At 41.0% G+C, this 40794-nt stretch carries 31 protein-coding genes; 23 read left to right on the plus strand and 8 right to left on the minus strand.

All coding sequences use genetic code 11. From position 1 onward, the window contains the following. Positions 1-560 precede the first annotated feature (560 nt). Positions 561-2000 carry a 16S rRNA (cytosine(1407)-C(5))-methyltransferase RsmF gene (gene rsmF / locus ATS76_RS10140; RefSeq protein ID WP_058552059.1) on the minus strand — a complete coding sequence of 480 codons (1440 nt, stop codon included), beginning with the start codon at positions 1998-2000 and terminating at the stop codon, positions 561-563. 266 nt (positions 2001-2266) lie between these two features. Between rsmF and ATS76_RS10145 the strand changes: the two genes are divergently transcribed. The 8 genes from ATS76_RS10145 (at position 2267) to ATS76_RS10180 (ending at position 15665) form a co-directional block, all read left to right on the plus strand. Beyond that, the gene (locus ATS76_RS10145) at positions 2267-2953 is read left to right on the plus strand and encodes a GntR family transcriptional regulator (RefSeq protein WP_058552060.1); all 687 of its coding nucleotides are present in this window, start codon (positions 2267-2269) and stop codon (positions 2951-2953) included. Between the two features lie 121 nt (positions 2954-3074). Continuing rightward, positions 3075-3953, plus strand: coding sequence for a methylisocitrate lyase (gene prpB, locus ATS76_RS10150; protein ID WP_058552061.1), 879 nt, complete (start codon positions 3075-3077; stop codon positions 3951-3953). 48 nt (positions 3954-4001) lie between these two features. Continuing rightward, the gene (gene prpC / locus ATS76_RS10155) at positions 4002-5129 is read left to right on the plus strand and encodes a bifunctional 2-methylcitrate synthase/citrate synthase (RefSeq protein WP_058405453.1); all 1128 of its coding nucleotides are present in this window, start codon (positions 4002-4004) and stop codon (positions 5127-5129) included. A 76-nt stretch (positions 5130-5205) separates the two neighbouring features. After that, the gene (acnD, locus tag ATS76_RS10160) at positions 5206-7812 is read left to right on the plus strand and encodes a Fe/S-dependent 2-methylisocitrate dehydratase AcnD (protein WP_058552062.1); all 2607 of its coding nucleotides are present in this window, start codon (positions 5206-5208) and stop codon (positions 7810-7812) included. 15 nt (positions 7813-7827) lie between these two features. Next, positions 7828-8994, plus strand: coding sequence for a 2-methylaconitate cis-trans isomerase PrpF (gene prpF / locus ATS76_RS10165; protein ID WP_058552063.1), 1167 nt, complete (start codon positions 7828-7830; stop codon positions 8992-8994). A 568-nt stretch (positions 8995-9562) separates the two neighbouring features. Beyond that, on the plus strand, positions 9563-12616 hold the full coding sequence (locus ATS76_RS10170; RefSeq protein ID WP_058552064.1) for a hypothetical protein: 3054 nt from the start codon (positions 9563-9565) through the stop codon (positions 12614-12616). A 64-nt stretch (positions 12617-12680) separates the two neighbouring features. After that, the gene (locus ATS76_RS10175) at positions 12681-13772 is read left to right on the plus strand and encodes a hypothetical protein (RefSeq protein WP_058552065.1); all 1092 of its coding nucleotides are present in this window, start codon (positions 12681-12683) and stop codon (positions 13770-13772) included. Between the two features lie 9 nt (positions 13773-13781). Beyond that, on the plus strand, positions 13782-15665 hold the full coding sequence (locus ATS76_RS10180; protein WP_058552066.1) for a hypothetical protein: 1884 nt from the start codon (positions 13782-13784) through the stop codon (positions 15663-15665). A gap of 85 nt (positions 15666-15750) precedes the next feature. Here ATS76_RS10180 and moeA read toward each other — a convergent pair whose 3' ends face one another. Further along, positions 15751-16965 (minus strand): molybdopterin molybdotransferase MoeA, encoded by a 1215-nt coding sequence (gene moeA, locus ATS76_RS10185; protein ID WP_058552067.1) that lies wholly within the window; start codon positions 16963-16965, stop codon positions 15751-15753. 42 nt (positions 16966-17007) lie between these two features. Between moeA and modA the strand changes: the two genes are divergently transcribed. The 3 genes from modA to ATS76_RS10200 are packed head-to-tail and all read left to right on the plus strand — an operon-like array spanning position 17008 to position 19454. Then, positions 17008-17760: a molybdate ABC transporter substrate-binding protein gene (gene modA / locus ATS76_RS10190; protein ID WP_058552068.1), complete on the plus strand. Its 753-nt coding sequence runs from the start codon at positions 17008-17010 to the stop codon at positions 17758-17760. Further along, on the plus strand, positions 17747-18424 hold the full coding sequence (gene modB / locus ATS76_RS10195; protein ID WP_058552069.1) for a molybdate ABC transporter permease subunit: 678 nt from the start codon (positions 17747-17749) through the stop codon (positions 18422-18424). Before modA ends, modB begins: the two co-directional genes overlap by 14 nt. 1 nt (position 18425) lies before the next feature. Continuing rightward, on the plus strand, positions 18426-19454 hold the full coding sequence (locus ATS76_RS10200) for an ATP-binding cassette domain-containing protein (protein ID WP_058552070.1): 1029 nt from the start codon (positions 18426-18428) through the stop codon (positions 19452-19454). Between the two features lie 20 nt (positions 19455-19474). On the opposite strand, the gene ATS76_RS10205 is transcribed toward ATS76_RS10200, so the two are convergent. Further along, a complete protein-coding gene (locus tag ATS76_RS10205; protein ID WP_058552071.1) occupies positions 19475-20230 on the minus strand; it encodes a HesA/MoeB/ThiF family protein in 756 nt (251 codons plus the stop codon). Positions 20231-20515: 285 nt separating this feature from the next. On the opposite strand from ATS76_RS10205, the gene ATS76_RS10210 reads away from it, so the two are divergent. The 12 genes from ATS76_RS10210 to ATS76_RS10265 all read left to right on the plus strand — a co-directional run bounded on the left by ATS76_RS10210 (position 20516) and on the right by ATS76_RS10265 (position 33445). After that, positions 20516-21985: a NarK family nitrate/nitrite MFS transporter gene (locus tag ATS76_RS10210; protein WP_058552072.1), complete on the plus strand. Its 1470-nt coding sequence runs from the start codon at positions 20516-20518 to the stop codon at positions 21983-21985. A gap of 9 nt (positions 21986-21994) precedes the next feature. After that, a complete protein-coding gene (locus ATS76_RS10215; protein ID WP_058552073.1) occupies positions 21995-23734 on the plus strand; it encodes a bifunctional protein-serine/threonine kinase/phosphatase in 1740 nt (579 codons plus the stop codon). Between the two features lie 9 nt (positions 23735-23743). Next, entirely contained in the window at positions 23744-24937 is a 1194-nt protein-coding gene (locus ATS76_RS10220) for an alginate export family protein (protein WP_058552074.1), read from the plus strand. Between the two features lie 227 nt (positions 24938-25164). Further along, on the plus strand, positions 25165-26691 hold the full coding sequence (locus tag ATS76_RS10225) for an FAD-dependent oxidoreductase (RefSeq protein WP_058552075.1): 1527 nt from the start codon (positions 25165-25167) through the stop codon (positions 26689-26691). A gap of 21 nt (positions 26692-26712) precedes the next feature. Then, positions 26713-29403 (plus strand): nitrate reductase, encoded by a 2691-nt coding sequence (locus ATS76_RS10230; RefSeq protein WP_058552076.1) that lies wholly within the window; start codon positions 26713-26715, stop codon positions 29401-29403. Between the two features lie 39 nt (positions 29404-29442). Further along, on the plus strand, positions 29443-30414 hold the full coding sequence (gene moaA, locus ATS76_RS10235; protein WP_058552077.1) for a GTP 3',8-cyclase MoaA: 972 nt from the start codon (positions 29443-29445) through the stop codon (positions 30412-30414). Position 30415: 1 nt separating this feature from the next. After that, entirely contained in the window at positions 30416-31042 is a 627-nt protein-coding gene (locus ATS76_RS10240) for a molybdenum cofactor guanylyltransferase (RefSeq protein WP_058552078.1), read from the plus strand. Continuing rightward, positions 31039-31578 (plus strand): molybdenum cofactor biosynthesis protein B, encoded by a 540-nt coding sequence (moaB, locus tag ATS76_RS10245; protein WP_004587753.1) that lies wholly within the window; start codon positions 31039-31041, stop codon positions 31576-31578. Before ATS76_RS10240 ends, moaB begins: the two co-directional genes overlap by 4 nt. A 1-nt stretch (position 31579) precedes the next feature. After that, positions 31580-32050 carry a cyclic pyranopterin monophosphate synthase MoaC gene (gene moaC, locus ATS76_RS10250; RefSeq protein WP_058552079.1) on the plus strand — a complete coding sequence of 157 codons (471 nt, stop codon included), beginning with the start codon at positions 31580-31582 and terminating at the stop codon, positions 32048-32050. Continuing rightward, complete coding sequence (locus tag ATS76_RS10255) at positions 32028-32321, plus strand: MoaD/ThiS family protein (protein WP_058552080.1); 294 nt, start codon at positions 32028-32030, stop codon at positions 32319-32321. Before moaC ends, ATS76_RS10255 begins: the two co-directional genes overlap by 23 nt. Further along, positions 32321-32800 carry a molybdopterin synthase catalytic subunit MoaE gene (gene moaE / locus ATS76_RS10260; RefSeq protein WP_058552081.1) on the plus strand — a complete coding sequence of 160 codons (480 nt, stop codon included), beginning with the start codon at positions 32321-32323 and terminating at the stop codon, positions 32798-32800. The genes ATS76_RS10255 and moaE overlap by 1 nt, the downstream gene beginning before the upstream one ends. Further along, positions 32801-33445 (plus strand): MOSC domain-containing protein, encoded by a 645-nt coding sequence (locus tag ATS76_RS10265; protein WP_058552082.1) that lies wholly within the window; start codon positions 32801-32803, stop codon positions 33443-33445. 72 nt (positions 33446-33517) lie between these two features. Here ATS76_RS10265 and ATS76_RS10270 read toward each other — a convergent pair whose 3' ends face one another. From ATS76_RS10270 to ATS76_RS10290, 5 genes are all read right to left on the minus strand, one after another. Then, positions 33518-34777, minus strand: coding sequence for a nitrate- and nitrite sensing domain-containing protein (locus tag ATS76_RS10270; RefSeq protein WP_058552083.1), 1260 nt, complete (start codon positions 34775-34777; stop codon positions 33518-33520). A 269-nt stretch (positions 34778-35046) separates the two neighbouring features. Then, positions 35047-35916, minus strand: a complete 870-nt coding sequence (gene cobA / locus ATS76_RS10275) for a uroporphyrinogen-III C-methyltransferase (protein ID WP_058552084.1) — start codon at positions 35914-35916, stop codon at positions 35047-35049. 10 nt (positions 35917-35926) lie between these two features. After that, complete coding sequence (gene nirD, locus ATS76_RS10280) at positions 35927-36280, minus strand: nitrite reductase small subunit NirD (RefSeq protein WP_058552085.1); 354 nt, start codon at positions 36278-36280, stop codon at positions 35927-35929. Next, the gene (nirB, locus tag ATS76_RS10285; protein WP_058552086.1) at positions 36267-38843 is read right to left on the minus strand and encodes a nitrite reductase large subunit NirB; all 2577 of its coding nucleotides are present in this window, start codon (positions 38841-38843) and stop codon (positions 36267-36269) included. The genes nirD and nirB overlap by 14 nt, the downstream gene beginning before the upstream one ends. A gap of 372 nt (positions 38844-39215) precedes the next feature. Next, positions 39216-40378 (minus strand): IS3 family transposase gene (locus tag ATS76_RS10290; protein ID WP_152995639.1). Its coding sequence is split into 2 segments (ribosomal slippage): positions 39216-40123 and positions 40123-40378, totalling 1164 coding nucleotides; the frame shifts between segments, so codons are not numbered across the junction. Between the last annotated feature and the right edge of the window lie 416 nt (positions 40379-40794).

A 40794-nucleotide genomic window follows, 5' to 3' on the forward strand; every position in this document is an offset into this window, starting at 1 on the left:
ACACCGAGGCGCTGCGCGCTACACAGAGATAAACATAGTTAAATCCAAATTATTTACCAGCCCTTAAATTACTACTCCTTGTCTTCTCCTTTGCTTCTCGGTGGTGACATGATCACTTTCAATTAATCAAATGTAAAAGCGTTGCTTCTTGTTATTTATAAAAATATGACCACAGAGAACACCGAGGCGCTGCGCGTTACACAGAGAAAACACAAGTAATTTGGTAGTCACTACTCCTTGCTTTCTCCTTTGCTTCTCGGTGGTGATGAAATTACTTGATTACTAATCAATTATAGAACTAGCCTTTGTGGATGTTTATTCGGTTCCATATTCAAATGCGCAAAAAAATGCCCAGAGTGATTTAGGGAAACTCTGGGCTATAACGGGCTCTTTTGAGCCTTGCGCTAACAAAAAACTTTCTAATTCATAGGGAGAAGTTGAAAGTATTTTAAGTATAGCCAAAGCTCTTAAAATTACACATTTTTAGGTTGTTTTTTATACTGCTGCAAATACAGTTACTTAACTATGTTGTGCACATTTTATACGCAATTTGTGCGTGTTTACTCCCACGTTATTAACTGAGTGTTTTGCACTAGATCGCGTGGTAGTGAGTTTTTGATCTTATTTTTTTGCCATTTTCCTAGCCCAATGGGGCAGCCGCATAAAGTTAATACCACTTCGCCTAGCTCTTTAGTTGGCTCGGCTAGTCGTATATCTTTACCATTAAAGTAGTCGTTTGCTTGTTCGCTATTAAGCGCGTACGTGTTGGTTTTGCACGCGTTACCTAACACGGTGGCAAATTCGTGAGTGAGCCTTACACCGTTTTTATGAATAATGCCTATTTGAATACCTAAACGGGCATATTTAATTTTGTTTTGAATGGCATCAAACCCCTGCGGGAACAGCCACAGTTCTTTGTCGCGTTGCATTAATGTGCCGGGTAGGCTTGTTAAACCAAAGTGCTTTTTAAGCTCGCTCATAAATGCGGTTGTTGGTTTTTTATCAAATTCAGTAAACGGAAACGCGCCTTTTTTTACTGTTTGGTTTGGGTTGTTACAACTTGCGTGTTTTTTAAACTTAGCAATAAAAAAACCTTCGCTGTCGTATGTTTGCGGCCATACGTGCAAATAGCCTTCGGCCGTTGTTGCTTTGTCGGCCCCCGGAAATAAATTGCTCAGTGACTCGGGCGCTATAAACTCGCCAAATTCTTCAAGTAAAAATTCACATACTTGCTGGTTTTCGAGCGGGGTGAGCGTACAGGTAGAATACACGAGCGTGCCGCCGGGTTTTAACGCGTAAAATGCGCTTTTTATTAAATCTTTTTGTACTTGGGCAATTTGAATGTTTGATTCGATTGACCAATTTTTTAATGCGTCTGCATCTTTACGTACCGTGCCTTCGCCAGAGCAGGGGGCGTCTAGCAAAATGCTATCGAAACATTCAAACATGTAATTGCCAAATATAACGCCATCAAAATGTGAAAGCGCACAGTTACCCACGCCCATGCGTTTTAAGGTGGCACTGAGTACTTTTAAACGCGACGACGAAAGCTCGTTTGCTACTAGCACGCCTTGGTTGTTCATTAGTGCTGCTAGCTGCGATGTTTTAGACCCCGGCGCCGACGCCATATCAAGCACGGTGTGACTTGTTTGTATACTTTGTTTGAGCGCTATTGGCGGTAGCATTGAGCTTGCCTCTTGCACGTACATTGCGCCGCTTAGGTGTAGGTCGGTATTGCCTAGGGCTAGGTTTTGTTCTTCACTAATTGGGCGCTCTAGCCAAAAGCCTTCGCTACACCACGGAATTGGCGTAAGTTGCCAATTTTTTTGTTCTGCCTTTTTTATAAAGTCTTCTACGGTTATTTTTAATGTATTAACGCGGATAGATTTTCTGAGCGGGCGACGACACGCATTTATAAAGTCATCTAACTTTAGGTGATTGGGTAGGTAGGTTTTTACGTCGTCTATAAAGTGCTCAGGAATAAAAGTATTGGCGTTCACGCGCTAGCTCGTACATTAAAAATAAAGCGCGATTTTAGCATTTAAATAACTAAATTTCAGTGATAAAAATACCTCCCTTGATTATATGGTGCTGTCGACACTTTGTGGTTTTTAGGTATTTATAAACTATTTTGCTCATACTTTAGAATAATAGTGTCGACAATGAGGGTGTTTTTTAGCCTTTTTGTACAGTTTTAGGGTTGACATGTTTTTTTAATGCGCCCATTATGGCGATACAAATTGTCGACAATCTAAAAAATTAACTTATGACAGACTCATTTTTAAACGAAGCGCCCGTTACCACAGCATCTGATCAGGTATTTGTAAATATGCGCCGTGAGATTGTTGAAGGCACTATTGCACAAGGTAGCAAAATTTCGGAGCCTGAGCTTGCAAAGCGTTACGGTGTAAGCCGCGCAACCCTGCGTGAGGCGCTAAACCGCCTAGAAAGCTGTTATTTAGTAGAGCGTAAAGCCAATGTGGGCTGCCGTGTTGTGGCCCTTACCGCTGAGCGTTTAATTGAGGTTTACCAAGTACGTAGCTCGCTTGAAGGGCTTGCTTGCCGTTTAGCTGCCGACAATATGGAGCCTGATGAAATTAAAGGCTTAAAACAATTATTAAACCAGCATTTACAAACGCAGCGCGTTAAAGAAGGCGAGTCGTACTACCAAGAGGCGGGCGATTTAGATTTTCATTACCGCATTATTAAAGGCAGTAAAAACGCACATTTGATTCATTTGCTTTGTAACGACCTGTACCAATTAATTCGCATGTACCGCGTGCAAATGGGTATGGCGGGGCCGCGGGTATCAAAAGCGTTTGACGAACACTTAGCGATTATTAACGCGATTGAAAACCATGACGGCGAACTGGCCGAAATGCTAATGAAGCGCCATATAAGCGCGTCGCAAGCCAATATTCAAACAAAATTTGATGCATTCCAATCTGAATAACTGTTTACCCATACAGATTGGTATTAGCCGCAAAAGTTAAGCAAAATAGTTAAAGCGTCATAAATACATATTAAAAATATAAGTTACTCCACGTAGCAACCGTTCAAAGAGAGGAAATGACATGTCAGCAGGATATAAATTTAAACAAGCTATTGCTAATAATCGCCCGTTACAAGTTGTAGGTACTATTAATGCCTACACAGCTATGATGGCTGAAAAAATGGGCCACCAGGCTATTTACCTTTCGGGTGCGGGTGTTGCTAATGCCTCTTACGGTATGCCCGATTTAGGCATGACCAGCCTAGACAACGTACTTGAAGATATTCGCCGTATTACGGGTGCCAGCGATTTACCTTTACTTGTTGATGCCGATACCGGTTGGGGCGGGGCATTTAATATTGCACGTACCGTTAAAGAAATGACTAAAGCCGGCGCGGCGGGTTTTCATATAGAAGATCAAGTAGCGCAAAAGCGTTGTGGCCATCGCCCAAATAAAGAAATTGTTAGCCAAGGCGAAATGGTTGACCGTATTAAAGCGGCGGTAGATGCAAAAACCGATAGCGATTTTTACATTATGGCGCGCACCGATGCATTTCAAAAAGAAGGCTTAAATGCGGCCATTGACCGTGCAGCAGCCTGTGTTGAAGCCGGTGCTGATGCTATTTTTGCTGAAGCCGTGCACGACCTTGCCGATTACCAAGCGTTTGCTAATGCGCTAAATGTGCCTATTTTGGCTAACATTACTGAGTTTGGCCAAACGCCAATTTATACCAAAGAGCAGTTAAGTGATGTAGGCGTTGAAATGGTACTTTACCCACTCAGTGCGTTTAGAGCAATGAACAAAGCGGCGCTTAATGTGTACTCGGCTATTTTAAATGAAGGCTCGCAGCAAAGCGAAATTGAGAACATGCAAACTCGTGCTGAACTTTACGACTTTTTAGATTACCACACGTACGAAAACACACTTGATAACCTTTTTTCATCAAAATCTGACAAATAATAACTATTAAATTAGATAACACACACAAATTTAAGATAGGAGAAGATCATGGTAGATAAAGCATTAGGCGGCGCAGGTTTACGCGGACAAGTAGCGGGTCAAACAGCATTGTGTACAGTTGGCCAAAGTGGCTCGGGTTTAACGTATTGTGGTTACGATATTAGCGAACTGGCTGAAAAAGCGCAGTTTGAAGAAGTGTCTTTTTTACTTTCACGCGGTGAGTTACCAACAACTAGCGAATTAGCTGAGTACAAAGCCAAATTAAAAAGCTTACGTGGCCTGCCAGATGCACTTAAAACCGTGCTTGAAAATATTCCTAAAGACGCGCACCCAATGGATGTAATGCGTACGGGTTGCTCTATGTTGGGTAACCTTGAAATGGAACTTGATTTTAGCCAAGCAAACGATGCGATTGACCGCATGGTTGCTGTGTTCCCAAGTATTATTTGTTACTGGTACCGTTTTACACACGATGGCGTTCGTATTGAAACACAAACAGACGACGATTCAGTAGGCGCACACTTTTTAACGCTATTACACGACAAAGCGCCTAGCGAGTTGTTTGCACAGGTAATGAATGTGTCGCTTATTTTATACGCAGAGCACGAATTTAATGCCTCTACCTTTACGGGACGTGTGTGTGCATCTACTTTGTCTGATATTCATTCGTGTGTAACCGGTGCTATTGGTACGTTACGCGGGCCATTACATGGTGGTGCAAACGAAGCGGCAATGGACATGATTGAAGGTTTTACTAGTGCAGAGCACGCTGAGCAAGAAGTTATGGGCATGCTTGAGCGCAAAGATAAAATTATGGGCTTTGGCCATGCTATTTACCGCGAGTCGGATCCACGTAATGTAATTATTAAAAAGTGGTCTGAAAAATTAGCAGCAGAGGTGGGCGATGATGTGCTTTACCCGGTGTCTGTTCGTTGTGAAGAAGTAATGTGGCGTGAGAAAAAGTTATTTTGTAATGCTGATTTTTTCCATGCATCGGCTTATCACTTTATGGATATTCCGACTAAGTTATTTACGCCAATATTTGTAATGAGCCGAGTAACAGGTTGGACTGCCCACGTGAAAGAGCAACGTGCTAATAACCGTATTATTCGCCCAAGTGCAGATTACACAGGCCCAGATGCACGTAGCTATACGCCAATTGAATCAAGAGGCTAATTAGTTAAACCTAAGGTGAGCAACACGCTCACCTTTTTGCCTTTTATTTCCCGTCACTTATTAGCGAATTTTTATTATGACCATTATTAACAATACTCAGTACCGCAAACCGCTTGCGGGCTCAAACGTAGATTACTACGATACCCAAGCCGCTGTTGATGCTATTAAACCAGGCGCTTATGCCACTCTTCCTTACAGCTCGCGCGTATTTGCCGAAAATTTAGTACGCCGCTGCGACCCTGCTATGTTAACCGATGCACTTAGCCAAATAATTGAGCGCAAACAAGATTTAGATTTTCCGTGGTATCCGGCGCGTGTGGTGTGCCACGATATTTTAGGCCAAACAGCCCTTGTTGATTTAGCAGGCTTGCGCGACGCTATTGCAGCAAAAGGGGGCGATCCGTCTAAGGTTAATCCTGTGGTACCAACGCAGTTAATTGTTGACCATTCGTTAGCGGTTGAACATGCGGGTTTTGATCCTGACGCATTTGAAAAAAACCGTGCCATTGAAGACCGCCGTAACGATGACCGTTTTCATTTTATTAATTGGACTAAAACGGCCTTTAAAAATATTGATGTGATCCCGCCAGGTAACGGCATTATGCATCAAATTAACCTTGAAAAAATGTCGCCCGTTATTCAAAACCGCGACGGCATTGCATTCCCCGATACTTTGGTAGGTACCGACAGCCACACGCCTCATGTTGATGCGTTAGGTGTTATTGCTGTGGGTGTAGGCGGGCTTGAGGCAGAAAGCGTGATGCTTGGCCGCGCATCGTACATTCGTTTACCCGATATTGTAGGTGTAGAGCTAACGGGTACTCGCCAACCAGGTATTACTGCAACTGATATTGTATTGGCTATTACAGAGTTTTTACGCGAGCAGCGTGTGGTATCTACCTATTTAGAGTTTTACGGTGAAGGCGCCGATGCGCTAACGCTTGGCGACAGAGCGACCATTTCAAACATGACACCCGAATTTGGTGCAACTGCGGCCATGTTTTATATCGACGATAAAACAATAGACTATTTACGTTTAACAGGGCGCGATGAAGAACAAATAGCCCTTGTTGAAAACTACGCAAAAACAGCAGGCCTTTGGAGCGATAGCTTAAAAACGGCGAAGTATGAGCGTGTTTTGACTTTTGATTTATCAAGCGTTGGTCGCAATATTGCGGGGCCTTCTAATCCGCATCGTCGTGTTTCAACTAGCGATTTAGCGAAAGAAGGTATTTCGGGTGTTGTTGAAAACGAAGAAGGCTTAATGCCAGATGGCGCGTGTATTATTGCGGCTATTACCAGTTGTACTAATACCAGTAACCCGCGCAATGTGATTGCGGCAGGTTTGTTAGCACGAAACGCAAACGCAAAAGGCTTAATGCGCAAACCGTGGGTTAAAACGTCGTTAGCGCCGGGCTCTAAAGCCGTGCAATCGTACCTTGAAGATGCAAACCTATTACCAGAGCTTGAGCAACTTGGATTTGGTATTGTTGGCTTTGCGTGTACTACGTGTAATGGCATGAGTGGGGCGCTAGACCCTGTTATTCAAAAAGAAGTAATAGATCGCGATTTATACACAACGGCTGTGCTTTCGGGTAACCGTAACTTTGACGGGCGTATTCACCCTTATGCTAAACAAGCCTTTTTAGCATCACCACCTTTGGTTGTGGCTTATGCTATTGCGGGCACGATTCGTTTTGATATTGAAAAAGATAGTTTAGGGCAAGATCAACACGGAAACGATGTAACCCTTAAAGATTTATGGCCAAGCGATGAAGAAATTGATGCGGTTATTCAGCAAAGCGTTAAACCCGAGCAATTTAAAAAAGTGTACGAGCCGATGTTTGACTTAACCGTAGATTACGGTGAAGACAACGACCCACTTTACGATTGGCGAGCGCAAAGTACCTACATTCGCCGCCCGCCTTATTGGGAAGGCGCACTTGCAGGTGAGCGTACCATGAGTGGTATGCGTGCATTAGCGGTACTGGGGGACAATATTACAACTGATCATTTATCGCCTTCTAACGCGATTATGGCAAGCAGTGCTGCAGGCGAATACCTGACTAAAATGAATGTGCCAGAGGAAGACTTTAACTCATACGCAACGCACCGCGGTGACCACTTAACGGCGCAGCGTGCCACGTTTGCAAACCCTAAATTACTTAACGAAATGGTACTGGATAAAAACGGCGAGGTTAAGCAAGGCTCGTACGCACGCATAGAGCCCGAAGGTAAAAACACGCGCATGTGGGAAGCAATCGAAGCCTACATAGAGCGCAAGCAACCGCTTATTATTGTGGCCGGTGCCGATTATGGGCAAGGCTCGTCGCGCGATTGGGCGGCAAAAGGTGTAAGGCTTGCCGGTGTTGAAGTTATAGCTGCTGAAGGCTTTGAGCGTATTCACCGAACTAATTTAATTGGCATGGGTGTTTTACCGCTTGAATTTGCACCAGGCACTACACGTAAAACACTAAACCTAGATGGTAGTGAAAGTTACGATGTAAATGGCGCACCAGCTCCGGGGGCAACATTAGAGCTGGTGATCACCCGTAAAAACGGCGAGGTGGTTACTACAGCAATGAAATGCCGATTAGATACGCAAGAAGAGCTTTCTATTTATGCCGCTGGTGGTGTATTGCAGCGTTTTGCTCAAGATTTTTTAGAAGCGACAAACGCGTAATAAGGATTATTTAAAATGTTTAAACCACAAATAAAAGTGCCGGCAACCTATATGCGTGGCGGTACGAGTAAAGGTGTGTTTTTTAATTTAACCGATTTGCCAAAGCCTGCCCAAGTGGCAGGTGAGGCGCGCGATAACTTATTACTTCGTGTTATTGGTAGCCCCGACCCTTACGGAAAACAAACCGATGGCATGGGTGGTGCTACATCAAGCACCAGCAAAACGGTCATTTTAAGTAAAAGTGAGCAAGCCAATCACGATGTAGATTACTTGTTTGGGCAAGTCGCTATTGATAAAGCCTTTGTTGATTGGAGCGGTAACTGCGGTAATTTAACCTCGGCAGTGGGTGCGTTTGCTATTAGTAATGGCTTAGTTGATAAAAACAAAGTGCCCGATAATGGCATAGCTATTGTGCGTGTGTGGCAGGCTAATATTAAAAAAAGCATTTTAGTGCATGTACCCATGACTAATGGCGAAGTGCAAGAAACCGGTGACTTTGAGCTTGACGGTGTTACGTTCCCTGCAGCTGAGGTAAAGCTTGAGTTTGTAGACCCTGCTGATGGGGATGGGGCTTTATTTCCAACAGGTAATGTTGTTGACGATTTAGAGGTACCAAATGTTGGCACACTAAAGGCGACGATGATTAATGCGGGTATTCCAACTATTTTTATTAATGCTGAAGATATTGGTTATACCGGCACTGAGCTTCAAGACGACATTAACAATGATGACGCTGCGCTTGAAAAACTTGAAACAATACGTGCTTATGGCGCTGTTAAAATGGGCTTAATTACTAATGTAAATGAAGCACAAGCGCGCCAGCATACTCCTAAAGTGGCGTTTGTTGCTAAGCCTGTGGCATATAATGCATCAAGCGGTAAACACATAGATGCGGGCAGCATTAATTTATTAGTACGTGCTATGTCAATGGGGAAATTACACCATGCCATGATGGGAACAGCCGCTGTTGCAATTGGCACTGCAGCTGCAATTGAAGGTACGTTAGTTAATTTAGCTGCAGGTGGCGGCGCATTGAGTGAGGTGAACTTTGGTCATCCTTCGGGCACGTTAAAAGTAGGCGCCGAGGCTAAAAACAGTAATGGCGACTGGCAAGTTACTAAAGCGAGTATGAGCCGAAGCGCAAGAGTATTAATGGAAGGGCTTGTAAGGGTTCCTTTTTAATCATTTTTTGCTGCATTATTCACTTTTAAAAATCAACAGACCCTTATAGTCAGTTAGGGTTAATTTAACATTATTAATAATGCAGTAACAATTAAGCAGGGTTTTAAAATAAATAATAAACAAGGGATTGGTTTGGTTGGTTCTAAAGGTTTGCTTTTTCATTAAAACTAAATGCTTTAGGGTTAATTTATTTCCATTCTACATTTATTTTTAATGTTCTGTCGCAAATACTTGAAGAAAAAATTTAACAAACTAAATTTAATGTAATAATCAATCAACAAACACGATATATTATAAACCAACATGTTGGTTTTTTGTGGCTCAAACCTAGGTTATTGAATTTAATTAAGGCCTATAAAAATTAAAACATGGCGTTAAACTAAAATTACATCATTTTATATGTATAAATATGTAGCAACAACTCATAGCTTAATGGTACTTTTAAAGTTCTAGTAACAAAGGTTAGATTATTGTGCTTGTTTACATTTTTTGTAAACGGTGAATAAGCTTACCCAAGTTTAACCAAACTTTTTCAGATACTTATTTCATAGCTATCAAGGAGAAATAAATGGCGAAGCGTATGATCAAATTTACACCAATAGCGGCATCAGTTGCACTTACACTCGGCTTAACTGCGTGTGGTTCTGACAACGATGGCAATAACTATGTTGCACCACCACCACCAGTGGAGTCTTTTAGCTCAGAAGACACAGCTTTATTTAACGTAGAAGTTACAGGTAAAGCGGTTAAAGGTGCGATGATGAACGCGGTGGTTAGCGTTTCAACATTAGATGCAACAGGTGAAATGGTAGCAGTACCATTTCGTTTAGCGGCTTCAGCTGAAGCTGAAACATTCTCTGCTGAAGAGTCAACTCAAGAAGCTGCAGATGCAGCAGTTGCTGCAAGCATTTTAGCAGCAAACCCAGAAGCCGTTTTAACAAACGAAAGTGGTCGTTACAGCGTTTACTTAGAAAATGACTTTTCAGGTCCTGTATACATTACAGTTAAAACATCAGCTGAAGGTGACGAAAGCTACCTACGTTGTGATGCGTACCTAGGTTGTGGTACTTACGACGAAGCACCAGCAGCAGAAGACGATGTTAACGATGGCGATACAGCGATTGAGTTTGGGGAGTGGTACAAAACAGACCTAGAGCTTTCTGTTGTTAAATTTATTCCAGCGGTAGAAGCTGATGCATCTGGTGCAAGTGGTGTTTTAGGCGATGCAAACGTAGCGCGTTCACTTAGAGCTAACGCAACTTTCTTAACAACGCTTGTTTCGCAGCTTTTAATTGACGCGGGTGAAGGTGTTGACGCAGCAGGTATTGCTAATTCTAGTGTTGACGTACTTGTTCAAGTTTTAGGCCCAGATACAGCGCTTTTACTAGCTTCTTTGTTAGGTGATGTTTCTAACGGCGGTGCAGTTGATTTAACTGATGTAGATGGCGAAGAAATGCTAGATGATGGTATTTTATCGTTAACTCAAGTTGCTTCATCTATTCAAGGCCTTGCAGATATTAACGGCAACATGACAAAGCTTATTGCTGGTATTAAAGCAGGCAAAGTAACAGGTAGTGAAGATGCAGAGATAGCTGCACTAGCTACTGCACTGCAACAAGCTGCTACAAATACAGCTAATATTTTCTTTGCAATTGCTACAGGTGAAGAAAGCGATATTGAAGCTGCACTTGCAGCTGCATTTGCTGTAAACAACCCAGATGCGACTGACGCTGAAAAAGCGGCGTTTGCTGCTCAATCTACAGGTATTGCTAAAAAGGCAAAAGCTGCAAAAGACAAAGCTGTTAAAAATGGTGCAGCGAGTGATGCAGGTTTAGCAAAGGCTGCTGAAAAATCTAAAAAAGCACTTGAGAAAATTGGTTGTACTGACGATTGTACAGTAGGCGATGGTTTTTACATGCAACTTGCAGCTAAAACAACTGCTGCGGTAACTGTTGCAGAAGCTGAGCTAGTGTCAATTCAGGCATCTGTAACTGCTGCGCAAGCTGATTTAGTTGCAGTACAAGCACTAGGTGGTGACACTGTAGTTGACGCAGACACAGCGGTAGCATTTGCAAATGCGGTTGAATTACTTGCAAATGAAGCTGAAGTAGCTGATTTAGCCGGTGAATCAAATGCATTATTTGTACAGTCTCAAGGTTTAGTGTCTGTAGCTACTTTACTTGTGGCTAATAGTTCTGATTACCAACAAATTTTAGACGATGCAGACGCGTTAGTAACAGGTTCTTCAGCTGAAATTGAAAAAGTTGCTACATTTAATACAGAACTTGAAGCACTTGTAGCTGCAGCAGCACAAGCACTTGTTGATTTTGATGCAGAAGTTGCAGCAGCAGCTGCTCTTGCTACAGAAACAAATGAATTAGCGCTAGCGGCTGAAACGGCTGCAATGACTGCTGAAACAGCGTCTACAACAGCACTATCTGCTGCTGAAGATGCAATGGTAGACAACGCTGAAAATGCAGCTGAGGCGCTAGTACTTGCAGACGCTGCAATTGTTGCGGCTTCTGACTTTGCTGCAAGTGTTGACGCATTAGAAGTGGCTATTGCACAAGCATTAGCTGCTGCAGAAGCTTACTTAGCTGCTGATGCTGACAGTGCCGATGCACAAGAATTAATTGATGCTGCAGAGGCAATGGCTGTTACAGCGGCGGCTAAAGCTGAACTTGCATCAGAGCAGTTTGCTATAGCGTATGCTTTACAATTAACAGCGCAAGATGCAGTTGCTAAGTTTGAAGTACTTGTATCTGTTAAAGCAACATCAGAGTCACTAAGCACAATGACTGTACTTACAAGTACTGGTGGTGAAGCGGTTCTTGATGCAGCAGATGTATTAGCTGACGTAATTAACGAACTTGCTGATATGGGTAATGTGGGTGAAGGTACGTCTACTCGTCAACCTAACTGGACTTATTTTTATAGCTTAGACGACTTAATACTGATACTTAACAATGAAACCACAGGTGAAAAGATTAACGCATTTGCATCTTACCAAGGTGACCAGTTAGTTGTTGCTTGGGGCGCTACGTTAGTTGGCGGTGATGCTACGGTTGAGCTAGTGACTGCAGATTCGCAAGCAAACGCACTTACAGATTGTGTTGATTTTGCAGCAGGTACTATTGACGAGACTCAAATTGATTCTTGTTTAATATTTACTTTTGACGGTGAAGTTGATGCTGACACAGTAGATGATGCTGAAATCGTTAACACTGAAGCATGGAACCACGTGACAATTACGGACGGTGATTCTGGGTTCACTGGTATGTTAAACGTAACTGCTGATGACGTGACTGACATGGGTACTGTTACTCTTGAAGGTATGTCGGGCGACCTAGACTTTAAAGTTATGGGTACGGTTGACGCAAGCGGCGATGAAGATCAAAGCATGTTAGATGTAATGGTTAAAGGTGACGCAGCAATGGGTTACACATTATCTCTTATGGGTGCTGAGTCTACAGGTTACACTGGCGACGTTAAAGCGATGTACGAAGGCATGATGATGTCGTTTGGTACTGCTACTAAAGTTACTAATGGGCTTTCAATCACTTACATTGATGGTGTAACAATGGATTACACTGATGTTGATTTAATTGACTCAAGCAAGTAATTCTTAAACTATTAAAGGGAAAAGCAGTGTGCTTTTCCCTTTTTTTATTGAAAGCGATTAAATTATGAAAAAAAAAATTCTTTTGCTAGGATTTTCATCAGCTCTACTTTCTCCACTTGCATCCGCTAATAATCAGTTTCAAGTTTTTACTCATTTTGACGCAGAAATTTATACCGAAGCGCAACCAGTACAGGCATTTGTTGATGACTTTGATGCGCCGCTAACATCGGGTGACAGTGCATTTACGTACAATATTTTTGAAGTCGGTGTAGGGTACGGTAATTTTAAAGTTGGACTGCAAAGTCGCTTTGACTACGTATTAAATTTTGATCCTGATACGGCAAAATATACGCACACTGAAAAAAATGATCTTGCTTTTGAAGATAGATATTACACTTACTTTTTAGACGCCAAACAGGCAACGTCTAACGGTGTTTTTGTGTCTTACGATTTTAAATTTTTAGACAAAAATGCATTAACTATTACCCCAAAATTGTCTGTATTTGCGAGTACGCATTTTCAAGATGGAATAGTTGATGGACGTATTTACAGTGATGAAGTAGAAGGCGATATCTCTGTTGATTATAACTATTCAAAAGATATTTTATTTAAAAAGTTTACTCCCTCTGAAAACCCAGAAGGACTAGGTTACAGCCTAGATATATTTGCTGATTGGCAAGTAAATGACGAATTACATGTAGGCTTTAGCGTTAAAGACTTACTTTATAAGACAGATTATGAAGACAGTGGTTTTGTAAACGGCCAAACCACTGAGATCCCTTTTAGCCAAAACGACAATGGCGACATAATAACTCAGCCAACGGTATCGTTAAAAACGTCGTCATTTGGTAATACGCAATCTCACGATTTTGACATGAAAATGCGCATGCAAGCGTTTGCTGATTATAGAATTAATGATCGATTTTCTACTCAATTAACTCTTAAACGCTACGATCAAGATACATTTAGCCAGTTAAAAGGGCGAGTTCATTTTTGGGATCATTGGAAAGTACAGGCTGGCTACGAAACTAAAAGTAAGGCTTACTTAGTGGGGATTGAAAGCAAGTATTTTGGTCTTAATTTGCAAACCGATAGTTTAGATTTGAATAAAGCGTATTATGCAAATATAAATTGGTACATGAACATTAAGTTTTAAGGAATGAAGATGTTAAAACAAATTATACCTTTAGGGGTTGCAGTAGTATTAGCGGGTTGTGGTGGATCATCTTCGAGTACTGATAACAATGAAAACGTGGCTTTAACTCAAATTACAACTAATTCAACAGCACGTTTTTTTGTAGCTAATTGGCAGTCGCCGCAGGGTACGCTTAATATTTTAAATAGTGAAGGTGTTATCCAAGAATCAATTGACGTTGATAATATTAATACTTTTAGTGTTACTGTCACACCACTCGCCTATAGCCGTTTTGAATTTATACCTGATAACACGTCGCTGCCATGTCCGCGATTTACCGGTTGTGGTAGAACCGTACGTGACGACCCTAATGATTTAAACGGCAACCGCTTAGTTGATTTTCAAGAACCGACTGCTGTTACATTAAATTATAAGGCCGATGCGTTTATTGCCCCTGGTGTGAACGCGGTGTATTTTTCTCCATTAAGTACAGCTATCACTGATGCCGGCTTAAGTGGAGCAAAGGCTAGTTTATCGGCCACGCCGTTTTATCATTTAACGCACAGTAACCTTACAGCAAGTGTTGAAGCTGAAATGGTCACAAATGCATTTACGTATGCCGCTATTATTGCAGGCGTAGCCGATAGTACATTTAATGTAGATGCGGCATTTAATGCTTTTTCTAGTAATGATACTCAGCAGCAAGTATGGCAAGATTACAGCCAATTAGCTGCTCAATACATTCCCGATAATCTGTTTAATGAACAGGGAAATGGCTTATTACCTAACGTTGCAGGCCAAGTAAACCAAACAATTGCGAGTGTTACTACTTATAAGCAGTGGGAGCCACGTGTAAGCGAAGCACAAAGCTTAGAGTCAAGAGAGCTGCTTGTTGATGTTAGAAACATTATTGGTGTGGCAAGGCTTCAAGAAAAAAGCTATTCAGAAGAACTCGATGCTAAGTTTGCTGAACTTGAGGGCGCGTTTGATGAAGATACCCAAGCAACGCTGACTGCACTTATTAATGCGCTCAACGAGGTAATTACAAATTATTCACCGCTGGCTGATGACTCAGTGCCTGCTGGGCAGTATTCGCTTAGAAATTTAGACATTGATTACAGTAAATCGCCTTATACTTGGGCTATAACGGGTACCTACGATGACCTACCCATTAGCATAGACTTATCTATCCCTACTTTTAGAGTAAGTGGTGTGTTAGGTAATAAAATTGAGGGGGTAATGAGTGCTACGGTAACCAATGGTGCAACGATACTGAGTGTTGATGTTAGCGAGTTACTGATTCAGTTTGATGGTATTGAGGTGGTAAACGAAACAAACCCAGATGCTGATACAGGTATTGCCCAGCTTACTACTGATGTTGTTATTAATAAGGCTGATGGGAAGTTGGCAGGGGATTTGTCGTTAAATTTAAATCGTTTTGTAGACTCATTTGCAGAGGTGTCTAACACGTTATCGTCTTTTAATTTTCAAGGTGATTATGAGAGTGATATTCAAAATACCGCGTTTCATATTACTGCAATTGAATCGTCACCCTTTATTGGTGAAGAAAATGATGATTTAGCATTTACCTTTGAATTAGATTTTCCGCTAAGTGCTGCCAACGATTTTAAATTTGCTTATGTGGGTGCTGTAGATAATTTAACAGAGCTAACATCAACAGATATATATGTGAGTGCCCAAGGGCAAGCGTTAGATCTTCGTATTCGCGATGTTAATGGCAATATTAGCTTAGTTGCTAAAGGTGAGTACGGTCGCTGGTTAGATGTAAAACAAGCGGGTCGTAATTACAGTGGCGGCTTATACTTTGGTGATACAAAAATTGCTGAGGTTACCGCTGTTCGTGGTATTCCGGGTGTTTTATTTCCAAATGGTGATTTTGAATCGTTGTTTTAAACCCCCTTTAGTTTTATAAACTAATATTAAAAAGCCCAACAAGGTGAACACCTAGTTGGGCTTTTTTTATTATTGCTCGCTGGTATTACAGCAGTTCTATTTCAACGGTTTCGCCTTGTGCAATGTTGCCACTTTGTGCAGGGACTACAATTAAGCAATTTGCTTTACTGAGTGACGAAAGTACTCCTGAGCCTTGCTTTTCAACTGGTGTAACAACAAGGTTATTGCTTTCATCGTTACTTGCAATACCACGTTGAAAATCTGTACGGCCAGGGCGCTTTTTAATTTGCTGAGTTGTGACTGCTTTTAAACGTAGCGCGACTTTATGCTCATTGCCCGATAGTTTAGTCAATGCTGGTTTTACAAGTCGCTCAAGTGTCACAGCGGCAGAAACTGGATTGCCAGGTAAACCAAAAAAGTAGCTGTTAGGCAACTTACCAAAGGCAAAGGGTTTGCCTGGTTTCATGGCTATTTTCCAAAAGTGAATATCGCCAATGTCGTTTAATACTTCTTTTGTGAAGTCGGCTTCACCAACCGATACACCGCCTGAGCTAATAACGGCATCGGCTTGCTCGTTCGCTTTTAAAAAGGTGTTTTTAATCAAGCTTTTGTCATCAGGAATAATACCAAAATCAATAACCTCTATATTGGGATCATTAAGTTCGCTAATAATAACAGCGCGGTTACTTTCAAAAATAGCGCCTGCAGGTAAGGTATTTCCCGGCTCTATTAGTTCGTCACCAGTTGAAAACACGGCTACTTTGAGTGTTTCGTAAACGTTTACTTTATTTATGCCAATAGAGGCTAATAACCCTACATCTACACCTTTAAGCTTTCTGCCTGCTTTTAATACCACACTGTTTACTGCAATATCTTCACCGGCAAAACGGACATTGTTATTGAGCTCAATAGTGCCTGAGAAAGTAATTTCATCGTCATTAACTGTGGCGTTTTCTTGCATAACAACGGCATTAGCACCTGGTGGCAATGCTGCTCCAGTCATAATTCTTACACATTGTCCTGGCGTTAATGTTTTGTCGAAGGTTTGCCCCGCAAATACACTGCCTATTTGTTTGTAAGTAGTAAGGCCGTCGGAAATACACAATGCATAACCATCCATCGCCGAGTTATCATGAGCGGGCACATTAATTGTTGATTTAACATCAGTAGCTAAAATGCGACCAACGCTACTCATTAGAGGTATAGTTTCGGTGAGTTTGTTGAAGCTAATTGCATCCAACATATTACTGATTGCGGTTTCTATGGGTAACAAACCGGGTGCATTGCAAACATCGTTCATATATATTGCTTACTTAAATCATTTTTTAAAACAATACTTATAATGTCAAAGCTTTACAATACATGGCTGGGTTATTTTTTGTTTGGTGTTTGCGTGTTTTCAAGTATGTTAAACGCAAAAGAAACAATACATGTTGCGGTGGCAAGTAATTTTAAAACCGTGCTACAAACCTTGCTACAAGACTCCCCAATACCGGGTATACAAGTAAAAATATCTGCAGCATCGAGTGGGGTGTTATATTCTCAAATTGTGCATGGTGCGCCATTTGATGTGTTTTTATCGGCTGACGATGTGCGCCCACAAGCATTAATTAAAGAAGGATTTGCTAGTCAAAGTACATTAATTACTTATGCGCTCGGTGAACTTGCTGTATGGCAGCCCAATGATAATAAAATAAATGATAAAGTGGCTATAGCTAACCCGCGTTTTTCTCCATATGGGCAGGCGTCTGAGTTTTACGCTAATGCCAATTTTAAAAAGCCAATAAGTTATGTATATGGGAATAACATTACGCAAGCCTTTCAGTTTGTTCAAAGTGGTAATGCATCTGTGGGGATAGTGGCTGTTTCAACATTAAAAATGGCGTTTAATACGAGTCGAGATCCTCAATATTTAGCGTATAAGTTAATACCACCGAGTGAGTACCCCGAAGTTATTCAACAGGGAGTAATTATTAAATCGAGTAAACAAATAGCAAGCGCTCAAAAGCTTATGGATTTTTTGATGACCAGTAATACACAAAAAAAGCTTGTTGAATTAGGGTATAGAACAAAGGATAGCAATGCTTCAAAGTGATTTAACGGCACTGTGGCTAACGGTCAAGTTAGCTTTTATAACCGCTGTGCTACTGCTTTTATTTTGTATTCCAGTTGCATATAAGTTAGCAGGGTATAAAGGAAGATTTAAACCGTTTTTAGAGGCACTCATTGCAATGCCGCTTGTACTTCCGCCTACTTTACTGGGTTTTTACTTACTTGTTTTATTTTCACCCACGCATGCTGTTGGGCAGTTTTGGTTTTGGTTAACAGGCACCCAGCTGGCGTTTAGTTTTCAAGGGGTGGTTATTGGTTCACTTTTTTATTCTCTTCCTTTTGTAATGCAGCCTTTAGTTGCAGGGTTTAAGCAAATTAATCAAACCTATAATGAAGCTGCAATAGCACTGGGATTAAGCCACTTTAAACGCTTTGTTTATTTAATTTTACCGTTATTAAAACCCAGTATAGGGAGTGCGTTTGCATTGGGTTTTGCCCATACATTGGGGGAGTTTGGCTTAGTACTTATGATTGGTGGCAACATACAAGGAGAAACTCAAGTGGTTTCTATTGCTTTGTACGACCACGTGGAATCGTTAAATTATGCAGCTGCGCATCAGCTTTCGCTTATTTTACTCGCTATTTCGTTTGCCTGTTTAGTGCTGTTATTTAAATTTAATAAAAGCATAGTGGGGGTTAAACAATAACATGATTAAGTTAACCCTATTCAAAGCACTTAATAATTTTGATTTAGATATAAAGCTTCACCTTGAATCGTTTACCATTGCTGGTTTTTTTGGCCCATCAGGTTCAGGAAAGTCGACGTTGCTGCGCTGTATTAGTGGCCTTGAGGGCGAGCAGAGTGTTTATATAAATCACAAGCAAGTGGATCACTTACCTACTGAGCAACGCGGGGTAACACTGCAGGTTCAGTCTTGCCCATTGTTTCCGCATTTAGATGTGGCAGGTAATTTAGCGTTTACACAAACGCATTGTACTAATAGGCAAACTGATTTAACCGAGCAAAAAGTAATAGAGGCGCTTGAATTACAACCGTTATTAAAGCGCGATGTTCACAGTTTGTCGGGCGGGGAGCGCCAACGTGTTGTGTTTGCTCGCACATTATTAGCAGGGCAAAAATTTATTATTTTGGATGAACCATTTAGCGCTCTTGACTGGCCTCTGCGCTTTAAAACACTCTCTACAATTAGTGAGCTTGCTGCAAAATATAATATTAAATTTATACTCGTGAGCCACTCTTTAAAGGAGCTGTTGTTTTGTTGCGATACGCTTGTGCAACTCAATAGCGGTAAGGTAATTAACCACGGCCCGAGTGCGCAGGTGGCTAAGGCTATTTATGCTAATAATAAACAAACACCACTGAGCCTAATTAATTTTCAAATAATTAAATTTGATGAAAAATACGGCGTATATCAGCTTAAACTTCAAGAAAGCGAGCAGCAGCTATTTGCATTACCCAGCGCTGTGGAGCAAGGAAATAAACTGATATTAGAGTGCGAGCAAATATCTGTTAGTGCCGATAGGCCAGTAAACGTAAATAACAGTAATGTTTTAGTGGGGGTGCTTGTTAATGCAGAACTGATTAACGGCTCTTGGCAACTTGCGTTAAATATTGATGGGCAAACGTTGTATTGTTTGCACTCAAAAAGGCTTTGGGAACAAAGTAGTTACAAACTAGGCGATACACTTTACGCCGCTATTCATAACCTAGAGTAAAATAATAAAAACGCGAGTGATTAACTGCATGTAGGACACTGACTATTTTTAGTGATTTTAAAGCGGTTAAACTCCATGCTGAGCCCATCAACAAGCAGTAAATGCTCGCTTAACCCACTTGGTAGTCCGGCAAGCATTTTTAGCGCCTCAGTAGCTTGAATACTGCCAATTAACCCTACAATCGGCGAGAGTATCCCTGATTCTGAGCAGCTTTGTGTTTGTTCATTAAAAAACTGCGATAAGCACGCGTAGCAGTGGCTATTTTCCTGCATTGTAAAACAGGCAACTTGGCCTTCCATTCTAATTGCAGAGCCTGAAACGAGCGGTGTTTTTGTTTTATAACAGGCGTTATTGAGTAAGTTTCGTGTAGGCAAGTTATCAGAGCAATCAATGACTATATCAATATTACTTAATAGCTCGTCAAGCGTTGACTGCTCATCTAAAAATGCATCGATTGTATGTATACCTATTTCATCATTTAGACTCGCTAACTGTGCTTTAGCTGCGTGTGTTTTTAAGCTTCCCACATCTGTTTGTTTGTAAAGCACCTGCCTTTGCAAATTTGTAGTATCAACCACATCGTTATCTACAAGCGTTAATGTTCCCACACCTGAGGCAGCTAAGTACTGTGCAACCGGGCAGCCCAAACCACCTAAACCCACAATTAGTACATGCGACTGCCATATTTTTTCTTGCCCATCTATATCTAATTTAGGAAGCATTATGTGACGCGAGTAGCGAAGTTGCTGTTGGTAGGTTAGGGCAGGTTTAGTCATATAAAGCATCTCATTATTTTTTCACACAATACCAATATTTAGAATCTATGGGCAACAACGGGTTAAAAGTATTTGCACTGTTAATGCTCACATTCATTACCTTAACAGTGCAAATGAAAATTATAACGAATCAGAATAAACATAAACACATGATTTTTATAATAATAAATTATTGGCTCACTATTTGCTCAATGCGGTTAACGTGAAATTAACAAATGCAGCGGTGTAATTAATAATAAAGTTGTAATCGCTGTTAATAACTAAAACGTAACTAAGGAAAATAACATGCAACCGAGTTCTGGGTTTAATCTCATATCGTTTAGCGGAAAAATGAAAATACTTCACTTAAGCTGGATGGTATTTTTTATCTCATTTTTTGTATGGTTTAACCATGCGCCATTATTAGGTGCTATAGCGGGTTCGCTTGGCATCACTATGGCTCAAGTTAAAACACTCCTCATATTAAATGTGGCCTTAACTATTCCTGCACGTGTCGTGGTGGGTATGCTTACCGATAAATTTGGTCCACGTATTGTGTACGCAGCACTACTTATTGTGTGTAGTATTCCGTGTTTTATGTTTGCAATGGCAACAACGTTTGAGCAAGCAGCTATCGCCCGTTTTGCACTTGGCTTTATTGGTGCGGGTTTTGTTGTGGGCATTCGTATGGTGAGCGAATGGTTCCCGGCAAACGAGTTAGGTACAGCCGAAGGTATTTACGGAGGCTGGGGTAACTTTGGCTCTGCAGCCGCCGCTATGTTGTTACCAGTATTAGCGCTTATGTTTGGTGGAGAAGATGGCTGGCGTTATGCGGTCGGTGTAACAGGCGTACTAAGTGTAATATTTGGTATTATTTGGTACATAAACGTAACTGATACGCCTAAAGGCGGTACATACTTCAAGCCTAAAAAAGTAGGGGCAATGGAAGTAACCAGTAAAGGCGACTTTGTACTGCTGCTTATAATGAAACTACCTATGTACGGTGCATTGGCGTTACTTACATGGAAACTTTCGCCTACTGGCGCAAATTTACTTTCTGAAAATTTTGTAATGGGTACATACGCGTTTTTAGTGCTGCTTTATATTTACGAAGTGTATAAAACGTTTGATATTAACGGTCATATTTTTAAACAACCTGTTCCAGAATCACACCGTTACGACTTCAAGCAAGTTGCTGTTTTAAATATTCTTTATTTTACAACATTTGGCTCAGAGCTTGCCGTTGTATCTATGCTGCCATTATTTTTTATGGAAGTCTTTGGCCTTGATATGGTGTACGCAGGCTTACTTGCATCAGCCTATGCATTTATGAACTTAGCCTCTCGCCCTGGTGGTGGTTGGATCTCAGATAGAATGGGTCGTCGTAAAACGCTTATTGTACTTACCACGGGCTTAGCTGTAGGTTATTTTGTTATGGGCTTAGTTGACGCTAGCTGGCCACTTTGGCTTGCAGTTGCAGCTGCCATGGCGTGTTCGTTTTTTGTGCAAGCAGGGGAAGGCGCTGTATTTGCGGCTGTGCCGCTTATTAAACGCCGTTTAACTGGACAAATTGCAGGTATGACGGGAGCCTACGGTAATGTAGGGGCTGTTGTATATTTAACGGCGCTCTCGTTAGTTGATTACCAAACATTCTTTATGATTATTGCGGCAAGTGCATTGTTAGGTTTAGGTGCTTTGTTATTTATGAAAGAACCCGATGGCCATATCACAGAAGTAAACGAAGATGGCACCGTTGAACTTATTTCTGTGACTTAAGGCAACCTTATGTTTGATGAAACCCAAAAAGCCAGCGCACTTACAAACGAACTTAACGTTGAGTTTGGTGGGCACAGTAGCAAAGGTATAAAAACCGAAAACCAAGATGCGTTCGCAGCCCTAAATACTCATGCGCAAGAAAAAGAGACAAAAGGGATTATTGCCTGCTTGGCCGATGGGTGTTCATCAGCAAAAAATGCTAAACAAGCGTCACAGTTATCTGTAACGCACTTTATAAATGAGTATTTAAATACACCGCCAAGTTGGGCCGTTAAAAAGTCGGTATCTAAGGTATTGGCTAGTTTAAATCAGTGGTTGTATTCGCAATCGGTTAATTACAATCATCTTGGCCAGCGCCAAGCCGATTGGATGACCACGTTTACAGCGCTTATTTTAAAATCGGCGACGGGTTATATTTTTCATTTAGGTGATACCCGTATTACGCGTTTACGTGCAAAAAGTATGGAGGCGATAACACGCGACCATAAAGTAAACGATACCCTAACGCGGGCTTTAGGTGCACAGCTTCATCAAGAAATTGATGTATACGAAATTGAACTTAAAGCGGGTGATATTTATATACTTACTTGCGATGGTGTTCACGATGTGTTGCGATACAGTGATATACAAAAACTAATTAATGAGCATACTAATTTAGAGTACGCAGCAAAAGCAGTGACAGAGCTTGCGATAGCAAGAGGTAGTGACGACAACGTAAGCTGCTTATTTGTAAAAGTGAATAGTATTGCAAAACAAAATTTAGACGAGTTATATCACTCTTTGACGAGGCGAAAAATTCCGCCTCCGTTAAAGGTTGGCCAAAAAATTGATGACTTTACTGTTATCCGCGAATTACACGCCAGTAGCCGCTCGCATATTTATTTGGTGCAACAAACACCCGATACGCCGCCAGTTGTATTAAAAGCGCCTTCGGTAAATTTTGAAGACGATGTGCATTACCTTCAAGGCTTTATAAGAGAAGGCTGGGTGGGGCAGCGTATTAATCATCCCAATGTAATGAAGGTTTTAAATACGCAATCGCAAAGCCGGTTTTTATATCATATTTGCGAATACATGGATGGGCAAACACTGAGTGATTGGAAACATGATGTGCCGCATCCAGAAATTACCCAAGTGCGCAGTATTATTGAACAAATAGTACAAGCACTTAGAGCGTTTCAGCGTTTGGATATGGTGCATCGCGATTTAAAACTCGATAACGTGATGATAGACGCTCACGGCAAAGTAACATTAATCGATTACGGCACGGTAAGTGTTGCGGCAATGGATGAGTCGGTAAGGCAAATTGCTGATGATTGCCCGCAAGGAACGGTAGATTACACTGCACCAGAGACGCTTATTACTATGCACGCCGATTTTAAAAGTGATTTATTTTCACTAGGCGTTGTTGCGTACGAATTATTATGTTCAAAATTGCCGTATCAGCCACTCGCGCATAATCATGTACCAAAAGATTATAGTCACTGGCAATACACAAGTATTCGTAAACACAGAGCAGATATCCCGTTTTGGTTAGACCAGGCTTTAATGAAAGCATTGGCTCCGAAACCCGAATTTAGATACCACGCATTTTCTGAATTTATAAGCGATATCAATAAACCTAATCCACATTTAAAAAGTACCGCCCCAAAAGACTCAATAATGAAACGCGATCCGGTTTTAGTCTGGAAAAGTATTTCGTTGTGTTTATTTATAGCCTTGGTGTGTGTACTCATAATTAAAAATTAAGAGATAAACATGTTAAATTATAAAAAAAACTTACCTATTATTTTTATACTGGGTAGCTTAACTGCGCCTTCAATTAGTGTTGCAGCGCAAACCGATCTTAACTTTAGACTACGTTTTGAAAGCACAGAGCAAGATAACGCGTTAAAAGATGCAAGTAGCTTAACGCTGCGCACACGCCTTACTCATAAAACAGATGAGATGAATGGCTTTTCTGCACTTATTGAAGTTGAAGACAGCCGGAGCCTGTTAGGGATAGACGATTACAACAATACACTGGGTAAAAATACTAATTACTCAGTAATAGCCGATCCAGAATCCACAGAAGTTGATCAAGGTTTTATAAAATACGCGAAGGATGCGTTATCAATTAAAGTGGGGAGGCAAGTAATAGCGCTTGATGGACAACGGTTTGTGGGCCACGTTGGCTTTAGACAAGACAGGCAAACTTTTGATGCGGCAACAGTCAATTACACGTTTAATGATATTAACTTGCACTATAGCTACATAAGCAAGCGCAACCGTATATTTGCCGATAGCAAAGATATTGATTCATCAGATCACCTAATTAATGCAAGTTTTAAAACAAGCGTAGGTAAGGTGGTTTTATACAGTTACTTATTAAGTAACGACGCAGTAGATGATGACAGCTTAGATACCTATGGTGTTTCTTTTAATGGTAATAAAACGCTCAGCAATACTAAAGTTTACTACAAAGCAGAGTACGCCACGCAGTCTGCATCAACTAGCATGAGTGATTTTGACGCAGATTATTATGCGTTTGAAGGCGGTATTGATTTAGGTGGTTTAGGCATTAAAACCGTAACATTAAAAGCCGGTATAGAGTCGCTAGGTTCTGATAATGGCGATTATGGTTTTGCTACGCCACTTGCCACAATGCATAAATTTAATGGTTGGGCTGATACGTTCTTAGCAACCCCTGCACAAGGGCTTGATGACACTTATGTAAGCTTAAATGGTATAGCCTTTGACGGTAAATGGTTAGTGGCGTATCACAACTTTGATGCCGCTGATAGCGCCAATGGAGTTGATGATTTAGGCTCAGAGCTTAACGTGCAATACGTTAAGCCTATTAATAAAACCTATGCCGTAGGTGCTAAATATGCCGATTATTCAGCAGGTGATAGCGCTGCGGGCAAAGTTGATACCCAAAAGCTGTGGGTGTGGGTAAGCGCTAAATTTTAAGTATTTAACCTGAACTCTGGTTATTTCATTTAAAGCGTTACAAGTTGGTGCAATAGCGCCAGCTTGTGGTGCTTTCACTTCTTTTTTATTGCACCAATTTGGTTAAGTTACTGAAATATATTATTTATATATCTGGCTTGCATATTGCTATAACAACTAAATAACAAATTATACGTTTAAAGTACTTATTTATGCATTGAGTACTTTAAATCAAACAGGTGATTTTAATGCCAAGCAAGCAGCGTGTTGTCGTCGTAGGAAACGGAATGGTCGGGCATCATTTTGTACAGCAGCTAGTATCGCAACAAGGTGATAGCAAAAATGTTGATATTACCGTGCTCAGTGGTGAAGACCGCCTCGCTTATGACCGAGTACAACTCTCGTCATTTTTTAAAGGCAAAACCGAAGACGATTTAGCACTTACCTGCAGTAAAACCTATCAAGATTGGCAAGTGAGTTTTCATACTCATTCTAAAGTGGTTGATATAAACCGTGATACAAAAACGGTTACTACCTCAAAAGGCGAATCATTTGCGTACGACAAGCTAATACTGGCAACAGGCTCATTTGCATTTGTGCCACCCATTCCAGGTAAAGATCGTGAGCATTGTCTAGTTTACAGAACCATTAACGATTTACACGCTATAAAAAAATCAGCACAAGGTAGTAAAGTCGGTGTGGTTATTGGTGGTGGTTTATTAGGGCTAGAAGCTGCAAATGCGTTAAAACAGCTTGGCTTGCAAACCCATGTAATAGAATTTGCGCCACAACTTATGGGCGTACAAATAGATGGTGCTGGTGGGCGGTTACTAAAAAATAAAATTACCGAGCTCGGCGTTACAGTGCATACCTCAGTGGCTACCGAGCAAATTATTGAAGGTGAAAACAGCCGTTATAAAATGTGCTTTAAGGGGGGGCAAACCCTAGAAACCGACATGATTGTATTTTCAGCCGGCATTCGCCCATACGATAATTTAGCTCGCGAGTTTAATTTAGAATTAGGGGAGCGCGGCGGCATTGTAATAAACAACCATTGCCAAACGAGTGATAAAAACATATACGCAATAGGCGAATGCGCCCTTTGGAATAATTTTATTTTTGGCCTTGTAGCACCGGGCTACGCTATGGCAAAAGTAGCGGTGGGGCATGTTTTAAAACAGCTTTCTTCAAGTACAGCTTCAAACACACCTTTAAGCAACTATTCAAACAATACTGATGAATTTAGCGGCGCAGATATGAGCACCAAGCTTAAATTAATGGGTGTTGAAGTAGGCTCAATTGGTGATGCCCATGCACGCAGTGAAGGCGCAATTAGCTATTACTTTGAAGATCAGCCAAACGGTATTTACAAAAAAGTGGTCACTAATGAGCAAGGCAACAAACTTATAGGTGCTGTACTTGTTGGCGATACCAGCGAATACGATAACTTATTGCAGTATCACTTAAATAGTATAGAGCTTAGTGTGCCCGCAGAGTCTTTAATAATGCCGCTTGCAGGAGATACTGGTGAGCTAAGCGCTGATGATTTACCAAGTGATGCCATTATTTGTGCGTGCCACAAGGTTACAAAACACACCATTGAACACGCTGTTATGCAAGGCTGTAGCGATTTAAATGATGTGCAGCAAGCTACTAAAGCAAGTACTGGCTGTGGAGGCTGTGAAAAACTAGTACAAAGCGTTATTACTAGTGCACTCAATAATAAAATAGCCACGCTAACCCCTGTAGATGAACCTGTATCACAAAGCGCTTAACGCAAATAATAAGAGAGCAGTATGGAAACTTTAAACACATGTTCAAACACGCCTTTGCTTAAACAAACCACTTGCGCTTATTGTGGTGTAGGGTGCGGTGTTGATATTTCATTATTAAATAATACCCCAACAAAACTTGAAGGCACGCGCGAACACCCCGCTAATTTTGGCCGCTTGTGTGTTAAAGGCACGCACCTGCTTGACACCACCGACAGTGATAATCGCTTAACGTCGCCCCTTATTGATAATGAGCCTGCCAGTTGGGATGCTGCAACAAAATACGTTGCTAATAGATTTAACGCCATTATTAAAGAGCATGGGCCGGAATCGGTTGCATTTTATGTATCGGGGCAGTTACTCACTGAAGATTACTACGTTGCTAATAAATTAATGAAAGGCTACATAGGCTCAGGCAATATAGATACAAACTCAAGACTGTGTATGTCATCGGCGGTTGCCGGTTATAAACGTGCGTTTGGTGAGGACGTAGTGCCATGCACCTACGAAGATTTAGAGCAAACTGAGCTGCTTATTTTAATTGGCTCAAATGCAGCGTGGACTCATCCGGTACTATACCAGCGTATGGAGCGCGCAAAAAAGCTTAATCCAAACATGAAAGTAGTGGTTATCGACCCGCGAAAAACCGATACAGCCGAACTTGCCGATACCTTTTTAAATATAAAACCAGGCAGCGACGGAGCACTTTATAACGGCTTACTTAATTATTTAAGTGAACATAACTATTTAGATACGCAATTTATAAACGCGCATACAAACGGCTTTGAAACAGCGCTTGCAGAGGCGAAAAAGTGGAGTGTAAAAGCGGTAAGTGACTTTTGTGATATCGACGAGCAGCTAGTCAGTGACTTTTACGCCTTATTTGCAAAAAGTCCAACCGCCATTAGTTTTTATTCAATGGGTATTAACCAATCAAGCTCAGGGGTTGATAAGTGTAATGCGATTATAAATGCGCACTTAGCGTCGGGCAAATTGTTAAAACCTGGCTGTGGCCCGTTTTCAATAACTGGGCAACCTAATGCAATGGGTGGGCGTGAAGTAGGTGGCTTAGCAAATCAATTAGCAGCACATTTAGACATTGAAAACGAAGCGCATCAACAGTTAGTGCAGCGTTTTTGGCAATCACCAACAATAGCTAAAAAAGCAGGGTGTAATGCTATTGATATGTTTGATGGAATCGCCAAAGGAAAAATAAAAGCTATTTGGGTAATGGCAACCAACCCTATGGTGAGCCTGCCTAATAACGCAGCAATACAAAATGCACTTGAGCAATGTGAGCTGGTGGTTGTGTCTGACTGTATTGCCAAAAGTGATACGCTAAAATTTGCTAATGTGGCGTTTCCATCAACCGGATGGGGCGAAAAAAACGGCACAGTGACTAACTCAGAACGCAGAATATCAAGGCAACGCCCGCTAGTTGAGCCGTTCTCAGGGGCTAAAAACGATTGGCAAATAATGTGTTTAGTTGCCCAAAAAATGGGCTTTGAAGGATTTGATTTTACAGACCCGAGTGGTATTTTTGAAGAATGGGCACAACTTACTGATTTTGAAAATAACGGTGATAGGCTATTAAATTTATCAGCGTTAGTAGGGCTTTCGCAGCAGCAATACGATAACTTAAAACCCGTTATGTGGCCGGTACTAAAAAATGAGCCATATAAAAACGGGCAAGTTTTTGCTAATAAACAATTTAGCACCGCAGATAAAAAAGCCCGCTTTATACCTATAACGCCCAAACTTCCTGTGCAGCAAACATCAAGCGATTACCCTTTTGTAATGAACTCAGGGCGAATACGCGACCAATGGCATACAATGAGCCGCACCGGAAAAAGTACAGCGCTTTCTACTCATATAACCCGCCCATACATTGAAATAAACCCCATTGATGCCACTAGACTAAATATAAAAGCAAACGATTTAATAACTGCCAATGCTAAAACTGGGCAGGTTACAGCTCATGCAAAAGTAACGGATGCCGTGCGTAAAGGTGAGTGTTTTATGCCTATTCACTGGAACAAGCAATTTGCCTCATCCGCTACGGTAAGTGTGCTTTATCAATCGGTTGTTGACCCTATTTCGGGCCAAGCTGAATGCAAACATGGTGCAGTTGATTTAGTTAAAGCGCAGTTTGCTCAATACATGCAACTTTTTAGCAAAACAGAGCTTAAAATAAACAGTGATTTTTGGGTTAAAGTTAACGCAAGTAATTGTGTTAACTACCAATTAGCACTTAATGAGGCACAAGATGACTTACTTTATTATTGCCAAACCCTTACAGGGTTACAAGGGCAGTGGTCGGCAATGGGCAGTGCAAAAGCAATGCATATCCAATGTATTCAAAACGAGCAGTTAGTGTTTGTTGCGGTTGTTTCGTCAGCTCAAAAAGACATATCACTTGAGTGGATAAATCATTTATTTGCAGAGCCTTTAATAACCTTTAGCCAATTACAGTCATTGCTGTATGCCACCCCCGATGAAGAGTTTACCCAAGGCGCACAAGTATGTAGTTGCTTTAAAGTACGTGAGCAGCCCATTATAAATGCTATTAAAAGTGGTGCAAATACAGTGGATCAATTGGGGTCTAAATTAAAATGCGGCACTAACTGTGGTTCGTGTAAAACGCAGTTAAGTCAATTAATAAAGCAACATGGTACAAAAAACGCTAACAGTATTGATGTTGCGGTTGTCATTTAAAGTGCTATTTAAAAAATAACATAAACACCAAGGAAGCATATGCTTAATGATCAATTTGGTCGGCAGTTTAACTATTTGCGCCTCTCAATTACCGATGTGTGTAACTTTAGTTGCAGCTATTGTTTACCAAACGGGTATCAGTGCGATACCCCGCGTAACTTTTTAAATAAAAGCGAAATAAACACCTTAGTAAATGCGTTTGCGCGACTTGGCACAAAAAAAGTGCGTATTACAGGCGGCGAACCATGCTTACGAAACGACGTAACCGATATTATAAAGCTATGTAAAAACACCCCTGGCATAGAAAAAGTAGCCATAACAACGAATGGTTTTAACTTATTTAATAAAATTGATGAGTTTTACAATGCTGGCTTAGATGCGCTAAACATTAGTATTGATAGCTTAAACCCGAGCATGTTTAAATTAATCACAGGACACGACAAGCTAACCCATATTTTAAAAGGGATAGACCGAGCAATTGAGCTGGGCATAAAAGATATAAAAATAAATGCAGTGCTGGCTAAGCAGTTTAATAAAAACCAATTGAAGGACTTTTTAGACTGGGTGAAACATAAAAAAGTAACTGTACGCTTTATCGAATTAATGGAAACAGGCAATGGTGCCGCCTTTTTTGAACAAAATCATTTAAGTGGGCAAAGTGTTAAAACGCAGCTTTTAGCGCAAGGTTGGTTACAGGTAGTTAGAGGTAAATTAAATGGTCCCGCAGAGGAGTTTTGTCACCCCGATTTTGAGGGCCGCATTGGCTTAATTATGCCCTACAGTAAAGATTTTTGTAAAAGCTGTAACCGATTAAGAGTATCGTCATTAGGTAAATTACATTTGTGCTTGTTTGCCGAGCAAGGTATTGACTTACGCCCGCATTTAAATGCGCAAGATACGCCAGCCACTGTAAACGCAATACAAGCTGCAATGGGCAATAAAACAATCAGCCATGAGCTTGATAAGCGCTTAACGGGCGCCACAACCCATTTAGCTATGTTGGGCGGCTAAAGTGAGCAATAAAGCCGTGTTTACGGGGGTTGTACTCGCCGGAGGGCAATCATCCAGAATGGGCAGCGATAAAGCCACTCTCATTTTAAAAAATAAAACATTACTGCAAAATGCCTGTGAATTATTAACAGCAACAGGGGCAAGTAATGTACTGATAAGCCGCAATGTACAAAGTGCTACTGCGCAATACATACCAGACATATACCCTGATTCTGGCCCGCTAGGGGGGATTTATTCAACCTTAATGGCAACAGAGCAAGATATACTTGTAACCGCTGTTGATATGCCATTACTTACTTGCACTTTATTATCGCAAATTGCATCTGCAGCAAGCGATAATTCCCACTTTCAAACAAATCAGCCACAAATACATGCGTGGCACTTTGAAAATGAACCGTTACCCCTGTATATTCGTAACACCCAAAGCGTTAAACGTCATTTAAAACAATTACTCATAAACGCAAATAGTCATAAATCAATTAAACAGTTTACCCTTAGTATTGGTGTGCAAAGGCTAAAATGTAATACAGCGCACGCACTTGTTAATACCAATACACCGGCGCAATTTAAAGCTGTTAACGAGCAATTTGACCAACACAAACCTAATTTATTGAGAAGAACCCTATGAGCCATACCACTGAGTCACAAATCGCACTAAACATTGCCGTAATGACAGTAAGCGATACACGCGATGAAATTACGGATACCTCAGGCCATTATTTAATTAAAGCCCTTACTGAAGCGGGCCATCACTTAGCTGATAAAGACATAGTTAAAGATGATGTTTACCAAATGCGAGCAGTCGCCTCACAGTGGATTGCCGATGACACCATTCACGCTATTTTAGTAACCGGTGGTACGGGTTTTACCGAGCGCGACTCAACACCAGAGGCATTTGCACCGTTGTTTGATAAAAGCGTAGATGGATTTGGAGAGCTATTTAGACATATTTCGTACGGCGAAATTGGTAACTCAACTATTCAATCGCGTGCGCTGGCGGGTCTTGCTAATAACACCGTTATTTTTTGTATGCCAGGCTCTACGGGGGCATGTAAAACAGCTTGGACAGGTATTATAAAAGATCAGTTAGACTCAATGCACAAGCCATGTAACTTTGCCCCGCATATTACAATTGGTAAAAAATGCGAATCACGAGAGCAATAATATGCTGAGCCACGTAGATGAAAATGGCCAAGCAAACATGGTTGATGTATCGCTAAAAGAGGTTACTTTGCGCGATGCATCTGCCGAGGCCTACATTAAAATGAGCAAACACGCTTTTGAGCAAGTGTTGCTTAATCAAAATAAAAAAGGTGACGTGTTAGGCGTTGCCCGCATTGCAGGTATTCAGGGCGCCAAAAAGTGCGCCGATTTAATTCCGCTTTGTCATCCGCTGGCACTGAGTAAAGTGGCTGTTGATTTTGAACTTGATGAAGCACATAGCCAAATTAAAGTCACCAGCTACTGTAAATTGGCAGGCAAAACGGGCGTTGAAATGGAAGCACTCACCGCTGTATCTGTGGCTAGCCTTACACTATTTGATATGTGTAAAGCCGCCGATCCGCTTATGGAAATACACGGTATGCGTGTAACGCAAAAAGCAGGAGGCAAGCATGGCAGCTGGCAGCGAGACTAATTTAAATAATACTGATGCAGGGCATGTAAATGTACTGTTTTTTGGCCAACTTAAAGAGCGGCTAAAGTGCGATAAGTTAACCGTTGATATAGCGCACACCCTTAGTATTGCTGCGCTAAAACATATGCTGGTTGAGCTAAACCCGCAGTGGCAGGCGTGGCTTGAAGAGCGTGATGTATTGTGTGCACTTAATCAAACTATGTCATCAAGCGATGAGCTTGTAAAAGCAGGGGATGAACTTGCTTTTTTCCCACCCGTGACAGGTGGCTAATGAGTATAAACATTAAAGTACAAACGCAGGATTTTTCAGTAGGCGAGCAACATGGCGCACTTTGCAGTGATAACAAAAGTGATGGTGCCGTAGTGACGTTTACAGGGCTTGTGCGAGAATTTAGTAGCGGCGATAACGTAATTGCACTCGAGCTTGAACACTACCCAGGTATGACTGAGCAATTACTGCAATCGATAGCTGAGCAAGCGCAAACACGCTGGCAACTTGCTCGCATAAGCATTATTCATCGAGTTGGTTATTTAGCCCTTGGCGAGCAAATTGTATTTGTTGGCGTAACCTCTCGCCACCGCCAAGCTGCCTTTGAAGGCGCACAATTTATAATGGACTACTTAAAAAACCACGCCACATTTTGGAAAAAAGAGCATTTTAAAGACTCATCAAACTGGGTTGAGTTTAAACAAAGCGATAAGCAAGCACTGGATAAATGGCAAAATATCGAACAGGATGCAATTAAGTAAATGCATATAATCTCTACCAATACCTCTAAAATAAAAACGGTTGCTCATAACGGCAAAGCCATTAAAACCGGTATTTTTAAAACGCCAACCAATGAGCCTGTTGTTATTGAAAAGCTACATATAATAGGTGATGAACAAGCCGATTTAGTCAATCACGGCGGTATTGATAAAGCAGTATATGCATTTTCGCACAATCATTATGATTACTGGCGGCGCACCCTTGAGAATGATGATTTAGCAGTAGGTGCCTTTGGCGAAAACTTTACAATTTCAGAGCTTGATGAAGCTAATATTCATATAGGCGATCGTATTCGTATAGGTACTGCGCTGCTTGAAGTAAGTCAGCCTCGTGTGCCGTGCTTTAAATTGGCTATTGCACTTAATAATAAACAAAGCCTAAAACTGTTTACTCAGTATTACCACACGGGTGTTTATTTTAGAGTGCTTGAGCAAGGTATTGCTAAAACAGGGGATGCAGTTACTATTGAACAGAAAGCTGAGCATAACATTTCAGTAAAAACCTTGTTTCAGGCGTTTTTTGATAAACACTACCCAGATTATGAAAGCATATTATTAGCCGCACTTGAACTACCCGAGCTTGCGCTTGAGTGGCAAGCTAAAATTAAAAAAAAGCTGTTTACTTAGGTATAAGGCAATTTTAATATTCCTGGCTGTGGTTAATCGCTAGTCAATCCCATTTATTTCTTTAACTAGTCTCTAATGAGCATTACTAAGTTCAACTATTTTGTTGGCGACCGCATAAAGTGAACTATGTGAATCCATAGCTTGTTTTTGAAGTTGCTTGTGGGCATGCTCTTCACTTATTTTTAGTTGCTCTATTAAAATATATTTTGCTTGATGAATCACTTTTTGTTCGTTAATGACTTGCTTTGCATCAACCAGTGCCTGATTAATTTGTTTAATATGCTGGCTTTGCTCCAAAATTAAGTCGTACATGGTTTTATTACTATTAAGCTTGCTCGCTGCCGTATTAATTGGTTCATGATTTGTAACTGCCAATTGTCCGTCATTTGCAGGCATATATTGTTGCTCTAAGGTATTGAGTATTTGTTTGTTGGAATTTAATTTTCGTTGAGCGCATGCAATTTGCATTGCTGCAGAGTCGATTAAATGATCGCTAATGTTTTGCTCTATTTTATGCATAATATCAATACGCGTTGTGGTTACTTCGTACCACACTTCGCTAAGCTGCGACAAAGGCTGTGTATTGTCGTCATCAAGTTTTTGTAACAAACTTCTTAGTTGATCTACTTGCTTATTTACCGGGTGCTCTATCAAAGTGTTATAGCATTTAAGTAAATGGTCGTCTGCGTACTCATAAAAAAACGAAAAACGATGACTTTGCTCTTGAACAAAGTGAGCAAGTTGCATTTTTTGATCTTGTGTAAATTTACTCGCAGCAAACGCTTGTGCTCCGCAGGCGCGCTCTTGGCCAGCGTATTCTTTACCTTGCATAAAATTAAAATATGCAACTAATACGCGAGTCACATGCGGATCGCTTGCGCCATCAGCAGCTTCTAAAATAATATTTAACAAACTGGCTATAAGTTGCGTAAATGATTGAGTTGCGTGCACAGGTGTTACGTTTTGTTTACCAATTTGATAGCGTAAAGCGGGCAGCACGTCTAGTGCCTGTAAACTGTAAGTAATTAAATTATATAACCTTGAATGACCTTGGTCTGCATTATTCGTTATATAGGTTGTTTTTAGAGAGTCGTAAAAGGTTTCTTGTGCGATTTGTGTAATGGGTCTTTGCTGTGTTAGCTCATTGCTAAAACGTGAGCTTTTTGAGGCTAAAAATATGTTGCTCATAGCACGTTCTTTTTGTAACTGGTGCACAAAATCACCTAGTTTAGTGAGCGAGGAACAGCTATTTTGTAGCTGCTTTAAAGCATGAATTTCTTGGTACTTTGCCGCGAGTAAAAACTGTTTTGTGAGAGGATTGCTTGTTTGCATAGGTTTGTTCCGCACTTTTTTGTTTTTGAAGTGCAACCCTTGTTCCAATCATGAATAAAATTAACTATTGAATTTAAAATCAATCTAAAACAGCCGCTTGTGTTTATATTTATATTTTAAAGGTATTTCTCATTTTATTTTAGGTACGCATAAATCCCCTTTTTGGTGCATAAAAAAGGAATATTGCACTGCTAATATTGTACATAAAAAGCACGCTTACCCCTGGGGAGGAAATAAGCGCGAAGAGTGCATTATGTATTAAATCTTCGTTACGTATTAACCGTTAGAGCTAAAAGCTCTGGGCTAATAGCCATTTTATGATTTATAACTTCTCCAATAATTATAAGAGTAGGGCCTTGCAGGTTATGACTAAGGTGATCATTTACTACTTTTTTTAATGTGCTGGTGATCACTTTTTGCTTACTTGTTGTGGCGTTTTCTATAAGTGATACTGGCGTAGTACTTGGCCAATTTACCGACTGAAGGCCGTTACTCAGCTCTTTTAATCGTCCTAAGCCCATATAAACCACTAAAGTTGGATTATTGTTACCTTGCACAAAGGCGTAATTGCTCCAGCTTGGCAGTTTTTTAGGATCTGCAAATTGGGCAGTTAAAAACGTGACGCTTCGCGCTACATCACGTGCTGTGAGCGGAATGCCTGTATATGCAGAGGTCGCACATGCAGTGGTAACGCCAGGTACAATCGCAAAGCTAATATTATGCTTTGTGAGCGCATCGGCTTCTTCGTTTATACGTGCAAATATACTCGGATCGCCTCCTTTTAAACGTACTACGTTTAACCCTTGTTGAGCATATTTAACGAGTAGGGCGCAAATATTGGCTTGTGTCATTGAATGCATACCCGCTCGTTTGCCTACAAATACACGCTGCGCTTTTTTAGGTAATGTTTTTAGTAAATCTTCGCTCACAAGCCAGTCATATAAAACGACGTCGGCTGTGTGTATTAAACGCTGCGCTTTTACGGTAATTAGCTCTGCATCGCCAGGGCCAGCACCAACAATATAAACATGGCCGTTTTTGCCCCCTTTGCGATTAAGCTTAACGCCATTGGTAAGTTTATTTACAAATTTGTTTAGCCAACCATTTTCAATACCCGAAAAATAAGAAAGCACGCTCATAATAATCTCCTTAAGCAACCGCTTTAATTACTTTCGGCTCGGCGCTTATAAGTACGTTACCGTCTTCAATTTTTGCATCAAAAACCGGTAAATGTATTGCTTCAGCTTCTAGGCACTCGCCCGTTGCTAAACAAAAATGCTGTTTATATAACGGCGAAGCCACAACCAGTTTTTCATTTATAGAGCCAATAATACCGCGCGATAATACGTTCGCTTTTCCAATTGGGTCGTAGTTACTAATGGCAAACACGCTTTCTTTACTTTGTGGTACATAAAAAATGGCCACTTGCTGATTATTAACTAATGCGCATACACCACTGTTAGCAACTAGGTCGTCGATTGTTCCAATATTATGCCAAGACATCAGCTTGCTCCTCTTCAAGTTCCATTACTGGAATACGGTTTTGAGTAATTAGTTGTTCGCGTTTTTCAGCGTCTGTAGCTGGGCGAATTTGATTACGCTCTTGTACAAATAAAATATTGTCATCGGGATTAGGGCTATTAACAAACTGGCGAAAACGCTTAGAAGCTTCAGGGCTTTCTACTGCTTTTTTCCACTCACATGCATATGTTTGAGTAATAAGCTCCATTTGTTCTTCAAGCTCTTGGCAAATACCTAAGCTGTCGTCTATTACTACACTTTTAAGGTAGTCTAGGCCGCCTTCAAGGTTTTCCATCCATACAGACGTACGCTGTAATTTGTCGGCGGTTTTTATGTAAAACATTAAAACGCGGTCTATGTATTTAATAAGAGTGGTTGTATCTAAATCGGTAGCAAATAAATCGGCGTGACGAGGGCGCATTCCGCCATTACCACACACATATAGGTTCCAACCGTTTTCAGTGGCAATAATACCTATATCTTTACTTTGTGCCTCGGCGCATTCGCGGGTACAACCCGACACGGCCATTTTAAATTTATGCGGTGAGCGTAACCCTTTATAGCGGTTTTCAATTTCTATGGCGTGGCCAACACTGTCTTGTACACCATAACGACACCACGTACTTCCCACACATGACTTAACCGTTCTAAGAGACTTACCATAAGCGTGACCTGTCTCAAAGCCAGCTTCAATGAGTCTTCCCCAAATAACGGGCAGCTCTTCTAAACGTGCACCAAATAAATCGATGCGCTGTCCGCCGGTCACTTTACAATAAAGGTTAAAGTCTTTTGCTACTTGGCCAATTACAATGAGTTTGTCGGGCGTTATTTCGCCGCCAGCAATACGCGGTACTACAGAGTACGAGCCGTCTTTTTGCATGTTAGCAAGGTAAGTGTCGTTAGTATCTTGCAGGCCAACATGGGCGGGTTCTAAAATAAAGTCATTCCATGTTGAGGCTAAAATAGAAGCGATAGCAGGTTTACAAATTTCACAGCCGTGCTGTCCACTGCCGTGTTTAGCTAATAAATCATCAAAGGTTTTAATGCTTTCTACTTTAACCATATGCAGCAGCTCTTGGCGAGAATACGCGAAGTGCTCGCACACATGGTTGTTTACTTCAACACCACGACTCGCTAACTCATCATCGACTACCGATTTAAGTAAAGCGGCACAGCCACCACAGCCACTGGCCGCTTTTGTGCACGATTTAACCGCGGCTAAATCGCATGAGCCACCATCAATAGCACCCACAATGTCGCCTTTACTCACGTTATGACACGAACAAATGGTGGCTGTATCGGGTAGGGCGCTGCCCGCTAGTGAAGGTGCGCCAGCGCTGTCTGGTAAAATTAAACACTCAGGATGTTCTGGTAAGTCCATGTCGTTTAACATGTACTGAAGTAGCGTATCGTAATCACTAGTATCGCCAACAAGTACTGCACCAAGCAGCTTATCGCCGGTTTCATTTAGAATGATTTTTTTATAGCAGTCTCTAATTGGATCTTGGTAAATAAGCTCTTTGCAGTTGGGTGTTTTTGCATGAGCGTCGCCAATAGATCCTACTTCAACACCGAGCAGTTTTAACTTAGTGCTCATATCGGCACCTGAAAATTCAAGTTCGCCGCCACTTAGCTGGCTTGCTGCAACGCGGGCCATGTTGTAGCCAGGTGCCACTAAACCAAATAGTTTTTTGTCCCACAAGGCACATTCGCCAATAGCTAAAATATCAGGGTCTGAGGTTTGGCACTGGTTATTAATAATAATGCCACCGCGCTCTCCGAGTTCTAACTCAGCCACTTTACCCAGTTGATCATAAGGGCGAATACCCGCAGAGAACAAAATTAAGTCGGTTTCTAAAAACGTACCGTCTGAAAAGTTAAGTCTAAAGCGGCTACTTTCACCTTTAACTATTTCGCTGGTTGCTTTTGAGGTATGAACAGTAACGCCAAGTTTTTCTATTTTATTTTTTAATAGCGTGCCGCCTTGCTCGTCGAGTTGGACCGCCATAAGTTGCGGTGCAAACTCAACAACATGTGTATCAAGCCCTAATTGTTTAATGGCGTTTGCGGCTTCAAGCCCTAATAATCCCCCCCCAATTACTACACCACTTTTACTCGCTGCGGCACTGGCTTTTATTTGCTCTAAATCCTCTAGGGTGCGATAAACCAAGCAATGGGGTTGATCGTTTCCCTTAATTGGCGGTACAAACGGGAACGAGCCCGTAGCAAGTATAAGTTTGTCGTACGGGTATTGATCGCCAGTTTGAGTAGTTACTACTTTATTTACTCTATCAATGCCTTCAACCCACTGTTTAGTATGCACATTAATATTAAGTTGTTGATAGTTATCTAAAGTTGTAAGTGCTAAATCGGCGGCTGTTTTGCCATCAAACACGCTTGATAAATAAACGCGGTCGTATGCAAGATTTGCTTCTCCACAAAGTACTGTAATATTTGCTTTGTCATCGCTTTGGCGCATTTGCTCAACAAAATGATGTCCGACCATACCATTGCCGATAATGAGTATTTTTTGCGAGGTTTGCATTAGGCATTCCTTAATGTGACGGTTTAAATGTTAAAAACAAAAAAAGCCCGCCACAGATACAAGTTCATGTAACTGCGAGCGGGCTTCTTTGCCTGTGGTCATAACAACCTAAATGTATGCCGTTAAAATAACGGGCTTGTATTTTATTAAAGCAATAACCTAGCCATAAAATTAAGTTGCTGATTAATAAGGTTATTAATGTTTATTTTAAATAGTAGAATCTAATAAAGTACTTTTTTGGTGCAGGGTTTGTATTAATTAGTGCAGTTTAAATGAATTTGGGACTAATAATGCACAAGTTACTTAATAGAGGACCGTATAGGTGGGAGTTTGAAGGTTAAGCTAAAACTACGTTGCATACAGCTGTTGTGGTCAACTAATTCCGGACAGTAAATTAAGTTTTTCTTCTGCTATAGCAGGGGCAACCATTTGGTTGTGGCTATGTGGCCTGCGCCAGTTATAATAATTCATTAAATAATAGCTAATATCTTTTTCAGCTTCTTGGTAATTACTATAACCTAACGAAGGAACCCATTCCGTTTTTAAGCTTCTAAATAGGCGCTTCATCGGGGCATTATCCCAGCAATTTCCTCGGCGGCTCATACTTTGTTCTATACGGTAACGCCACAGCCTTTGTTGAAACCTTTTTGCGCTGTACTGACTGCCTTGGTCTGAATGAAATATAAGCCCAAGTGGCTTGCCTCGTTGCTCGTATGCTCTATCTAATGCTTTAATAACTAAGTCAGTATCAGGCTTATCTGACATTGCCCAGCCAACCACACGACGAGCAAATAAGTCGATAATAACAGCTAGATAAGACCATTTATTACCTGTCCAAATATACGTAATATCCCCACACCAAACTTGGTTTGGGCCATCAACGTCAAACTCACGGTTAAGTATGTTTGGAATATCTAGCCGCTCCACCGTCGCTAATTTATATGAATGAGGCCCTGGTTGTTTGCATACCAATCCCAAGTCACGCATGATGCGGAGTACCTTAAAGATACCAATAGGTAAGCCAGCGTGGTTTAGCATCGCCACTAATGTGCGGCTACCAGCAGCTCCACGACTGAGTGAGAATAACTCACTAATCGTTGACCTAAGCTGCACCTCTTCAAGCTTAATTGATGCCACACGCTGCTTAAAATCATAATAACTAGAACGCGGAACATCAAACACGCTACAGACCATTTCTAAAGACTCATGCTCACTTAAATGGCCTATCAACGAATATTGTTCATCTCGTCTGACATTAAGAGAGCGGTAGCCTTTTTTAAAATTGTTTTTTCTCTTTCAAGTCGATTAATTTTAGCTTCAAGCTCCTGAATTTTAAGCTGTTCAGGAGTAAGAGCTTTAGAGTTTGGTGTTGTGCCACCACGCTCATCTTGTAATTGTTTAACCCAGCGACGAAGAGCTGTTTCACCGACTTCTAGTGAGCGAGCAGCTTCAGGGAATGAGTATCCTTCATCAAGGACTAATTTTGCTGAATCAAGTTTAAACTCTTGAGAAAAAGAGCGACGTTGTTTTGTCATAGAACACCTCAGTTTGAGTGGTAATAATACCACCTAAATTGGTGTCCGGTTTCATTGAATCACAACAAGCACACATTACATGAGTGATAAGAACCCAAATTAGGGCTAGTGATTACAGATTTTATCAGTAAGTTATTGATTATTTATATAGACAAAAAGAGTAATCAAAGCTAAATGAAAACTAACGCCCAGAATAATAATTGGTATGACTTTATTTGACTTACCTTTTTTAAAACTAGCAAAATCCTTAAATTGCATTTTATAACTACCAAAAGTGACTCCCTTTAGCACGAGGCAGCCGGTTGAATAAAATAAAAAACCAAAGGCCGTATCAATTATTAGCCATAAAAACATATCGAACATAATGCTCATATTAATTCCTTATATCACGTTGAGTTTTAGATTAAATCGCAAAG

Origin of the sequence: Pseudoalteromonas sp. 10-33 (assembly GCF_001469195.1) — a bacterium.
Classification (GTDB): Bacteria; Pseudomonadota; Gammaproteobacteria; order Enterobacterales; family Alteromonadaceae; genus Pseudoalteromonas.

What these genes read in the sequence shown, in the direction of transcription:
- moaB (WP_004587753.1), top strand. Translation starts at nt 31,039, where the DNA reads ATGAGCCATACCACTGAGTCACAAATCGCACTAAACATTGCCGTAATG.
- moaC (WP_058552079.1), top strand. Translation starts at nt 31,580, where the DNA reads ATGCTGAGCCACGTAGATGAAAATGGCCAAGCAAACATGGTTGATGTA.
- ATS76_RS10175 (WP_058552065.1), top strand. Translation starts at nt 12,681, where the DNA reads ATGAAAAAAAAAATTCTTTTGCTAGGATTTTCATCAGCTCTACTTTCT.
- moaA (WP_058552077.1), top strand. Translation starts at nt 29,443, where the DNA reads ATGCTTAATGATCAATTTGGTCGGCAGTTTAACTATTTGCGCCTCTCA.
- prpC (WP_058405453.1), top strand. Translation starts at nt 4,002, where the DNA reads ATGGTAGATAAAGCATTAGGCGGCGCAGGTTTACGCGGACAAGTAGCG.
- ATS76_RS10180 (WP_058552066.1), top strand. Translation starts at nt 13,782, where the DNA reads ATGTTAAAACAAATTATACCTTTAGGGGTTGCAGTAGTATTAGCGGGT.
- ATS76_RS10255 (WP_058552080.1), top strand. Translation starts at nt 32,028, where the DNA reads ATGGCAGCTGGCAGCGAGACTAATTTAAATAATACTGATGCAGGGCAT.
- prpF (WP_058552063.1), top strand. Translation starts at nt 7,828, where the DNA reads ATGTTTAAACCACAAATAAAAGTGCCGGCAACCTATATGCGTGGCGGT.
- nirD (WP_058552085.1), bottom strand. Translation starts at nt 36,280, where the DNA reads ATGTCTTGGCATAATATTGGAACAATCGACGACCTAGTTGCTAACAGT.
- cobA (WP_058552084.1), bottom strand. Translation starts at nt 35,916, where the DNA reads ATGAGCGTGCTTTCTTATTTTTCGGGTATTGAAAATGGTTGGCTAAAC.
- acnD (WP_058552062.1), top strand. Translation starts at nt 5,206, where the DNA reads ATGACCATTATTAACAATACTCAGTACCGCAAACCGCTTGCGGGCTCA.
- modB (WP_058552069.1), top strand. Translation starts at nt 17,747, where the DNA reads ATGCTTCAAAGTGATTTAACGGCACTGTGGCTAACGGTCAAGTTAGCT.
- ATS76_RS10210 (WP_058552072.1), top strand. Translation starts at nt 20,516, where the DNA reads ATGCAACCGAGTTCTGGGTTTAATCTCATATCGTTTAGCGGAAAAATG.
- ATS76_RS10205 (WP_058552071.1), bottom strand. Translation starts at nt 20,230, where the DNA reads ATGACTAAACCTGCCCTAACCTACCAACAGCAACTTCGCTACTCGCGT.
- ATS76_RS10225 (WP_058552075.1), top strand. Translation starts at nt 25,165, where the DNA reads ATGCCAAGCAAGCAGCGTGTTGTCGTCGTAGGAAACGGAATGGTCGGG.
- ATS76_RS10220 (WP_058552074.1), top strand. Translation starts at nt 23,744, where the DNA reads ATGTTAAATTATAAAAAAAACTTACCTATTATTTTTATACTGGGTAGC.
- ATS76_RS10170 (WP_058552064.1), top strand. Translation starts at nt 9,563, where the DNA reads ATGGCGAAGCGTATGATCAAATTTACACCAATAGCGGCATCAGTTGCA.
- nirB (WP_058552086.1), bottom strand. Translation starts at nt 38,843, where the DNA reads ATGCAAACCTCGCAAAAAATACTCATTATCGGCAATGGTATGGTCGGA.
- ATS76_RS10230 (WP_058552076.1), top strand. Translation starts at nt 26,713, where the DNA reads ATGGAAACTTTAAACACATGTTCAAACACGCCTTTGCTTAAACAAACC.
- moaE (WP_058552081.1), top strand. Translation starts at nt 32,321, where the DNA reads ATGAGTATAAACATTAAAGTACAAACGCAGGATTTTTCAGTAGGCGAG.
- ATS76_RS10200 (WP_058552070.1), top strand. Translation starts at nt 18,426, where the DNA reads ATGATTAAGTTAACCCTATTCAAAGCACTTAATAATTTTGATTTAGAT.
- ATS76_RS10265 (WP_058552082.1), top strand. Translation starts at nt 32,801, where the DNA reads ATGCATATAATCTCTACCAATACCTCTAAAATAAAAACGGTTGCTCAT.
- moeA (WP_058552067.1), bottom strand. Translation starts at nt 16,965, where the DNA reads ATGAACGATGTTTGCAATGCACCCGGTTTGTTACCCATAGAAACCGCA.
- ATS76_RS10215 (WP_058552073.1), top strand. Translation starts at nt 21,995, where the DNA reads ATGTTTGATGAAACCCAAAAAGCCAGCGCACTTACAAACGAACTTAAC.
- ATS76_RS10145 (WP_058552060.1), top strand. Translation starts at nt 2,267, where the DNA reads ATGACAGACTCATTTTTAAACGAAGCGCCCGTTACCACAGCATCTGAT.
- modA (WP_058552068.1), top strand. Translation starts at nt 17,008, where the DNA reads ATGTCAAAGCTTTACAATACATGGCTGGGTTATTTTTTGTTTGGTGTT.
- ATS76_RS10270 (WP_058552083.1), bottom strand. Translation starts at nt 34,777, where the DNA reads ATGCAAACAAGCAATCCTCTCACAAAACAGTTTTTACTCGCGGCAAAG.
- prpB (WP_058552061.1), top strand. Translation starts at nt 3,075, where the DNA reads ATGTCAGCAGGATATAAATTTAAACAAGCTATTGCTAATAATCGCCCG.